General features: G+C 71.5%; 47 protein-coding genes and 3 pseudogenes (1 of these 50 cut by a window edge). 29 read left to right on the top strand and 21 right to left on the bottom strand.

Annotated features, from left to right (window positions below):
- Positions 1–738, bottom strand: partial view of a DeoR/GlpR family DNA-binding transcription regulator gene (locus tag QLQ12_RS20515; RefSeq protein ID WP_282761836.1) — the 5' portion only. 3 nt of this gene lie to the left of the window's left edge; only the first 738 of its 741 coding nucleotides appear in the window; it begins with the start codon at positions 736–738; the stop codon falls past the left edge of the window.
- A 59-nt stretch (positions 739–797) separates the two neighbouring features.
- Between QLQ12_RS20515 and QLQ12_RS20510 the strand changes: the two genes are divergently transcribed.
- Together QLQ12_RS20510 and QLQ12_RS20505 are read left to right on the top strand one after the other, a co-directional pair.
- Positions 798–1,583 carry an NUDIX domain-containing protein gene (locus QLQ12_RS20510; protein WP_282761835.1) on the top strand — a complete coding sequence of 262 codons (786 nt, stop codon included), beginning with the start codon at positions 798–800 and terminating at the stop codon, positions 1,581–1,583.
- Positions 1,584–1,614: 31 nt separating this feature from the next.
- Positions 1,615–2,970, top strand: coding sequence for an alpha/beta hydrolase family protein (locus QLQ12_RS20505; RefSeq protein ID WP_282761834.1), 1,356 nt, complete (start codon positions 1,615–1,617; stop codon positions 2,968–2,970).
- A 21-nt stretch (positions 2,971–2,991) separates the two neighbouring features.
- Here QLQ12_RS20505 and QLQ12_RS20500 read toward each other — a convergent pair whose 3' ends face one another.
- From QLQ12_RS20500 to QLQ12_RS20490, 3 genes are all read right to left on the bottom strand, one after another.
- Positions 2,992–3,393 carry a VOC family protein gene (locus QLQ12_RS20500; RefSeq protein WP_282761833.1) on the bottom strand — a complete coding sequence of 134 codons (402 nt, stop codon included), beginning with the start codon at positions 3,391–3,393 and terminating at the stop codon, positions 2,992–2,994.
- Between the two features lie 76 nt (positions 3,394–3,469).
- Positions 3,470–3,790: a hypothetical protein gene (locus QLQ12_RS20495; protein WP_282761832.1), complete on the bottom strand. Its 321-nt coding sequence runs from the start codon at positions 3,788–3,790 to the stop codon at positions 3,470–3,472.
- 185 nt (positions 3,791–3,975) lie between these two features.
- Positions 3,976–7,362, bottom strand: a complete 3,387-nt coding sequence (locus tag QLQ12_RS20490) for a bifunctional proline dehydrogenase/L-glutamate gamma-semialdehyde dehydrogenase (protein ID WP_282761831.1) — start codon at positions 7,360–7,362, stop codon at positions 3,976–3,978.
- A gap of 103 nt (positions 7,363–7,465) precedes the next feature.
- On the opposite strand from QLQ12_RS20490, the gene QLQ12_RS20485 reads away from it, so the two are divergent.
- Positions 7,466–8,374: a LysR family transcriptional regulator gene (locus QLQ12_RS20485; RefSeq protein WP_282761830.1), complete on the top strand. Its 909-nt coding sequence runs from the start codon at positions 7,466–7,468 to the stop codon at positions 8,372–8,374.
- 83 nt (positions 8,375–8,457) lie between these two features.
- On the opposite strand, the gene QLQ12_RS20480 is transcribed toward QLQ12_RS20485, so the two are convergent.
- The gene (locus QLQ12_RS20480; protein WP_282761829.1) at positions 8,458–9,183 is read right to left on the bottom strand and encodes a hypothetical protein; all 726 of its coding nucleotides are present in this window, start codon (positions 9,181–9,183) and stop codon (positions 8,458–8,460) included.
- A 487-nt stretch (positions 9,184–9,670) separates the two neighbouring features.
- The gene (locus QLQ12_RS20475; RefSeq protein ID WP_282761828.1) at positions 9,671–10,453 is read right to left on the bottom strand and encodes a maleylpyruvate isomerase N-terminal domain-containing protein; all 783 of its coding nucleotides are present in this window, start codon (positions 10,451–10,453) and stop codon (positions 9,671–9,673) included.
- 57 nt (positions 10,454–10,510) lie between these two features.
- On the opposite strand from QLQ12_RS20475, the gene QLQ12_RS20470 reads away from it, so the two are divergent.
- Complete coding sequence (locus tag QLQ12_RS20470) at positions 10,511–11,101, top strand: HAD family hydrolase (protein WP_282761827.1); 591 nt, start codon at positions 10,511–10,513, stop codon at positions 11,099–11,101.
- Positions 11,102–11,299: 198 nt separating this feature from the next.
- Here the strand turns inward: QLQ12_RS20470 and QLQ12_RS20465 are convergent, their stop codons facing one another.
- Complete coding sequence (locus QLQ12_RS20465; protein ID WP_282761826.1) at positions 11,300–11,776, bottom strand: Lrp/AsnC family transcriptional regulator; 477 nt, start codon at positions 11,774–11,776, stop codon at positions 11,300–11,302.
- Positions 11,777–11,878: 102 nt separating this feature from the next.
- Between QLQ12_RS20465 and QLQ12_RS20460 the strand changes: the two genes are divergently transcribed.
- The 8 genes and pseudogenes from QLQ12_RS20460 (at position 11,879) to QLQ12_RS20425 (ending at position 18,056) form a co-directional block, all read left to right on the top strand.
- Entirely contained in the window at positions 11,879–12,901 is a 1,023-nt protein-coding gene (locus QLQ12_RS20460; protein ID WP_282761825.1) for a Glu/Leu/Phe/Val dehydrogenase dimerization domain-containing protein, read from the top strand.
- Positions 12,902–12,933: 32 nt separating this feature from the next.
- Complete coding sequence (locus tag QLQ12_RS20455; protein WP_282761824.1) at positions 12,934–13,548, top strand: RraA family protein; 615 nt, start codon at positions 12,934–12,936, stop codon at positions 13,546–13,548.
- A 22-nt stretch (positions 13,549–13,570) separates the two neighbouring features.
- Positions 13,571–14,023 carry a hypothetical protein gene (locus QLQ12_RS20450; RefSeq protein ID WP_282761823.1) on the top strand — a complete coding sequence of 151 codons (453 nt, stop codon included), beginning with the start codon at positions 13,571–13,573 and terminating at the stop codon, positions 14,021–14,023.
- Positions 13,977–14,729: pseudogene (locus QLQ12_RS46895) on the top strand (aldehyde dehydrogenase family protein); the annotation flags it as partial. The gene QLQ12_RS20450 and the pseudogene QLQ12_RS46895, both read left to right, overlap by 47 nt.
- A gap of 76 nt (positions 14,730–14,805) precedes the next feature.
- Positions 14,806–15,078: pseudogene (locus tag QLQ12_RS20440) on the top strand (aldehyde dehydrogenase family protein); the annotation flags it as partial.
- Positions 15,079–15,334: 256 nt separating this feature from the next.
- Positions 15,335–15,817 carry a hypothetical protein gene (locus QLQ12_RS20435; protein WP_282762018.1) on the top strand — a complete coding sequence of 161 codons (483 nt, stop codon included), beginning with the start codon at positions 15,335–15,337 and terminating at the stop codon, positions 15,815–15,817.
- Between the two features lie 1,024 nt (positions 15,818–16,841).
- Positions 16,842–17,666, top strand: coding sequence for an aldo/keto reductase (locus tag QLQ12_RS20430; RefSeq protein WP_282761822.1), 825 nt, complete (start codon positions 16,842–16,844; stop codon positions 17,664–17,666).
- Positions 17,667–17,783: 117 nt separating this feature from the next.
- A complete protein-coding gene (locus QLQ12_RS20425; RefSeq protein ID WP_282761821.1) occupies positions 17,784–18,056 on the top strand; it encodes a YggT family protein in 273 nt (90 codons plus the stop codon).
- A 54-nt stretch (positions 18,057–18,110) separates the two neighbouring features.
- Here the strand turns inward: QLQ12_RS20425 and QLQ12_RS20420 are convergent, their stop codons facing one another.
- Positions 18,111–19,085, bottom strand: coding sequence for an acetylxylan esterase (locus QLQ12_RS20420; protein WP_282761820.1), 975 nt, complete (start codon positions 19,083–19,085; stop codon positions 18,111–18,113).
- Positions 19,086–19,144: 59 nt separating this feature from the next.
- On the opposite strand from QLQ12_RS20420, the gene recD2 reads away from it, so the two are divergent.
- Together recD2 and QLQ12_RS20410 are read left to right on the top strand one after the other, a co-directional pair.
- Positions 19,145–21,328: an SF1B family DNA helicase RecD2 gene (gene recD2 / locus QLQ12_RS20415; RefSeq protein WP_282761819.1), complete on the top strand. Its 2,184-nt coding sequence runs from the start codon at positions 19,145–19,147 to the stop codon at positions 21,326–21,328.
- A gap of 217 nt (positions 21,329–21,545) precedes the next feature.
- Positions 21,546–22,190 (top strand): DUF4360 domain-containing protein, encoded by a 645-nt coding sequence (locus QLQ12_RS20410; protein WP_407651519.1) that lies wholly within the window; start codon positions 21,546–21,548, stop codon positions 22,188–22,190.
- Between the two features lie 4 nt (positions 22,191–22,194).
- On the opposite strand, the gene QLQ12_RS20405 is transcribed toward QLQ12_RS20410, so the two are convergent.
- The 5 genes from QLQ12_RS20405 to dhaK all read right to left on the bottom strand — a co-directional run bounded on the left by QLQ12_RS20405 (position 22,195) and on the right by dhaK (position 27,489).
- The gene (locus tag QLQ12_RS20405; RefSeq protein ID WP_282761817.1) at positions 22,195–23,454 is read right to left on the bottom strand and encodes a YibE/F family protein; all 1,260 of its coding nucleotides are present in this window, start codon (positions 23,452–23,454) and stop codon (positions 22,195–22,197) included.
- A gap of 61 nt (positions 23,455–23,515) precedes the next feature.
- Complete coding sequence (locus QLQ12_RS20400) at positions 23,516–24,184, bottom strand: acetoacetate decarboxylase family protein (RefSeq protein ID WP_282761816.1); 669 nt, start codon at positions 24,182–24,184, stop codon at positions 23,516–23,518.
- A gap of 38 nt (positions 24,185–24,222) precedes the next feature.
- Positions 24,223–25,791 (bottom strand): methyl-accepting chemotaxis protein, encoded by a 1,569-nt coding sequence (locus QLQ12_RS20395; protein ID WP_282761815.1) that lies wholly within the window; start codon positions 25,789–25,791, stop codon positions 24,223–24,225.
- Positions 25,792–25,862: 71 nt separating this feature from the next.
- Complete coding sequence (dhaL, locus tag QLQ12_RS20390) at positions 25,863–26,489, bottom strand: dihydroxyacetone kinase subunit DhaL (RefSeq protein WP_282761814.1); 627 nt, start codon at positions 26,487–26,489, stop codon at positions 25,863–25,865.
- A gap of 1 nt (position 26,490) precedes the next feature.
- Positions 26,491–27,489, bottom strand: coding sequence for a dihydroxyacetone kinase subunit DhaK (gene dhaK, locus QLQ12_RS20385; RefSeq protein ID WP_282761813.1), 999 nt, complete (start codon positions 27,487–27,489; stop codon positions 26,491–26,493).
- Positions 27,490–27,580: 91 nt separating this feature from the next.
- Between dhaK and dhaM the strand changes: the two genes are divergently transcribed.
- Both dhaM and QLQ12_RS20375 read left to right on the top strand, forming a co-directional pair.
- Positions 27,581–27,967 carry a dihydroxyacetone kinase phosphoryl donor subunit DhaM gene (gene dhaM, locus QLQ12_RS20380; protein ID WP_282761812.1) on the top strand — a complete coding sequence of 129 codons (387 nt, stop codon included), beginning with the start codon at positions 27,581–27,583 and terminating at the stop codon, positions 27,965–27,967.
- The gene (locus QLQ12_RS20375; protein ID WP_282761811.1) at positions 27,951–28,220 is read left to right on the top strand and encodes an HPr family phosphocarrier protein; all 270 of its coding nucleotides are present in this window, start codon (positions 27,951–27,953) and stop codon (positions 28,218–28,220) included. Before dhaM ends, QLQ12_RS20375 begins: the two co-directional genes overlap by 17 nt.
- 517 nt (positions 28,221–28,737) lie before the next feature.
- Here the strand turns inward: QLQ12_RS20375 and QLQ12_RS20370 are convergent.
- Entirely contained in the window at positions 28,738–29,688 is a 951-nt protein-coding gene (locus QLQ12_RS20370) for a MaoC/PaaZ C-terminal domain-containing protein (protein WP_282761810.1), read from the bottom strand.
- A 1-nt stretch (position 29,689) separates the two neighbouring features.
- Positions 29,690–31,045: a 3-oxoacyl-ACP reductase gene (locus tag QLQ12_RS20365; protein ID WP_282761809.1), complete on the bottom strand. Its 1,356-nt coding sequence runs from the start codon at positions 31,043–31,045 to the stop codon at positions 29,690–29,692.
- A gap of 53 nt (positions 31,046–31,098) precedes the next feature.
- On the opposite strand from QLQ12_RS20365, the gene QLQ12_RS20360 reads away from it, so the two are divergent.
- From QLQ12_RS20360 to QLQ12_RS20350, 3 genes are all read left to right on the top strand, one after another.
- Positions 31,099–32,376, top strand: a complete 1,278-nt coding sequence (locus QLQ12_RS20360) for an acetyl-CoA C-acetyltransferase (RefSeq protein WP_282761808.1) — start codon at positions 31,099–31,101, stop codon at positions 32,374–32,376.
- A gap of 90 nt (positions 32,377–32,466) precedes the next feature.
- A complete protein-coding gene (locus QLQ12_RS20355) occupies positions 32,467–33,678 on the top strand; it encodes an acyl-CoA dehydrogenase family protein (protein ID WP_282761807.1) in 1,212 nt (403 codons plus the stop codon).
- Between the two features lie 106 nt (positions 33,679–33,784).
- Positions 33,785–34,303 carry a DUF6879 family protein gene (locus QLQ12_RS20350; protein ID WP_282762012.1) on the top strand — a complete coding sequence of 173 codons (519 nt, stop codon included), beginning with the start codon at positions 33,785–33,787 and terminating at the stop codon, positions 34,301–34,303.
- Here the strand turns inward: QLQ12_RS20350 and QLQ12_RS20345 are convergent.
- The 3 genes and pseudogenes from QLQ12_RS20345 to QLQ12_RS47385 form a co-directional block, all read right to left on the bottom strand.
- Positions 34,293–39,638: a DUF3320 domain-containing protein gene (locus tag QLQ12_RS20345; protein ID WP_282761806.1), complete on the bottom strand. Its 5,346-nt coding sequence runs from the start codon at positions 39,636–39,638 to the stop codon at positions 34,293–34,295. The two genes, QLQ12_RS20350 and QLQ12_RS20345, sit on opposite strands and share 11 nt — an antisense overlap.
- A gap of 101 nt (positions 39,639–39,739) precedes the next feature.
- The gene (locus tag QLQ12_RS47390) at positions 39,740–40,354 is read right to left on the bottom strand and encodes an SAM-dependent methyltransferase (protein WP_456049086.1); all 615 of its coding nucleotides are present in this window, start codon (positions 40,352–40,354) and stop codon (positions 39,740–39,742) included.
- Between the two features lie 12 nt (positions 40,355–40,366).
- Positions 40,367–41,317: pseudogene (locus tag QLQ12_RS47385) on the bottom strand (NAD(P)/FAD-dependent oxidoreductase); the annotation flags it as partial.
- Between the two features lie 187 nt (positions 41,318–41,504).
- Between QLQ12_RS47385 and QLQ12_RS20335 the strand changes: the two are divergent.
- The gene (locus QLQ12_RS20335) at positions 41,505–42,083 is read left to right on the top strand and encodes a helix-turn-helix domain-containing protein (RefSeq protein WP_282761804.1); all 579 of its coding nucleotides are present in this window, start codon (positions 41,505–41,507) and stop codon (positions 42,081–42,083) included.
- A 400-nt stretch (positions 42,084–42,483) separates the two neighbouring features.
- Here QLQ12_RS20335 and QLQ12_RS20330 read toward each other — a convergent pair whose 3' ends face one another.
- The 3 genes from QLQ12_RS20330 to QLQ12_RS20320 all read right to left on the bottom strand — a co-directional run bounded on the left by QLQ12_RS20330 (position 42,484) and on the right by QLQ12_RS20320 (position 48,106).
- Complete coding sequence (locus tag QLQ12_RS20330; RefSeq protein WP_282761803.1) at positions 42,484–43,425, bottom strand: phosphoglycerate dehydrogenase; 942 nt, start codon at positions 43,423–43,425, stop codon at positions 42,484–42,486.
- 1,714 nt (positions 43,426–45,139) lie between these two features.
- Complete coding sequence (locus QLQ12_RS20325; protein ID WP_282761802.1) at positions 45,140–45,889, bottom strand: hypothetical protein; 750 nt, start codon at positions 45,887–45,889, stop codon at positions 45,140–45,142.
- 99 nt (positions 45,890–45,988) lie between these two features.
- Entirely contained in the window at positions 45,989–48,106 is a 2,118-nt protein-coding gene (locus QLQ12_RS20320; protein WP_282761801.1) for a PhoX family protein, read from the bottom strand.
- 506 nt (positions 48,107–48,612) lie between these two features.
- On the opposite strand from QLQ12_RS20320, the gene QLQ12_RS20315 reads away from it, so the two are divergent.
- The 9 genes from QLQ12_RS20315 to QLQ12_RS20275 form a co-directional block, all read left to right on the top strand.
- On the top strand, positions 48,613–51,108 hold the full coding sequence (locus QLQ12_RS20315) for an alpha-L-arabinofuranosidase C-terminal domain-containing protein (RefSeq protein WP_282761800.1): 2,496 nt from the start codon (positions 48,613–48,615) through the stop codon (positions 51,106–51,108).
- A 12-nt stretch (positions 51,109–51,120) separates the two neighbouring features.
- Positions 51,121–52,542, top strand: coding sequence for a glycoside hydrolase family 43 protein (locus tag QLQ12_RS20310; RefSeq protein WP_282761799.1), 1,422 nt, complete (start codon positions 51,121–51,123; stop codon positions 52,540–52,542).
- A gap of 88 nt (positions 52,543–52,630) precedes the next feature.
- Positions 52,631–53,068: an RrF2 family transcriptional regulator gene (locus QLQ12_RS20305; RefSeq protein ID WP_282761798.1), complete on the top strand. Its 438-nt coding sequence runs from the start codon at positions 52,631–52,633 to the stop codon at positions 53,066–53,068.
- Between the two features lie 13 nt (positions 53,069–53,081).
- Positions 53,082–54,296 carry a globin domain-containing protein gene (locus QLQ12_RS20300; RefSeq protein WP_282761797.1) on the top strand — a complete coding sequence of 405 codons (1,215 nt, stop codon included), beginning with the start codon at positions 53,082–53,084 and terminating at the stop codon, positions 54,294–54,296.
- A gap of 152 nt (positions 54,297–54,448) precedes the next feature.
- A complete protein-coding gene (locus tag QLQ12_RS20295; protein ID WP_282761796.1) occupies positions 54,449–54,838 on the top strand; it encodes a YbaB/EbfC family nucleoid-associated protein in 390 nt (129 codons plus the stop codon).
- A complete protein-coding gene (locus QLQ12_RS20290) occupies positions 54,838–55,158 on the top strand; it encodes a type VII secretion target (RefSeq protein WP_282761795.1) in 321 nt (106 codons plus the stop codon). The genes QLQ12_RS20295 and QLQ12_RS20290 overlap by 1 nt, the downstream gene beginning before the upstream one ends.
- Positions 55,155–56,153 carry a hypothetical protein gene (locus tag QLQ12_RS20285; protein WP_282761794.1) on the top strand — a complete coding sequence of 333 codons (999 nt, stop codon included), beginning with the start codon at positions 55,155–55,157 and terminating at the stop codon, positions 56,151–56,153. The genes QLQ12_RS20290 and QLQ12_RS20285 overlap by 4 nt, the downstream gene beginning before the upstream one ends.
- A gap of 12 nt (positions 56,154–56,165) precedes the next feature.
- Complete coding sequence (locus tag QLQ12_RS20280; protein WP_282761793.1) at positions 56,166–56,759, top strand: DUF6346 domain-containing protein; 594 nt, start codon at positions 56,166–56,168, stop codon at positions 56,757–56,759.
- Between the two features lie 360 nt (positions 56,760–57,119).
- The coding region (locus QLQ12_RS20275; RefSeq protein WP_282761792.1) for a YbaB/EbfC family nucleoid-associated protein at positions 57,120–57,313 on the top strand (194 nt) is incomplete at its 3' end.

The raw sequence follows: 57,313 nt of genomic DNA, 5'->3' as shown, positions 1-57,313 counted from the left end.
GGCCGGGATGACCGTGAGGCCGGTGAGGGCCGGGTGGGCCGGCGGCGCGTCGGTGATGATCGCGGTGACCCGGTCGGGCGGCAGGACCAGGAACGGTGACGCGGCGCCGATCTTCTCGCTGCTGGCCAGGACGTAGGTCTCCGCCGCCCGGGAGGCCAGGGTGCGCTTCATCGCGGCCTCGTCGGGATCGCCGGTGGTGAGGCCGGCCTCGTGATGCACGCCGGTCACGCCGAGCAGGAACAGATCAGCGGTCACGCCTTGCGCCGCCTCGGCCGCCGCGGCGCCACAGGTGACGGCCGAGTGCTTGAAGAGCCGGCCGCCGAGCACATAGACGTCGACGCACGGGTGGCTGACCAGGGCCGCGGCGACCGTCGGGCTGTGCGTGACGATCGTGGCCTCAAGGTCGGGGGGCAGGGCGGCGGTGACGGCGAGCGCCGTGGTCCCACCGTCGAGCAGCACGGTGTGACCACGACGGATCAGGGCTGCGGCCGCGACGGCGACGCGCTCCTTGCTGGATGTGGCGACCGTGGCGCGGGTGGCGTAGTCGGCGACGGCCGGGGAGACCGGCAACGCGCCACCGTAGACCCGCAGGCAGAGCCCGGCAGCGGCCATCTCCCGCAGGTCGCGGCGGATGCTGTCCTCGGCGACGCCCAGCTCGGTGGCGAGCTGTTTGGCCACCAGTTTGCCATCGGCCTCGAGCCGGGCCAGAAGGAAGTCTCGACGCTCCGCCGCCAACATTCCGCGTTTCTCCTCATTGTTGTCGACTGTTGCGCGTTTACCCGGGTAGGTTACCGCCCATGATGACTCTCATCGCCGGGCCCTGCCGCTCCGGCGCCGATGACGGCCCCGATCTGTTCGCGGTCCCACGCCGGCCGACGATCGCGCGGAAACGTGGAGTCCCGGCCGGGCAGGTTTCCGGCGTGACCGCCGGGATCGACATGCCGGACGCCCGGGGCCGGGTCGGCCTGGACCGGGCCGGCCGCGACCTCACCGGAAACCCGTCCGTGATCGTGCGCGATGTGGAGCTGATCGCGGCCGCATGGCATGTGCTGCGCCGCACCACCTACGACTACCGGCGGCGGGACGGGTCGTGGACCCGCGAACAACGGGAGACCTACGACCGCGGAGACGGAGCGACCGTCCTGCTCTACGACCCGTCCCGGCGGACCGTGCTGCTCACCCGGCAGTACCGGTACCCGGTCCATGTGAACGGCCACCCGGACGGCCTGTTCCTGGAGACCGCGGCGGGCCTGCTCGACGGCGACGACCCGGCCGAGGCGATCCGGCGGGAGGCCGCCGAGGAACTGGGCGTGACCGTCGGCGCGCTGACGCCGGTCTTCGCCGTGTGGACCAGCCCGGGATCGGTGACCGAGCGGGTGCACTGCTTCGCCGCCGAGTACAGCCCGGCGTCCCGCACCGGCACGGGCGGCGGCCTGCCCGCCGACGGCGAGGACATCGAGGCGGTGGAACTGCCGATCGACGTGGCCCTGCGGATGGTCGACGCCGGGGAGATCGCCGACGCCAAGACCATCATGCTGCTGCAGTGGGCGGTCCTGAAAGGAGTCCTTGACACGGATCGATGACGGACATTGGATGTTACCGGGAGGTAACGCGATGATCGTTCGCCGTACCGTGCTCGCCGCCGCGCTGATCGCCGGCATCCTCACCGGTTCACCCGCCTCGGCGGCCCCGCCCCCGTGCACCCCACCGGCGCCCAGCGACACGAAACCCGGATACCTGGTCGCCGACCCGGACTGCGACCTCGACGGGACCGCGTTCACGGCCCTGCCCGGCGCCCGCGTGCACACCGGCGTCCGAGCCGGCGCGGCCTACCGCATCGAGGTGCCCCAGCGTTGGAACGGGCGGCTGGTCGTGTACGCGCACGGCTACCGGGGCACCGGCGCCACCGTCTACGTGAGCAACCCTGAACTGCGGCAGCACTACATCAGCCGCGGGTACGCGTGGGCGGCATCCAGCTACGCCACCAACGGGTACGACGTCGGCCAGGGCGTCCGCGACACGCACGCGCTGATCGACGTCTTCCGGCAGGTCACCGGCAGAACCGCGCGGAAGGTGTATGTCAGCGGCGCGTCGATGGGCGGGCACATCACCGCCGTCGCCATCGAGGAACACCCGCGGTCGTTCACCGGCGCGATGCCGTACTGCGGGGTGCTCGGCGACACCGAACTGTTCGACTACTTCCTCGACGCCAACGTCACCGCCGCCGCGCTCGCCGACGTCGAGCTGGAGTTCCCGCTGCGGCCCGACGCCGCCTACCCGGCCAGATTCGCGGCCCAGGTCGGCCAGATCCGGGCCGCGCTCACCGGCACCGCCCTCGCCACCTGGTCCGATGTCGTGGAACGGCGCAGCGGCGGCGAACGGCCCGGCTTCGACGCGGCGTTCACCTACTGGAACGCGGCCAGCCAGGGCGGGTTGCCGTTCCTGTTCAGCCTCTACCCCGGCCTCAGCGGCGGCACCGCCGGCATCGCCCCCGGCAACCTGACCGACAACCGCCGCACGTACTACCGGTCGACCGACAGACTCTGGCCGACCGCCGCCGAGCGTGCGCTCAACAAGGACGTGCTGCGTGTCGCCCGTACCGCGGTCGCCGACCCCGGCCTCGCCGGAGTGCCGCGGGTCGACGGCCGCCCGAGCGTGCCGGTGCTCTCCCTGCACGGCATCGGCGACCTGTTCGTCCCGTTCTCGATGGAACAGGAGTACGCCCGCCGGGCGTTCACGAACGGCCGGTCCCACCTGTTCGTCTCCCGCGCCGTCCGGGACGTCTCCCACTGCGGGTTCACCCAGCCCGAACTGCGACGCGCCTTCGACGACCTGACCACCTGGACCGACCGGGGCCGGCGTCCGGGGGGCGACGCCATCCTCAGCCGCCACACGGTCGCCGACCCGAACTTCGGCTGCCGGTTCACCGTCGGCGTACGGCCGGCGTACGCCCCCTGCCCGGCCGGGTGACGGCGAGCCCGGCCCGGGGGCTCAAGCGTTCTCAGCGGGCCCGAGGAGATCCCATCGGTTACCGGCGACATCCAGGAAGACCGCGACCCGGCCGTACGGCTCGGCGCGCGGCTCCCGGACGAACGTGACTCCGGCGGCGGTCATGCGCGCGAACGTGGCTTCGAAGTCGTCGACGCGCAGGAAGAAGCCGACCCGGCCCGCCGCCTGGTCACCGACAGCGGCCCGCTGGCGTTCGCCGTCCGCACGGGCCAGAAGGATCCCGGTCTGCGCCCCGGGAGGGCGCACCACCACCCACCGCTTGGGCCGCCCGTCAGTCGTCGACGACGGCAGATCCTCCACGAGGTCGAAGCCGAGCACGTCGGTGAAGAACGCGATCGCGGGGTCATACTCATCAACGATCAGCGCAACCAGGTCGATCTGCACCCGCCCAGCGTAATGCGGCAACGTCTGCCCGGCCGCCGCGCCTCCAGACGTGCGAGCCCGGGCGCCGGTGCTCGCCTCAGGCCACCCGTGGCGTTCTGACGGTCGGCAGCGCTGTCCTGTGCACGTCGCCTGTCTGTTCCGGCGACGGCGTCACCGGCTGAGGAGTCACCGCGTCCGTCAGGTCGTCGTGGTGACCGGGCATCGACGTGGTGCCGGCCGACCGCTCGACGTGTGACAACAACGCGACGAGCCGGGGCACGTCCGTGACGGCGAGTTGAAAGGTGCCTCTGCACACCGTGTCCGCCCACAGCGACACCACGACCGCGCCGCGGCCTTCGTGGTAGCTGACTCGCATCCTTCGATCGCCGCCGCGCATGTCGGTGAAGAGATCACCCACGGCCGGCATTGGAAAGACTTCGCCCATCCCGGCAGTCTCTCGAATCGACGACTTCAAGTAAAGAACGCGTGCGGGAGGCCTGACGGGACGGCGGCGAGGGCCGGCGCGGAAGGCTGATACCCGAAAGCTCGTACGCCCTCCGCGCAACGCCGAGCGCGGAGGGCGTACCACTGTTGGCCGGTCTTCTAGAGGACCGCGGTGGCCAGGGCGAGCGGGTTGCCGAAGCGGTGGGCGGTGATGCTGATCGCCTGTTCCCGCAGGAACGGTAGCAGCTCCACCCGGCCGGATTCGGTGACCGGGCCGGACCAGACCGCCAGGTCGGGCCGACCGCCGGTGGCGGCGGCCAATGCGGACGCGTCGCCGCCGATGAGACGGACGCGCCCCGCGGGGACACCCGTGGAACCGCTCGCACCGCCCGCCGCCAGGCCGCCGGCGAACGTGGCGTCGTCCTCGACCGTCAGGGCGGCGCAGTGGGCGTCCAGGCCCTCAGGCAGCGGCGCCGCGCTGGAGACCTGGATCTCCGCGCCGGCCAGCAGTCCCGCCGCGAGGACCCGGACCAGGTCGGCGACCGCGCCGCCGTCGGCGAGGCGGATGGTGACGGGGCAGGGCAGGTAGCGGAAGACGTTGCGTTCCGCTTCCAGGCCGGAGACGTCGGCGAGGCTCCGGAAGTCGAAGGCGGCGTCGCTGCGGGCAGCGCGTTCGATGGAGGCGAATGCCTCGGCGTCCACGAGCGAGCGGGCGTCGGCGAGCAGGGCCCGTACCGCGGGGTGGCTGATGTCGGCGCCCGCGACGGCCGGACGGGGCTCCCAGCCGGTGAGCCCGACCAGGTAGTTGGGGCCGCCCGCCTTGGTGCCGGGGCCGACCGCCGAGCGCTTCCAGCCGCCGAACGGCTGCCGCTGCACGATGGCGCCGGTGATGCCGCGGTTGACGTAGAGGTTGCCGGCCTGCACCCGGTCCAGCCAGGTGCGGATCTCGGCCTCGTCCAGCGAGTGCAGCCCGGACGTGAGCCCGTAGTCGACGTCGTTGACGAGGTCGATCGCCGCGTCGAGACTGTCCGCGGTCATGATGCCGAGGATCGGGCCGAAGTACTCGGTGCGGTGGTAGTCGGACCCGGGCCGCACACCGTCCCGGATGCCGGGGCTCCACAGCTTGCCCGAGTCGTCGAGTTTGCGGGGTTCGAGCAGCCAGCGTTCACCCGCGCCGAGCGTGGTGAGGCCGTCGAGCAGTTTGCCGGCGGCCGGCTCGACGAGGGGGCCCATCTTGGTACGCGGGTCGGACGGGTACCCGACTTCCAGCGACGACACCGCGTCGAGCAGCTGGGTGCGGAACCGCTCCGAGCGGGCCACGCTGCCCACGAGCACGACCAGGGAGGCGGCCGAGCACTTCTGGCCGGCGTGCCCGAACGCCGAGGACACCACGTCCTTGACGGCCAGGTCCAGGTCGGCGCTCGGGGTCACGATGATCGCGTTCTTGCCGCTGGTCTCGGCGAGCAGCGGCAGGTCGTCGCGGAACGAGCGGAACAGTGCGGCCGTCTCGTACGCGCCGGTCAGGATGACCCGGTCGACGAGCGGGTGGGAGATGAGTTCCCGGCCCAGGCCGCCCTCGTCGACCTGCAGCAGGGTGACCAGGTTCGGGTCGGCGCCGGCCGCGGACAGGGCGTCGCGGATGATGCCGGCGAGCACGGTGCCGCAGCGTTCGGCGGGCCCGGCCGGTTTGAGGACCACGGACGAGCCGGCGGCCAGGGCGGCCAGCACCGAGCCGGCCGGAATGGCGACCGGGAAGTTCCACGGCGGCGTGACCAGGGTGAGCCGCGCCGGAACCGGGACCGCGCCATCGGTCGAGGCCAGGTCGAAAGCCCGCTCGGCGTAGTAATGGGCGAAGTCGATCGCCTCGGACACCTCGGGGTCGGCCTGGTCGACCGTCTTGCCGGCTTCGGCGGCCATCACCTCCAGCAGCGTGTAACGGTGCTCCTCGAGGGCGGCCCCGACGGCGTGCAGGACGGCCCGGCGGTCGGCGGCGCCCCAGCTGGCGCCGGCGGCCTTCTCCAGGGCTTCGTCCAGGTGTTCGCGGTCGCTGATCCGGGGCACGTCGACGCCGAGGTCCGAGGAGGCGACCCGGCCGAGGACCGCACGGACGCGGTCGCGGTTGGCGGCGACGGCCGGGTCGGTGTCGGGGGTGTTGACGAACAGACCGACCGTGGACTGCGGGACGGCGGCGAACCGGTCGGCGACCCGGTTCGGCTCCGGAACGTCACTGGAGAGGTCGCGCAGGGAGGCGAGGAACCGCTCCCGCTCGCGGTCGAACAGAGACGAGTCGGTGTGCAGCTCGAACACCGCGGACATGAAGTTGTCCGGGCTGGCGCCCTCTTCGAGACGGCGGATCAGGTAGGCGATCGCCACGTCGAACTGCTCCGGGCGTACCACCGGTGTGTAGAGAAGGAGGCCGCCGACCTCGCGCCGGACCGCCTCGGCCTGGCCCTCGGCCATACCGAGCAGCATCTCGAACTCGATGCCGTCGCGGACGCCGCGCTGTCCGGCGAGGATCCAGGCGTACGCGATGTCGAAGAGGTTGTGGCCGGCGACGCCGAGCCGGACGTTGCGGATCCGGTCAGGCTGCAGGGAGTAGTCGAGGACCCGCTTGTAGTTGGTGTCGGTGGCCTGCTTGCTGTCGCAGGTGGCGACGGGCCAGCCGTGCAGTTCCGCCTCGACCCGTTCCATCGGCAGGTTGGCGCCCTTGACCAGGCGCACCTTGATGCCGGCGCCGCCGCGCTCGCGTCGGGCGGCGGACCAGTCCTGGAGGCGCATCATGGCGCTGAGCGCGTCCGGCAGGTAGGCCTGCAACACGATGCCGGCTTCGAGGTTCAGCATCTCGGGGCGGTCGAGGAGCCGGGTGAAGACCGCGATCGTCAGGTCGAGGTCCTTGTACTCCTCCATGTCGAGGTTCACGAACTTGCCGGTCCCGGCGGCGAGGGTGAACAGCGGCAGGAGCTGCTCGGCGATCTCGTCGACGGCCTCGTCGAACGCCCACGGGTTGTGCGGGGCGACCGCCGACGACACCTTGATCGACACGTAGTCGACGTCCGGCCGGCTGAGCAGCCGTTCGGTGTTCTTCAGACGCTGCGACGCCTCGCCGCGCCCGAGGACGGCCTCACCGAGCAGGTTGACGTTGAGACGGACGTTCCGCTTCTTGATCCGCTTGATCGCCCGGCCGAGGCGAGCGTCGGTCGCGTCCACGATGAGGTGTCCCACCATGTGCCGCAGCGCCCGCCGGGCGACCGGAACCACCACGTTCGGCATGATCGGCGCCAGCACGCCACCGGCTTTCACGGCCAGCCGCAGGTGCGCCGGAAGGAAGGCCGGAACGTCCCGGGCCAGTGACGACAGTGTCCGGGCGCTGACTCGCGTGTCCTCCGGACGGATCACCCCGTCGACGAAACCGACCGTGAAGGCCAGCCCGCGCGGGTCCCGCAGCACAGCGGCGAGCTGTGCGGCCGAACCGCCGACCGGGACGTCCGCGGCCTCGCGCAGCCAGCGCCGGACAAGGGCGATCGTCTCTTCGGCGATCTCAGACATCGGGATGCTCCTTCCGTTTTCCGCCACAGTCTGCGGTCCCGAATCCGGTTAGGAAAAGCGATGCTTTATGAGCGGTGTTCTTAACTTCAGCTAACGTATCCAGATGCTGGAGATCCGTCGTCTGATCCTTCTCCGCGAGCTGGCGATCCGCGGCACGATCGCGGCGGTCGCGGAGGCGCTCAACTTCACCCCCTCGGCGGTGAGCCAGCAGCTCAGCCAGCTGGAGAAGGAGACCGGCACCCAGCTGCTGCGCAAGGCCGGCCGCCGGGTCCAGCTCACCCCGCAGGCCGAGGTGCTGGTCGCGTCGGTCGCCGAGGTCCTCGACACCCTGGAACGCGCCGAAGCCCGGTTGCAGGCCGCGGCCACCCGGGTCACCGGCCGGGTCCGGGTCGCCGTCTTCCAGTCCGCGGCTCTCGCCTTCATGCCCGCCACCTTGCGGTCGATGGCCCTGCTCTATCCCGACGTGCGGGTGGAGATGGTCCAGCGCGAACCCGAGGAGGCGTTACGCGAGACCTGGGCCCGGGACTTCGACATGGTCATCGCTGAGCAGTACCCCGCTCACGCCGCCCCACACCATCCCGGCCTCGACCGCCACGACCTCACCACCGACGCGATCCGCCTCGCCCTGCCGTCGGAGGCCGCCTCCCTGCACCCGGTCGACTCCCTGGACACCGCTCGCCACATGCCCTGGGTGATGGAGCCCCGCGGCGCCGCCTCCCGGCACTTCGCCGAACAACTCTGCCGCCGGGCCGGCTTCGAGCCCGACGTCCGCTACGAGACCGCCGACCTGCAGGCCCACATGCGGCTCGTCGAGTCCGGCAACGCCGTCGCCCTCATCCCCGACCTGATCTGGGCGGGCCGCGAGACCTCCGCCCGCCTGCTGCGTCTGGCCGATTCCCCGCGCCGCACCATCTTCACCGCGCAGCGCCTGGCCGGCGCGGCCTCACCGGCCGCCCGCGCCTTCCGCGAGATCCTCGAACAAACGGTCCAGCATTCCCCACCACCGACATGATTCCTATTCGGTACGAGCCGCGCGCCCGCACCCACGCAAGAGGCATCCCCCGCTCCCGCAGCCCTGGCCCTGACCTCTCGGCCTCAGCCGATCGGGAGGCAGTCGGCGGCCTTGGTGGCTTCACGGTCGGTGCGGGCGAACTTGCCGCCCTCATAGCGGTACTGGTAGGTCAGCTTGAGATCCGGGCATGCCAACGGGCTTCCCGGGCTGACACCGTGCGCCTTGACGGCGACCGTGCCGCCGGACACCGTCAGCGACGTGAACCACGGGTGATCACCGGCGCCGGCGTCCTCCAGGAGCACCCCGATCCGGCGCGGCTTCTCCGCCGTGGCGCCGTCGAAGATCTCCACGGTGCTCGGCCACCGCGAGGTCACCGGCTCGCAGCTGCGCGCCACCAGGGCCTCGGCGACACCGTCACCGGTGAGATCCGCGCGCTCCAGTCGCTGAATCTCGGTGGGCAGACCCTGCGGACACGGCTTCAGCGCACTGAACCAGTTCCCGCCGTCCCCGGCGTCACCGCTCGCCCCGCCACCGTCGCCCGGATCGGACGTCCGGGAGGGTTTGGCCGCGGTCGCCCCGGTCGCCGTCGCCCCAGTGGCGGTCGCCCCGCCGGCGGTCGCCTCGCCTGCAGTCGGTTGGGCAGCGCCGCGGCCCGCCTCCGTCTCCGTCGTTCCCGCCCCCGACCGCTGTGCCGACGCGCTCACCGACGACCCAGACGGCACCTCATCCGGCGAACCCGTACAGCCGGTGACGGCGACCGTCGTCAGCGCTGCGGTGGCGAGAAGTACGGCCTTCTTCAACATGCTCATCCCCGTGTTCCCCATGGCGGCCCGTATGTCCGCGCCGTACCGCCAGAACGTAGGCGACAGCGGGTGATGGCCCACTCACGCGTTCGTGCCATCCACCCCGCCCCACCAAGTAACGCACCCAACACCCCCGAGCCCGACCGCCCAATCCCGGCGGTGCGGCGTCCGGCGGTCCGGCGGTCGGACTCAGTCCGCCACCGTCCACATCGAGCCGTCGCTGAGACACGCCATAGCGGCCGCGCGGCATGCTGGAGCGACGGCTGATGAGGTCGCCGGCCGGTCCGACGCGGCCGCCGCGCGCCACCATCGCCGCCCCCACGATCGCCGCCCGGCGCATGGCCGTCCGGCGCATGGCAGTCCGCGGTCATCCGGCCGTCCGATAGCGGCCAGGAGAGACTCGTGCACTAGGACGGACGCGTGGCAGGGCAGGGCGGGCGGCAGGACGGGACAGGCGCGGTTGGGGCTGTTCGGGGCGTATCGGGCGCGAGGCCTAGACCACGGAGAAAGCGGAAGGGAGGGTGGCTCGGCCGGTGAGGGCCCGCAGCACAGAGAGGCCGTCGCCGGTGGCGGCGGCGATGCGGGCGGCGAGGGCGGCGGCTTCGGCGAGGGTGTCGGGGTCGAAGTCGATCGGGAGTCCAGCGGCCGCGGCGGCGTCGGAACCGTGGACGACCAGTTCGAAGGTGCGCGTGGGGAGCCAGTCACGGACCCGCATACCACCCGCCGGGGTGGCCACCAGGTCGTCGTCGCCCGCACCTGCGAGGGCGGTGGTGGCCCGGCCGATGTAGGCGCTGACCGCGGTGGCCGGCTGGTCGCCGAGGGCGGCTCCGGTGGTCCGGGCGTCGTCGGTGGAGGCCTTGACGGCGGCGGCGACCATCTCGGGCGGGGCCGTACGGGCGACGGCGAAATAGCCTTCAGGAGCGGTGATCAGCGGGCCAGAGGCGTTGTTCAGCGGCCTGGAAACGGTGTTCAGTGAGCTGGAAGCGGCATTCAGCGGATCAAGGGCAGGATTCAGCGAGCCACCGGCGGAGTTCGACGGGTCGGCGGCAGGGCTCAGCGGGCCGGCGGGGTTCGACGAGCCGGCGGGAGGGCTCAGCGGAGCGGGGGCGGCGAGGACTGTGGGGACCTGGCGCAACGCCGAACTCACGGTGTGGCCGAGCAGGTCACGCAGTGTCCATTCGCCGAGACCGGGACCGTCGAGGGCGCCCGCCGGGATGCGGGAGACCAGGTCGGCGAAGGCGATGGCGGCGGAGCGGTAGGTACGGCGGTAGTCCATGTCACCAAACTGCCATGTGTGAGCCGGTCGTGCCACGGAAGGACGTAGCCTGCGTCGGTGCTGCTACCCCTGCCGGACGGCGAGTTCAAGGCGTACCTGTTCGACTGTGACGGGACCATCACCGATTCGATGCCGGCGCACTATCGTGCCTGGCAGGCGGCGCTCGGCGAGTGGGGTGCGGAGTTCGACGAGGACCTGTTCTACGGGTGGGGCGGCCGCCTGGTGGTGGACATCATCGCCGATCTGAACGAGCGGCAGGGCCTGCGCATGCCGGTGGCCGAGGTGGCGGCCCGGCGTGAGGAGCTGTTCCAGGCGATGCTGGGTGAGGTCATGGCCGTGCCGGGGGTGCTGGAACACATCGAGAAGTCGCACGGGCGGCTGCCGTTCGGGGTCGTGTCGGGCAGCACGCGGGAGTCGGTGACGGCGTCGCTGACCGCTCTTGATCTGCTGGACCGGTTCGAGGTGCTGGTGTGCGCGGAGGACTACGCCCGCCCGAAGCCCGACCCGGAGGGCTACCTGCTGGGCGCGCGGCTGCTCGGCGTGGAGCCGGGGGACTGCCTGGTGTTCGAGGACACCGATCTCGGCGTGGCCGCGGCGTCGGCGGCGGGGATGGCGTCGGTGCGGGTGCCGCCGCCGTGGGAGCGCTGAACCCGCTGGACGGCCGGCTCAACGTCGGCTCGTGACTCACCGGCGGGCTTCGGAGTGCCTGCCCGGCATCGAGAGGGCCGCCGGCGCTGCGGGCGTTCGCCGAGCGGTCCGGCCCGGGGTCACCGGCGGGGCCCGGGTCGCTGGTCGGCCTCGCGCCGGAGGCCTACCGCAGGGTGAGCGAGCACAGTCCAATAGCGATCATCTGGCACTTCCCGCGAGATCCGGGTCGATGATCCGGTTGCGGTGGTGCTGGTAGATCACCGAACTGCGGAATCCGACGATCTCGCGACGCCCGGAGAACCGGTCCATCAGGAAGGCGTGCAGGCCCTCCACACTGCTCACGGCCACGTGCACCAGGAAGTCGTCGCCGCCGGCCAGCACGAACACCGACAGCACCTCGGGCAGGCCGGCCGCATAGGACTTGAAGCCCTCGATCACTTCGCGGTTCAGCGGGCGGACCTGCACGTGCAGCAGCGCCTGGACCTCGCGGCCCAGCGCGGTCAGGCTGACGTCGGCGTGAAAGCCGGTGATCACCCCGCGGTCGCGCAGCAGCCGGACCCGTTCGAGGCAGGTGGACGGGGCGATGCCGACCGCGCGGGCCAGGTCGCGGTTGGTATGCCGGGCGTTCGCCTGCAATTCCCGCACGATCGCCGAATCAATGTCATCGATGGCCATGGTTATGGAGGTTACGCCGAACGAAGTTCGGCGAGATCACTTCCGGCCTGGCGGGGATCCTAGGTTCAAGGCATCAATCCCTTCAGTCGTACGGGAGAAGCGATGCCCCTGAACCACCAGCGGGTCGTGGTCGAACGTGGTGCGAGGTCCGGGTTCCCGATCATCGTCGCGGTGCACTCCACGGCGCTGGGGCAGGCGGTCGGCGGGTGCCGGCTCGCCGTCTACTCCGACTGGCGCGACGGGTTCGACGACGCGCTGCGACTGTCGGCGGCGATGACGTCGAAGACCGCGCTGGCCGGGTTGCCGAACGGCGGCGGCAAGACGGTGGTGGCGCTGCCCCGGGCCCGGCCGGTGGACCGGCGGGCCGTCCTGCACGATGTGGCGGACGTGATCGAAGGGCTGGGCGGGATCTACGCCACCGGGCCGGACGTCGGGACCGGGCCCGGCGACATGGTGACGATCGGGGAGCGTACGAACCATGTGCTCTGCCGCGACGGCGACTCCTCCCCGGGAACCGCGGCCGGGGTGCTGGCTGCCCTGCGAGCCGTCGCTGCTGACCGGTTCGGATCACCCGATCCGGCCGGGCGCAGCTTCGCGGTCCTCGGGGTGGGCCGGGTCGGCACTCACGTGGTGCGGCTGCTCTCGGCGGCCGGCGCCCGGGTCCTCTGCTCGGATGTGGACGCGTCCCGGCGTACCGTCGCGGAATCTCTCGGAGCGACCTGGACCGATCCGCGAAGCTGTCTCACCGCGGAGGTCGATGTGCTGGTCCCGGCCGCCCTCGGCGGTGTGCTCACCCCGGCCACCGTGCCGGCGCTGCGGTGCGCGGCCGTCGCCGGCCCGGCGAACAACCAGCTCGACGAACCGGCCACCGCCGACCTGCTGCACGCGCGCGGCATCCTGTGGGCGCCCGACGTGGTGGTCAGCGCGGGTGGCATCATCCACGCGCTCGCGACCGGGCTGCACCGGGAGGAGCCTTCGCGGGTCGCCGCCCGGATCGCGGCCGTCGGGGAGACGCTGGCCGGGATCCTGGAGGCCGCCCGGGAGACCTCGTCCACGCCGGCGGCGGCAGCGTCCCGTCTCGCGGACTGGCTGATCGGGTCGCCCACCGGCGCCGTGCCCGCGTGATATGACAGAACCCCCGTGATCAAGGAGTTTCCATGCCCGGTTTCGAGAGCATCCCGCCGACCACGCTCGCCGACGTGCTGAACCGTGGGCAGGTGATGGACATCGGCATCCGGCCGCTCTGGACGCCGGTGCCGCGCGTCGCCGGGCCGGCGTTCACGGTGCGCTGCCCGCCCGGCGACAACCTGATGCTGCACGCGGCGATCTACCGGGCCGCGCCCGGCAGTGTCGTCGTCGTGGAGTCCGGCGACCTCGACTACGCCCTCGCCGGCGGGAACGTCTGCGCGGTCGCGCACCGGCGGGGCATCGCCGCGTTCGTCCTCGACGGGCTGATCCGTGACCTGGGCGAGGTCCGCGACATCGGGTTCCCGGTCTTCGCCCGGGGCGTCATCCCGATCCCCGGCACCAAGTCCGAGCTGGGCGAGCACAACGGCGAGGTCCGCTGCGGCGGCGTCCTGGTCGGCCCGGGCGACGTCGTGGTCGCCGACGAGGAGGGTGTCGTGGTCGTCCCGGCCGCCCGGCACGACGAGGTGCTGGCCGCGGCGCGGGCGAAACTCGCCAAAGAGGAGACGGAGAGCCTCGACGACTGGGAGCGGGCGCACCGTGCCCGCATCGACAAGACCCTCGCCGGGCACGGCTTCGCGGGCTGACGGCGAATCTTACGATGGCGGCATGCTGACAGCGGAGAGCACCGGATTCTGGCGGAACAGGTACACACTGTCCGAGGACGGCACGCCCGTCACGACCTGGGACCCCAGCCGGTGGAGCAGCGGCGGCAGCTTCGAGCTGGGCGGCCGCACATACACGGTGAAGTCGAACGGCTGGGGCACCCGGTACACGATGCTCGACGACCGGGGCGCCGTGGCCGCCGAGGCCGAACGCGTCGGCCGCAAGAACTGGCGGGTGCTGGCCGGTGGGCGGGCCTACGAGTTCCGGCGGCGGTCGACCTGGAGCAGCGACCAGCACCTCGTCGACGGTGAGCGCCCGATCGGCCTGATCAAGCGCACCAGCACGTGGAACGGCAACCTCACCGCGGACCTGCCCGGTCTGCCCCTGCCGGTCCAGGTCTTCGTCCTCGGTGTACAGATCACCCTGTTCAACGCTGCCGCCTCCGGCGGCGCCTGATCCCCCGCGCGGTCCGGGCCGCCGGTCACGAGGCGCGGGGAACGCGGCGTGGACGCCGAAGTGCCGGCGGGGTTCTGGGGAGCGGAAGCAGACCGTTGATCCGTGTGGGACACGGGCATACCTTCGGCGCACCCCAGCGCCAGGAGGCGATCCGTCATGCTTCTCGACGACGAACTGTGGACCGGCAACATCTTCATCGGCGGGAAGTGGCGGCCTGGGCGCCGGTGGCACGTACGACGTGACCGAACCCGCCACCGGCGCCCTGCTCGGCCGGATCGGGCGGACCACCTCCGAGGAGGTGGCCGAGGCCGCCGCCTGCGCGACCGAGGCCCAGCGCGCCTGGGCGGCCACCCCGCACCCGCGGCGGGCCGCGGTGCTGCGGCGGGCCGCGGTGCTGCGGCGGGCCGCCCGGCTGTGGGCCGAGCACGCCGAGGAGGTCTCCGGCTGGAACGTTCGCGAGGCCGGCGCGATCGGCCCGATGGCCGGGTTCGCCCTGCACGTGGCGGAGCGGGAGTGTCACGAGGCGGCGGGGCTGCCGGCGCGGCCGTACGGTGAGCTGTTGCCCAGTGAGAAGCCCCGGCTCTCGATGGCGACGCGCGTCCCGGCCGGCGTGGTGGCGGTGATCGCGCCGTTCAACGTGCCGATCATCCTGGCCGTCCGCTCGGTCGCCCCGGCCCTGGCGCTCGGCAACGCGGTGCTGCTCAAGCCCGATCCACGGACCGCGGTCACCGGCGGGGTCAGCCTGGCGCGGATCTTCCGGCCAGCGCGACAAGATCCACTCAGTGGTGACCCGGTCGGCGGACGACGGGGCCCGGGTGGCGGCCGGCGGCACCTACCGGGATCTGTTCTACTCCCCCACCGTGCTCGCCGACGTCTCCGCCGACACGCCCGCGTTCCGGGAGGAGATCTTCGGGCCGGTCGCTCCGGTGATCCGGTTCTCCGACGCCGACGAGGCGGTCCGGCTCGCCACCGCGAGTGAGTACGGCCTGTCCCTCGGCATCGTCACCCGTGACGTGATGCGGGGACTGGCGCTCGCCGACCGGATTCCCACCGGAATCGTGCACATCAACGATCAGACCGTGGGCGACGAGGCCAACAGCCCGTTCGGCGGTGTCGCGCGTCCGGCACCGGTTCCCGGTTCGGCGGCGCGGCGGCCAATGCGGAAGCGTTCACCGAGACACGCTGGGTCACCCTGCGTGACAAGCCGCCCGCTTACCCGTTCTGACCCGATCCGGCGAAAACCTGTTTCCAGGGCGTTACAGACACTCCGGGAGTCTTGCGCGGGATGCACGTTCATCAATAATGAGCGCCATGAATCGAGCCGAGGCGATACCGGTCGACGGGTCCCGGAGCACGACCGAGCCCTCCAGCGGCCGAGCGCAGGCGGTCCTGCCGCCAGCCCCCGGCGAGGCTTCCCCGCCACAGGTCACCACGCCGACCCGCGCGGCGGGTGGCAATGATCTCGCGGTACGGCTGACGGTGCGCCTGCGCCCGCCGGCCCCCGCGCTCCCCCCGTATCGGGGCCGGGCCGCCGTGGTCACCCACCGGGGCCGGCCGGACAGCACGCCGGACAGGCTCCCGGTCCGGCGCGCCGGACCGGCCGCCTTTCCGGACCAGCGCGCCGGCGGCCTCCCGGCCCCATGGGCGGGCATCCTGCCGGACCCATGGGCGGGCGCCCTGCCGGACCGACGAGCCGGGCAGCCGGCTGAGGCGCGGGCCGGCAGTGGTTCGGTGACACGCCGGACCGGGCGTGGCCGTGGCCCGATCGCCGCCCGCCGGGTGGTCGGCCTGTGAACGCCCCGGCACGGTCGCCGAACCCACCGGCCGCCTGGCCGGCGACTGCCGCGACGCGCTCGCCGGGCCTGCCACCGCCCGGCGACCGGCCACCACCACGATCCCCGGCCGCGCGCCGTCCGGCGGCTGCCGGCCGGTTACCTGCCGGCAGCCGCGCCGCGCCGGGAAGCCGGCCGCCGGGCGTGGGGCGGCCGCCACGGAGGAACCGGGCTTTCTCCGAACCCGCGGACAATCACCCACATGCCGTCACGGGGGACGGACCGCAACGGATCGAGGAGCCCCGGCAGCCGGGGTGCGAGCCGGACGGCCTGGTCAGCGAGCCATGCCGGGCACGAGACGGCGATGGTCGCCTCGGCGCGCTCAGCCGGGCACCGGGCGGGCGGAACAGGCGCATCGGCGCGCCCAGCCGGACACCGGGCGGGCGGGACGGGCGCATCGGCGCGCCGCGCCCGCGACGGAACGGGAAGGCCGGACCGGGGCGGGCCGGGGAGCGGGTCCTGGCGACGATCGCTCACCGGGACGAGCGGCGGCGGGCGCCGGAGCCGGCGGGCACGCCGAAGGAGTGTGCCGCCCGTCATACGGGGACGGCCGAACGGACACCTGCCGGACCGGGGACGGATGGCCGTACCGGGAAAAGGTCTGGCTCCGAAAAAAGAACGAACACCGAATCGCTGACCCTGACAACTCTCGCAAACCGGGTGTGCGGTGCGCGGAGCGCAGCGCCGCGAGGGCCAGGCACCACCGGGTGTGACGCTCCGCCACCATGTGGCGAGCACTCCGGGCGCCCACCACCATGTCCCGGGCCGGCGGATCGCCGGCGGTCCGGCATTCACCTCAACGTCACCGAGCGGCGCCTGACGATCACCGGCACCGGGTGATACATCGCTCACCCCGGTGGCCGGCGGTGACGTGATGGTGGGGAGGCCCGCCTCTTCGGGGTAGAAGTGAGGCACATCGCTCGCTTCGCCGGCCACCGCCGGCGGGCCGGGCGGCCGCAACCCGCTGAAGAGAGAGAGCACTCTCCATGGGCGAAACGCCTGTCATCACGCTCAACAACGGCGTCACGATCCCGCAGATCGGTTTCGGCGTCTTCCAGATCCCCGAGGCGGACACCGCCGCCGCCGTCACCACGGCGCTGGAGGCCGGCTACCGCAGCATCGACACCGCGTCGATCTACCGCAACGAGGCCGGCGTCGGCGCGGCGCTGAAGTCGGCCGGAGTGCCGCGTGACGAGCTCTTCATCACCACCAAGGTGTGGAACTCCGACCAAGGCTACGACGAGACGCTGCGCGCCTTCGACGCCAGCGTCGCCCGGCTCGGGCTGGACCGGCTCGACCTCTACCTGATCCACTGGCCGACCCCGAAGCGCGGGAAGTACCTGGACACCTGGCGGGCGCTGGAGTCGCTGCTCGCCGACGGCCGGGTCCGCGCGATCGGCGTCTCGAACTTCCTCCCGGAACACCTGCGGGCCGTGGCGGGCCTGGGCGGCACGGTGCCCGCGGTCAACCAGATCGAGGTGCACCCGCAGTTGCAGCAGCGCGACGCGCAGGCCGCCGGCGCCGAACTCGGCGTGGTGACCGAGGCGTGGAGCCCGCTGGCGCAGGCCGGGGTGCTCGGCGATCCGGCGATCACCCGGATCGCCACCGAGCACGACCGCACCCCGGCGCAGGTGGTGCTGCGCTGGCACGTGCAGCAGGGCCGGATCGTGATTCCGAAGTCGGTGACCCCGTCGCGGATCCGGGAGAACCTGGCGATCTTCGACTTCGAGCTGAGCGCGGACGAGATCGCGGCGATCGACGCCCTGGAGAGCGACGGCCGCACCGGGCCGCACCCGGACCACTTCAACTGACTGACCTGAGGGTCTGTGACGGTCGCGATCTATCGCGACCGTCACAGACCGCGCCAAGCCGGCTCACAGGAAGTCACCGCATAGTTGGTGGCACGTACCCCTCACACGGAGGTTCCGATGGGTCTTCTCGCTCTGGTCAGCTTGGTGCTGCTGCTTGTCCAGCTGTTGCTGGTGGTTCGGGTGGTGCTGGACTGGAGCGTCATGCTGGCCGGTCCCGCCATGCCCGGTTCGGCCCGGTCCAAGGCCCTCGACGTGATCTACAAGATCACTGAGCCGATGCTGGCGCCGGTGCGCAAGGTGCTGCCGCCGCTGCGGGCCGGCGGCATCTCGATCGACCTGGCGTTCATCGTCGTCTTTCTGGCGATCAGCATCATCCGCTCGTTCCTGTGACCGTCCGCGGCCCGGGTTCCGGCGGCACGACGCCGGCGACCCGGGCCGGCGGGCTCAGTTCAGTCGATCATCGACGAACTCCAGCGCGGCGGTGTCGAAGAAGCTGCGGCCTCCAGCGTGGTCGTCCCACTGGTAGACCTCGATCTGCTTCTGGCTCTCGATCGCGTGGTAAGCGGCGAAGACACCGGATGGCGGGCACACGTCGTCCATCAGGGCGGCGGACAGGATCGCCGGCGCGGTGACCCGCCGGGCGAAGTGGACCGCGTCCACGTGGTCGAGCGTCTCCAGCGTCCGCTCCGCGGCCCGCGGGTTGGCGCGCAGAAAACGGACCACCTCGGCGTACGGATTGCTGTCGGTGATCGTGATCGCCCGCTGGATGTCGCAGAGGAACGGCACCCCGGCGACCACGGCCGAGACCAGCTCGGGCACCAGGCCGGCGGCCGCGATCGAGAGCGCCCCGCCCTGGCTCTTGCCGGTCACCACCAGCCGGGACGCGTCGACTCCGGGCAACTCGGTGGCGGTCTCCACGGCCCGGACCGCGTCGGTGATCAGCCTGCGGTAGTAGAACGTCTCCGGGGCGAGTACGCCGCGGGTCAGGAACCCGGGCGAGGACGGGCCGGCGCCCGACTCGTCCGGGTCCGGGGTGTCCCCGCCGCGCCAGGAGCCGCCCTGGCCGCGGGTGTCCATCACCAGGTGGGCGTAACCGGCGCTGGCCCAGAGCAGCCAGTCGACCGGCAGGCCGCGGCCGCCGCCGTACCCGATGAACTCGACCGCGACCGGCAGCGGGCCGGTGACGCCGGCCGGGCGGTTGAGCCAGGCCCGGACCGGCTGCCCGGCGTAGCCGGTGAACGTGACGTCGTAGGTGGTCACGCCCTTGAGCGGGGTGCTGACTTCGGCGAGCTTCGGGGGCAGCGCGGCCCGCCGGGCTCCCGCCAGGGTGCCGGACCAGAAGTCATCGAAGCCGGGCGGTTCCGGACGGGAGAGGCGGTACTCGCGCAACTCGTGGAGGGGGAAGTCAAAGAGCGCCATGGAGATCACGCTAGGCCCCGGGGCTTGGCTGTTTCTACCCCGGCGGGCACGATGGGCGCGTGCCACCGGACTCGCCCACCCGAACCCCGTACGTTCTCGAAGCCGTGCTGGAGCGGCTGACCTATGTGAACGAGGAGACCGGTTACACGGTGGCCCGGGTCGCGCACAAGAGCAGCACGGACCTGTTGACCGTGGTGGGTGCGCTGCTCGGCGCCCAGCCGGGGGAGAGTCTGCGGCTGTCCGGCTGGTGGTCGTCACATCCACAGTACGGCCGGCAGTTCGAGGTGCTCTCCTACACCACCGTGCTGCCCGCGACCGTGCAGGGCCTTCGCCGCTACCTGGGATCCGGGCTGGTCAAGGGGATCGGGCCGGTGTTCGCCGAGCGGATCGTGGACCACTTCGGACTGGACACCCTCGACATCATCGAGACCGCTCCGGAGCGGCTGATCGAGGTCGCCGGACTCGGGCCGAAGCGCACCAAGAAGATCACCGCGGCGTGGGCCGAGCAGAAGGCGATCAAGGAGGTGATGGTCTTCCTCCAAGGCGTGGGCGTCTCCACGTCGATCGCCGTCCGGATCTACAAGAAGTACGGCGACGCGTCCATCTCGGTGGTGAAGAACTCGCCGTACAAGCTGGCCTCCGACGTCTGGGGCATCGGGTTCAAGACGGCCGACACGATCGCGCAGGCGGTCGGCATCCCGCACGACAGTCCCGAACGGGTGAAAGCCGGCCTCCAGTACACGTTGTCGCAGGCGACCGACAACGGTCACTGCTTCCTTCCCGCCATGGAGCTGATGGCAGAGGCCGCGAAGATCCTCGATGTGCCGGGCCCGCTGATCCCGCCGTGCCTCGCCTCCCTGGTCGAGGAGGAGGGCGTGGTGCAGGAAGGAGACGCGGTCTACCTGGTTCCGTTCCACCGGGCGGAGCAGTCGCTCGCGTCCTCGCTGGTGTCGCTGTTGCGGGAGAAGTCCGACCGGATGCCGCACTTCGGCGCGGTCGACTGGGGCAAGGCGTTGAGCTGGCTGCACCAGCGCACCGGCTCGACGCTGGCGCCCGAGCAGGAGCAGGCCGTCAAGCTCGCGCTCACGTCCAAGGTCGCGGTGATGACCGGCGGACCGGGCTGCGGGAAGAGTTTCACCGTGCGCTCGATCGTCGAACTGGCCGCCGCCAAGCAGGCGAAGATCCAGCTCGTCGCGCCCACCGGCCGGGCCGCGAAACGGCTCGCCGAGCTGACCGGCCACCCCGCCGCCACCGTGCACCGGCTGCTCAAGCTCCAGCCCGGCGGCGACGCCACCTACGACCGCGACAACCCGCTCGACGCCGATCTGCTGGTCGTCGACGAGGCCTCGATGCTCGACCTGATCCTCGCCAACAAGCTGGTCAAAGCGGTCGCTCCGGGCGCGCACCTGCTGCTGGTCGGCGACGTCGACCAGCTGCCCTCGGTCGGCGCCGGCGAGGTGCTGCGCGACCTGCTCGCCGCCGACGTGATCCCCCGGGTCCGGCTGACCCAGATCTTCCGGCAGGCCGCGGAGAGCGGCGTGGTCACCAACGCGCACCGCGTCAACCAGGGCAAACCCGTGCGGCTGGAGGGGATGCGGGACTTCTTCCTGTTCCCCTGCGACGACACCGAGGCCGCCGCGGCGCTCACCGTCGACGTCGCCTGCCACCGCATCCCGCGCAAGTTCGGCCTGGACCCGCGCCGCGACATCCAGATCCTCACCCCGATGCACCGCGGCCCGGCCGGCGCGGGCGCCCTCAACACGCTGCTCCAGCAGGAGCTCACCCCGGCCCGCGAGGGCCTGCCGGAACGGCGGATGGGCGGGCGGGTGTACCGGGTGGGTGACAAGGTCGCCCAGATCCGCAACAACTACGACAAGGGCGCGGCGGGCGTCTTCAACGGCACGGTCGGCGTCGTCACCGGGCTGTCGCCCGAGGAGCAGACCTTGACGGTACGCACGGACGAGGACGAGCTCATCGAGTACGACTTCGACGAGCTGGACGAACTCGCGCACGCGTACGCGATCACGATCCACCGCTCGCAGGGGTCCGAGTATCCGGCCGTGGTCATCCCGCTGACCACCAGCGCGTGGATGATGCTGCAGCGCAATCTGCTCTACACCGCGATCACCCGGGCGAAGCGGCTCGTCGTGCTGGTCGGGTCGCGCCGGGCGCTGGCCGCCGCGGTGCGCACGGTCAGCGCCGGGCGGCGGCACACCGCGCTGGCCCGCCGCCTCGGCGCATAGGCCCGTAGCACACCCTTTCCCCGGCTGGGCTGCGATTCCGGAAATCCGGCCGAATGGCCGTGTTGTCCAGACTCTGGTACGGCTGTTTCGCGCCCTGCTCCCGGCAGTTCCCGGGATCGCTAGTGTGGACGTTGTAAAACCATTCTTCAGGCCTTTTCCGAACCATTTTCCGGTTTCTGAGAAATGGAAAGGCCTAAACCCAACGGGGGGTTTTCTCATGTTCCGTTTGATGACCGCGGGAACGGCACTTCTCGGCACTCTCGCGATGGCCGCTCCGGCCCAGGCCGTACCCGATCCGTCACCCAAACCCGACAAGATGATGATCATCGACGTGGTGTCCGCGAACGGGTCCGGCTGCCCGGGCGGCAGCGCGGACATCCAGGTCTCGCCGGACTACACCGCCTTCACGGTGACTTACTCGAAGTACACCGCGTCGGTCGGCCCGGAGGCCACACCGCTCGACTTCCGGAAGAACTGCCAGATGGCGCTGGACATCAAGGTGCCGACCGGATTCACCTTCGCCATCGCCAGCGCCGACTACCGCGGATACGCCAGCCTGAAGCCCGGATCGTTCGGCCAGCAGGCGGCCAGCTACTACTTCCAGGGACATTCCCAGACGACCCGAAGCCGGCACGACTTCAAGGGCCCGATGGAGGACTCCTGGCAGCGCACCGACAAGGTGGGAATCGCTTCGCTGAGTTACCTGCCGTGCGGTGAGCGGCGGTTCCTGAACATCAACACGGAATTGCGGGTGAACCGCGGATCCTCGGACACCAAGAAGCACACCAACTTCCTGTCCATGGACTCCACCGACGCCTCGATCAACACGCTTTACCGGGTGGCCTGGCAGAAGTGCACCTGATCCGTCAATTGTCCCGGTCCACGAACGCCGCCCACGGGTCCTCCACGGGACGCCGCCGCCTCCCCTCCCTGACGGGAGCGGCGGCAGGGGCGGCGGGCGTGGCCGGGCGGCGGCGTACGGCCAGGAAGGCGGCCAGAGCCGTGGTGATCGGCACCGCGGCGACCAGGCCGATCGTGCCGACCGCGCTGCGCACCAGTTCCTGGGCGATCAGCTGCGAGGTGAGCAGCTCACTCATCGGGGTGTTCCCGGCCGCGAAGAGCAGCATCAACGGCAACGACGCCCCGGCGTACGCCAGCACGATCGTGTTGATCACCGACGCGATGTGGGCCCGGCCGATCCGGGTGGCGGCGTTGTAGAGGCGGCGGAACCCGTACGCGGGATTGGCCAGCGCCAGCTCGGCGACGGTCGCCGACTGGGTGACCGTCACGTCGTCGAGCACACCGAGCGACCCGATCACGATGCCGGCCAGCAGCAGGCCCCGCATGTTCACGTCGCCCTGGGTGATGGTCAGGAAGTTGGACGTCTCGTCGGCGACCCCGGTCAGGTGCACACCGGCGGTCGCGACGGCGGCCAGGATCGCGGTGATCGCCAGGCTGGCCAGAGTCCCGGCCACCGCGATCGTCGTGGTGATCGACAACCCGTGCGTCAGGTACAGCACGATCAGCATGATCGCGGCAGCGCCGACCACCGCGACCAGCACCGGAGACCGGCCGTCCAGGATGGCCGGCACGATGAAGTACAGCAGGATCGCGAACGTGACCGCGAGACCCGCCAGCGCCGTCACGCCCCGCCACCGGCCGAACGCGATCACCGCCAGCGCGAACGCGGCGCCGAGCAGCCACAGTTGATTGCTCCGCTGGTGATCGGAGATCGCGTAACTGACGGTCCCGGTCTCGTCGTTGACGGCCAGCATCACGATGTCGTCCCCGGCCGCCACCTCCGGCGCGCCGGGGCCCGTCGGGATCTGTGTGGTGACCTGGGCGCCGTCGGCCAGCCGGACCCGCACCGACCCGCATTTCTCGGCCGGGGCGTCCCCCCGCGGCACCGGCGGGCAGTCCACCGGATCCACCGACATCACCTGCCCGGTGACCGTCACCGGCCCGTCCGCGCCCTCGGCCGCCTGCGGGGTGTCGCGCGGCCACAGCAGCACCATCCCCAGCACGGTCAGCAACACCGCCGGGACGAGCAGCATCAGCGTGAGCCGCCGGCCCTGCGGAAGCTGCGGCAGATCGCCGTGCGTGTGGTGGTGGTGGTCGGCGCTCATCGTGCTCCTCGTCGCGGTCGGCGGCGGAATACCCCGCCGAACCGTACCCGCGAGCGGTGGATCAGCGAGCCGTACGCTCCCTGGTCTTCGCCCGATCCTCGGCGGAACGCCCGAAAACCAGCCAGAAGTCGGTGATGGCGAGGCTGAGCACGGGACGCCGGCCGGCCAGGTAGGCCAGCGGGCCGGCCGGCTCGGGACGCCAGACGGCGGTCGCCGTGCGCAAGCCGGCGCGGCCCCGCACCGGGGTGCGCCGCACCTGCCCGGCCAGTTCCTGCGCCACGGTGAACCCGATCGGGAAACGGCCCGGCAGACGCTTCTTCAACCGGATCAGCGCGGCGCCGATCGGACCGCCCCCCGGTGCGGTGATCGTGGCGTCGACCAGCGGCTCGGTCTCCGCGTCGATGGTGAACCCGGCCAGCTCCTTCGGAATGCCCCACAGCCGGCGGCCACCCTCCCGGGAGGCGACGCTGTCCACCCAGATGTCGGTGATGCTCACCCGCGGGCGGCCGCGCTCGTGCACCAGGACCGCGCTCAGCAACTCCTTGTAGTGCAGGACGCCACCTGGCTCGTAGGAGACCCAGGCCGCGCCGACCGCGACCCGGCCGGCGACCGTGACCGGGCGCACCGCGGCGTCCAGCACCGGTGGCAGCGACGGCATGTCACGCCGGGGGACCAGGAAGACCGACAGATACATCTGTCCGCGCAGCTGCCAGGGCTCGGGCGGGTACATGCCCTCACAGTGTCAGTCCGGGGCGTCGCGCACCAGGGTCAGTACCGGAAACGTGAAACCACCGCCTGCAACTGCGCGGCCGTCGTGCTCAGGTCGTCGGCCGCGTGCTGGGTCTCCCCCACCGTGTCGGTGGTCCGCCGGGTGGCGTCCGACACCGAGCCGATCGTCGCGGCGATGTCGCCGGCGCCGTTCGCCGCCTCGGTGAGCGTCCGGTTCATCTCCTGCGTGGTCGCGGTCTGCTCCTCCACCGCGGAGGCGATGGTCAGCTGGAGGCCGTTGATCCGCTCGATGATCTCGGTGATCTCACCGATCGCGGTGACCGCCCCGCTGGTGTCGGCCTGGATCGCCTGCACCCGCTCGGAGATGTCCTCGGTGGCCTTGGCCGTCTCCTGCGCCAGGTCCTTCACCTCGCCGGCGACGACCGCGAACCCCTTGCCCACCTCACCGGCCCGGGCCGCCTCGATCGTCGCGTTCAGGGCGAGCAGGTTGGTCTGCTCGGCGATGCTGGTGATCACCTTGACCACGGTGAAGATCTCCTCGGACGACGCGCCGAGCCGCCCCACGATCGCGTTGGTCTCCGCGGCGACCCGCACCGCCTGTGCCGCCACCTCGGTCGCCTCCGAGGTGGAGACGCTGATGTCGCGGATCGCCGAACCCATCTGCTGCGAACCGGCCGAGACGACCTGAAGGTTGTTCGAGACGGCGTCGGCGGCGGTGGCGACCGTACCGGCCTGGCTGGACGCCTCCGAGGCCGCCGCGTTGACCGACCCCGAAACCTCACTGAGGCGGCCGGCCGCGTTCTGCAGGGTCCCGGCGCTGGCGGCCAGCTGCACGACGTCCTCACGGAGCCGGGCCATCCCCTGGTCGAGCGCGACGGCCATCCGGCCGATCTCGTCACGGCTGCGCACCCCCGACGTACGGGTGAGGTCGCCCTCGGCCAGGCCCTCGGCGAGCCGGGACACCGACCGCACCGTGTCCGTGACCCGGGCCGCCACCCGGAACCCGATCACCATGCTGAGCAGCAGACCCACCGCGAGCACGATGCCCACCGTCCAGGCCGCCGAGTTGCCGGACTCCTCCGCGTCCGAGATGCTCTTCTCCGCCAGTTGCACCGCCCGCTCCTGCAGAGCCGTCTGGTCGGCGGCCAGCGCAGCGCGCAGCGCGTCGAGCTCCTTGGCCGCCTGGGCCAGCTCGGCGGGCGACGACGTTCCGCGGTCCTGACTGACCCAGGCGAGGTAGTCGGCCCAGTCCTTCTCCGCCTTAGCCACGGCCTCGTCGCCGGGCAGGCTCTCGCTGAGAGTGGCGAGGGCTTCGGTGACCGCCGCCTGGTTCGCCGCCATGCTCTTCTGGATCCGGTCGGCCAGGGTCGGGTAGAGCTGTATCGCGAAGAGGTTCCCGCTGAACGCCTCGATCTTCGTGCTGAACGCGCCGGCCGCCGACTCGATCTTCAGTGACTGCCGGTGCGCGGCGGCGCCGTCCTGGTTCAGGTTGTAGATCGTGCTCACCGCGAGCCCTCCGACCAACACCCCACTGATCGTCGCGGTCATCGCGGCCGCGCCGATCTTCGTCCGCAGCGACCGGTCGTCGAAAATCCCACTGAACCCCACCCCCGTAGTCTGGGCCGCCGCGGGCACGCCGGGGTCAACTACACCGGATTGACAGATGGGGCAGGTGGGACTCAGGGCGCCGTCACGTCAGCCAGCGCCTGAAAGATCAGCCACGTCGAGGTGGCTCCCGGGTCCTGATGGCCGGCACTGCGATCCCCCAGGTAGGAGGCCCGCCCCTTACGTGCGGTCATCGAGATCGTGGCCCGGGCGCCGTCGCCCGCCGCCCGCGCCGCACCGGCCGCCGCCTCTGCGAGAGCGGCGCCACCGGCCACCGCCTCCTCGAACGCGGTCAGAGCCGGACGGTACGCGTCCACCAGAGTCTTGTCCCCCGGCGCCGCGCCACCCAGTCTCGTCACCGCGTCCAGCCCAGCGTGCAGGGCTGTGACCAGGTCGGCGAGGCCCACTTCCGGACCGGCCGGCAGCGTCTTGCCGAAGGCCCGGAAGGCGCTGCCGTACAGCGGGCCGGCGGCGCCGCCCACCTTGGAGATCAGGGCGGTGCCGGCGCGCACGAAGACGTCGCCCACTCCGGTGAACTCGGTGGCGTCCAGAACAGCGGTGACCGCGGTGAAGCCGCGCCTCATGTTGACGCCGTGGTCGCCGTCACCGATCGCCGAGTCCAGTCTCGTCAGCTCGTCGGCGTCGGCGGTGACGGCCTCGGCGGCCGCGCGCAGCCAGGTGATGGCCAGTGCGACATCCACGTCAGGCGCCCCAGCGCAGTCCGGGAGTGTTCACCGGGGCGTCCCACAGGCGGATCATCTCGTCCGTCGCCTTCGTCAGGGTGATCGACAGGCCGGCCATGTCCAGGCTGGTCACGTAGTTGCCGACCAGGTTACGGCTGATCTCCACACCCCGCTCGGCGAGGACCGCGGCGACCTCACCGAAGACCAGGTAGAGCTCGATCAGCGGAGTGCCGCCCAAGCCGTTGACCAGCACCAGGGCCCGGTCGCCCCGGGTCAGTGGCCTGGCGTCGAGAATCGCGTCCAGAGCGGACCGCACCAGCTCGCGGGCCGGGCGCAGTTTCTCCCGGCGCCGGCCCGGCTCACCGTGGATGCCCACACCGGCCTCGATCTCGTCGTCCGGCAGATCGAACCCCGGACGTCCGGCCGCGGGCGTGGTGCCGGCCGTCAACGCGTACGCGAACGAGCCGGAGGCCGCGTTGACCTCACGGCCGATCGCCGCGACCTCGCCCAGTTTGCCGCCCTCCTCGGCCAGCGCGCCGGCGATCTTCTCCACCAGCAGCGTCGCGCCGGTGCCGCGCCGCCCGGCGGTCCACGTCGAGTTCTCCACCGCCACGTCGTCGTCGACCAGAACCGTCTCCACGGAGAGGCCCTCGTCGGCGGCCAGCTCGGCGGCGAGCTGGAAGTTCATCACGTCGCCGGTGTAGTTCTTCACGATGTGGACCACCCCCGCGCCGCCGTCGACCGCCTTGGTGGCGGCGAGGATCTGGTCCGGCACCGGCGAGGTGAACACCTCGCCCGGGCAGGCGGCGTCGAGCATCCCGGCGCCGACGAAGCCGCCGTGCAGCGGCTCGTGCCCGGAACCACCACCCGACACCAGCGCCACCTTGCCGGGGCGGGGCGCGTCGGCGCGGGCCACGTATTGTTCGCCCGCGTTCACACGCAGACCGGGATGGGCGGCGGCGAGCCCGGCGAGAGCTTCGGCCACCACGTCAGCGGGATCGTTGATGAACTTCTTCATGGCCGGCTCCTTCGACGGCTTCCATGGACCGGTTTCAGCATCGTCGCGCTGAGCGATTCCGCCAAGTCTTTCGGTGACTACCATCTGATCCATGGCGTTCGTGGGAATCGTTCTCGTGTCGCACAGCGCGGCCCTGGCTTCCGGCACACGTGATCTGCTGGCGCAGGTCGCCGGTCCCGACGTGCGTGTGGAACCCGCGGGTGGCACCGACGAGGGCGGTCTCGGCACCAGCGCCGCGAAGATCGAGGCTGCGGTGGCCCGGGCCGAGGCCGGCGCCGGGGTGCTGGTCCTGGCCGATCTAGGCAGCGCGGTCCTGACCACCCGCGCCGTTCTGGCCGACCTGCCCGCCGGCACGCTGCTGGCCGACGCCCCGTTCGTCGAGGGCGCGGTGGCCGCCGCGGTGCTGGCCTCCACCGGCGCGGACCTTCCGACGGTCGCCGGCGCCGCCCGGGAGGCCCGCGATGTCCCCAAGTTCTGACGTCACCGAGATCGCGGTGGTCCTGCCCGCCGCGCTGCACGCCCGCCCCGCGGGCGAGGTGGTCCGGGCCGCCGCCGCCTTCGCCTCCACCATCGAGGTGCGCCTCGACGGCCGTTCCGCGAACGCCCGCAGCGCCCTGCGCCTGATGTCACTCGGCGCCGCCGCGGGCAGCACGGTCACCGTCCACGCCTCCGGCGACGACGCTCCCGCCGCCGCCGAAGCGGTCGCCGGCGTCCTCGCCGCAGCGAAGTAACCCGGGCCATCCCACCCCAACCAACCAACCAACCGACGCGCGGCGATCCCGCCGGTCCGGCGGCCTTCCGGCCCAGGCGCGCGCCCGCACGCGCGCACCACCACCGCCGACGCGGCCAGCACCCTCGGCTCGGCTGCCGCCGCGAGCAACCGCAGCCGTGCCTTGATCGGCAATCCTGAGTCGGATGTCTGGGCCGACGCCGTTGACCAGATCCTCGAATCCGCCGCCGCTACTGCATCCGCATCGACGACTCACGGCGTTCAGTGATGCCCTTCCGGAAAGTCGACACCCGTTGTGGGTGTGGGCTACACCCACAACGGGTGTCGACTTTTCACAGCACACCATGGCTGACGCGGTCGGCATCCGGGGAACGACGGAACCGAGGGAGTCGAAGCCGACCAGGGGTGGCCAGCCAGAGGCAGGCGCGGAGAGCGCATGACCGCGCGCGAGCGGCGTGATGGTGACGGCGATTGGTTAGGGAATGCCGGTCGGGTGCGTTAGGTGGTGGCGGCGCCGGTCAGGTGAGCGCGGTGGTGACGGTGCCAGTCAGGTGAGCGCGGTGGGAGGTAACTGAGAACATCCAGCCGTCCGGCGCTGCGGTGGCCGTGAACGTCGCTGTGGAGGGGAGCAGCAGCGGCTGTTTGAAGATGACCTCAACCCTGTAGGCGTCGGGTAGGCGGCCCTCCAGCGCGGCCAGGACGCGAGCCTTGGTCCACATTCCATGGGCGATCGGCCGCGGGAAGCCGAACAACCGGGCGCCCAGTCGTGAGGTGTGGATCGGGTTCCGGTCGCCGGAAACGGCCGCGTAGTCGCCGCCCACCCGCACGGGCACCCGCCACACGCTGCCGGCGGGCGGTGCCGGTTCCGAGCCGCTGTCCGCCGGGCGCGCTTCGCCCGAGCCGCCCGCCTGATGGGAAGGCCCCTCCTCGAAACCGGAAGATCCGCCCACTCGGCCGGTGTGCCCGGACGCCGAGCTGGAAGGGGCTAGGCGCAAGTAGGTGGAGAGGCCGCGCCACACCTCCTCGCCGTCGATCGTGGCGGTGGCGATCATGTCGAACTGGCGGCCGCGGGGGTGGTCGCGTAGGTCGGCGGCCCGGACGGACAGGTCGAGGGCCGCGCCGGACGGGATCGGGCGGTGGACGGTGATGCGGTTGGTGACGTGGACCAGGCCTACCAGCGGGAGTGGGAAGCCGGGAGCCGTCATCAGGCGCATGGCCAGCGGGAACGTCAGCACGTGTGGGTAGGCGGCGGGGAGGGTGTCGGTGAGGCGGAGACCGCAGACCCGGTCGTAGGCGGCCAGGTGTGAGCGGTCGACCCGGACACCGCGCTGCCGGACCTCCACATCGGGCAGTGTGGCGCCCCGGCGGGCGCCGGGGAGCATGCGGGCGCCGGGGAGGAGGCCCAGGGCGGCACGGAGGTACGCCGCGGTGGTTCCCGGGCCGTTGCTCAGCTCGACGACCGCGACCATGTCAGGCTCCCAGCAGGCTCTGGCCGCAGACCCGCACCACGTTGCCGGTGATGGTCGCCGAGCCGGGCGAGGCGAACCACGCGATGGTCTCGGCCACGTCGGCCGGCAGGCCGCCCTGCGACATGCTGTTCAGCCGCCGGCCGGCCTCGCGCAGCCCGAGCGGCATCTTGGCGGTCATCGCCGTCTCGATGAAACCGGGCGCCACCGCGTTGAACGTGATTCCGCGGTCCCGCAGCAGCGGGGCGTACGACTGCACCAGGCCGATCACGCCGGCCTTGCTGGTCGCGTAGTTGGTCTGGCCGCGGTTGCCGGCGATCCCGGCGATCGACGCGACCCCGACGATCCGGCCGCCGGATGGGATGAGGCCACGCTCCAGCAGCAGCTCGTTGACCCGTTCCGGGGCGGAGAGGTTGACGCCGATCACGGAGTCCCAATGGTCCTCCGACATCCGGGCGATCGTCTTGTCCCGGGTGATGCCGGCGTTGTGCACGACGATGTCGACGCCGGCGCGCGGTCCCGCCGCCAGGTATCCGGCCAGGCGCGAAGGCGCGTCGGCGGCGGTCAGGTCGAGTTGCAGGGCCCGGCCGCGGGTCTCGTTCGCCACGTCGGCGAGCGCGTCGCCGGCGGCCGGCACGTCCAGGGCGATCACCTCGGCGCCGTCGCGGGCGAGGACCTTGGCGATGGCCGCGCCGATGCCCCGGGCCGCGCCGGTGACCAGGGCCAGCTTGCCGTCGAGGGGGCGCTCCCAGTCGGCCGGGGCGGGCGCGTCGCCGGCGCCGACCCGGATCACCTGGCCGGAGACATACGCCGAGCGGCCGCTCAGCAGGAACCGCAGAGTGGACTCGACGGCCGTCTCACCGCCCGGCGCCACATAGACGAGCTGGGCGGTCGCGCCGCGCCCGAACTCCTTGCCGATGCTGCGGGTCAAACCCTCCAGGCTCCGCTGCGCGGTCGCCTCCGCCGGCGATCCGGTGGCTTCCGGCGGCGTGCCGAGCACGATCACCCGGCCCGAGGACCGCAGCGAGCGGGCGTACGGATGGAAGAAGTCGTAGAGGGCCCGCAGCCGGGCGGAGTCCCGGATGCCGGTCGCGTCGAACACGAGCGCGCCCACCCGTACCCCCGTGGGGTCGGTGTCGGTGGAGACAGCGTCGGTGACCTGGACGCCGGACGTCTCCAGCAGCTTGCGGGCGGGCTCCGCGAGCCGGCCACCCGGGGCCGCGCCCAGCAGGACCGGCCCGGTGGTGAGCGGGTCGCCGGGCCGGTGGCGGCGCAGCCGGGGCGGATCAGGCAGCCCGAGGCGCTTGACCATGGTCCGGCCGAGACCGGAGTTGGCGAAGTTCGCGTACCTGTCAGCCATGCGAGTAGCCTACCGGTGAGTAACCGAGTCTTTCTCGTGTGTGGAGGATAGTCGTGGCCACCGTGCGCCGTGTCGCCGTCCTGGGCGGGAACCGGATCCCGTTCGCCCGCTCCAACAGCCGTTACGCCGAGGCCTCGAACCAGGACATGCTGACCGCCGCCCTGGACGGGCTGATCGCCCGGTTCGGGCTGGCCGGTGAGCAGCTCGGCGAGGTCGCCGCCGGCGCGGTGCTCAAGCACTCCCGCGACTTCAACCTGACCCGTGAGGTGGTTCTGGGCTCCCGGCTCGACCCGCGGACCCCGGCCTACGACCTCCAGCAGGCGTGCGGCACCGGCCTGGAGGCGGCCATCCTGGTCGCCAACAAGATCGCGCTCGGGCAGATCGATGCCGGCGTGGCCGGTGGCGTGGACACCACCTCGGACGCTCCGCTCCAGGTGCACGAGGACATGCGCCGGGCACTGCTGGAGCTGAACCGGGCGCGCACTCTCGGGGCCCGCCTCAAAGCGGCCGCCAAGCTGCGCCCGCAGCACGCGCTCCAGCCGGAGCCGCCGCGCAACGCCGAGCCGCGGACCGGCCTGTCGATGGGTGAGCACGCGGCGGTCACCGCGCTGCGGTGGAACATCGACCGGGCCGCTCAGGACGAGCTCGCCCTCACCTCGCATCAACGACTCGCGGCGGCGTACGACCGCGGATTCTTCGATGATCTTCTGACGCCCTACCTGGGGCTGACCCGTGACCAGAACCTGCGCGCCGACAGCAGCATGGAGAAGCTCGCGAAGCTGAAACCGGTCTACGGCAGCGAGAACGCCACCATGACGGCGGGCAACTCCACGCCGCTGACCGACGGCGCGTCGACGGTGCTGCTCGCCTCCGAGGAGTGGGCGGCGGCCCGTTCGCTGCCGGCGCTGGCCTACCTCGCCGACTCGGAGACCGCGGCCGTCGACTATGTGCACGGTGGCGAGGGGCTGCTGATGGCGCCCGCCTACGCGGTGCCGCGGCTCCTCGCCCGCAACGGCCTCACGCTGCGGGATTTCGACTTCTACGAGATCCACGAGGCGTTCGCGTCGCAGGTGCTGTCCACGCTGGCCGCCTGGGAGTCGCCGGAGTTCTGCAAGGAGCGGCTGGGCCTGGACGCCCCGCTCGGCTCGATCGACCGGGCCAGGCTCAACGTCAACGGGTCCTCGCTGGCGGCCGGCCACCCGTTCGCGGCGACCGGTGGCCGCATCGTCGCCACTCTCGCGAAACTGCTCGCCGAGAAGGGCTCCGGCCGCGGCCTGATCTCCATCTGCGCCGCGGGCGGCCAGGGCGTCGTCGCCATCCTGGAACGCTGATCGGTTCTATCCATCGATGGCGGTTGTCAGGCCGGTAAGCCGATCGTAAAGTTACCGGCTAGTAAACCTGCTGCTGAGGGGCTGTCCGACGTGGAGTTCTGGCTCGATCTGAACGATGAGCAGCGCGAGCTGCGTGACTGGGTACACGGGTTCGCCGAGTCGGTGGTCCGTCCGGCGGCCTCCGAGTGGGACGAGCGGGAGGAGACTCCCTGGCCGGTCCTGCAGGAGGCCGCGAAGATCGGGCTGTACGGCTTCGAGTTCCTGGCCAACACTTGGGCGGACACCTCGGGGCTGAGCCTGCCGGTGACCAACGAGGAGCTGTTCTGGGGTGACGGCGGGATCGGCATGGCGATCTCGGGAACGTCCCTGGCGGTGGCCGCGATCTACGGCTCGGGAACACCGGACCAGCTGTTCGAGTGGGTGCCGCAGTGTTTCGGCGACGCGAGCGACCCGAAGGTGGGCGCGTTCTGCAGCACCGAGCCGGAGGCCGGCTCGGACGTGGCGTCGATGCGGACCCGGGCGGTCTACCACGAGGCGACCGACGAGTGGGTGATCAGCGGGCAGAAGGCGTACGCGACCAACGGCGGCATCGCCAACGTGCATGTGGTGACGGCCAGCGTGGACCCGTCGCTCGGGTCCCGTGGCCAGGCGGCCTTCGTGGTGCCGCCGGGCACCAAGGGGCTGGACGCCACGAAGAAGCTGAAGAAGCTGGGGCTGCGGGCCTCACACACCGCCGACGTGTTCCTCGACGACGTGCGGGTGCCGGGCAGCTGCCTGCTCGGCGGCAAGGAGGCGCTCGACAAGCGGCTGGCGCGGGCCCGGGAGGGGCAGCGGCGGTCGGGACAGGCCGCGATGCGGACGTTCGAGCTGTCCCGGCCGGCGGTCGGGGCGCAGGCGCTCGGCATCGCGCGGGCGGCGTACGAGTACGCGCTGGAGTACGCGAAGACCCGGGTGCAGTTCGGCCGTCCCATCATCGAGAATCAGGCGATCGCGTTCGCCCTGGCCGACATGCGGACGGAGATCGACGCGGCGCGGCTGCTGGTGTGGCGGGCGGCGTGGATGGGCCGCAACGACAAGCCGTTCTCCGCGGGCGAGGGCTCGATGTCGAAGTTGAAGGCCGGTGAGGTGGCGGTCTCGGTCACCGAGAAGGCGGTGCAGATCCTCGGTGGGGCCGGCTATCTGCGCGACCACCCGGTGGAGCGGATGTACCGGGACGCCAAGATCTACACGATCTTCGAAGGCACCTCGGAGATCCAGCGGCTGGTGATCGCGCGAGCCATTTCGGGCGTCCAGATCCGCTGACGGCCCGCCCCGCCGTGCCGGGGCCCGGCCGTCCGGTTTTCCTCCCCGTGCGTCAACACCGCCGTCGAGTGGACCATCGGCGTCCACAGTGGTCAGGGTGGAACGCATGCTGCTGCTGCGGGCCGACGCGTTCCACCGGATGTTCCGGTCCTTCGAGCGGACGGCGTTCCACCTGGAGGTCCGCGACGCCTACCACTCCCCGGAGGAGTCGGCACCGTTCCAGCGGTTCCTGGACGGCGAACCGGACGACTTCGCCTGGCAGCGGCCGTGGCTGGACGTGGTGCGGGAGGTGACCGAGGCGGGGCGCAGCGTCCGGCGCCTGCGGGTGGTGCCGGTGCCGCATCATGACTACACGCGCTGGCTGCTGAGCATCTCCCGCCTCAACGTGGAGGCCGGCGAGGACATCAGGTGGCTGCCCCGCAACGGCACGGACGGGCTGCCCGTCGGCGACGACGACTTCTGGCTCTTCGACGACCGGCGGGTGGTGTTCACCCTGTTCTCGGCGGACGGCGTCTTCGCCGGCGGTGCCGCGACCGAGGACCCGGCGATCGTCCGGCACTGCGTACGGGCCCGGACCGTGCTGTGGGCGGCCGGGATCCCGCACGACGACTACGTCAAAGGTTGAGTTCGAGCTCGACGCGCATCCCGACTCCCGCCTGTTCCCGGTGCGGCAGCGTGGCCGGGTCGGGCAGGTCGAGCAGGTCGTTCTCCGGGGCGGCGATCAGCCCGTTGCGGTGCGCGATGAGCCGGCCCGCCGACACCAGGTCGTCGAGCATCGCGGCCAGCCGGGCCGCGCCGGTCCGGCTGCCGCTCCAGCCGAAGAGCCGGCCACCGGCGGCCAGCAGATCCTCGCTCTCGACCAGGCCGGCGTCCAGGACCAGATATTCCAGGGCGAGCTGGAGTTCGGCGTCGGAGACCTGGTCGGGTTTACGGGTCACCCCGTCGCCGGGGACGCGGACAGCCGGGATCGGCGCGTCGGAGGCGGTCACGAAGGTGCCGTCGAATCCGGCGCCCGACGACCGGATCGCGGTCTCGATCGCGGCCTTGAACTGCTGGGTGAGCCGGCTGATCCCCCACGCCTCGCGGATCCGGCGGGTCAGGGTGGCGACGTGGACCGGGCCCTCGACCTCGGCGATGTGCTCGACCGTACGGATCAGCAGCCGCCGGGCCGCCTCGTCGTCGGCCCGGGCGGTGGCCGGCAGCGGCTCGACCCCGGCGCGTTCGTAGGGCAGTGCCCACTCGGGCAGCTGCGCCGGGCGGGCGGTCAGCGTCTCGTCCGGCAGGTCGGCGAACACGTCCGGGGTGGCCAGCGCGTTCTCGACGGCGACCCGGAGCCGGGCCTCCTCGGTCTCCCGATCGCTGTACCAGGCGGTGCTCCACACCCGGTGCAGGTGCCAGCCGAGCCCCTCCAGCACCTGGTCGTGCAGGCGGTCACGGTCGCGGGCCGACGGGGAGAGCTGGTATCCGGGGCCGTCACAGACGACGCCGAGGGCGTACGAGCCGGGGTTGCGGATCGCGACCGGAACCCGGACACGGCCCGACCCGACCTCCGTGTGCAGCGGGTATCCCCAGTTCTCGACGGCGTCGCGGACGGACTCCTCCAGGGGTGTCAGCTCGGGCGCGGCGGATTCGAGGGCGCCGCCCTCGGCGAATTCGAGGTAGGCGGCCAGCCGGCGTTCCCCTTCGCCGGTGGCGTCCTCCCGGTCGGCGGCGCTGATCGAGGAGACCACCTCGACCCGCTGCCGGGCCCGGGTGATCGCCACGTCCAGGCGGCGGGCGCCGGTGGGGCCGCCGGCCGCGCCCAGGTCGGAGCCGGTGGACAGGATGATCACGTCACGTTCGTCGCCCTGGGCCGCGTCGGCCCCCTCGACCACGAAGTCGCCGAGCATGCTCTCCAGGTCGGGCCGGCCGGCCAGAGCGGCCTCGACGGCGTCGGCGATCGCGTCGGCGTGCGCGGCGGTCAGCGTGATCACGCCCAGCGACAGCAACGGCCGGTGCGTGAAGTGGTGCAGGACCCGCGCGGCGACCAGTGCCGCCTCGGTCTCCCGGCTCGCCGGGTGCAGCTCGACGCCGAGGTCCGGCCCGGACTCCAGCGCGGCCGGGAAGGTGACCAGCCGGCCCTGGTAGAAGGCCTCGTTGGCGAAGGCGATCAGGCTCTCGTGCCGGCTGCGGTAGTGGTTGGTCAGGCCGATCCGGGTGAAGGCGCCGCAGTCGTTCGCGACGACCAGCACGGACGGCTGGTCCCCGGCCGGCGGCAGTTGCGCGTCGTCGCCGACGATCACCAGCGAGGTGCCGCGATAGGCGCAGGCCACCGCGGCGGCCGGGGTCATCCGGGACGCCTCGTCGATCACCACCACGTCGAAGGCGGCCTGTTCGGGCAGCAGGCGGCTGACCGCGGCCGGCGGCATGACCAGGCACGGCTTGAGGGCGGTGACGGTGTCCCAGGCGGCCCCGAGCTGGTCGCGTACCGGCAGGTGGCCGTCCTGTTTCACGCCCTCGGCGCGGATCAGGGCGGGGCCGCCGCTGTCGGTGACGGCCGGGCGGCGGGAGTTGAGGGCCTCGATGACGGTGCCGGCCGCGTGGGTGAGCAGTTCCGCGTCGAGGCGGCGGAACTCGGCGGCCAGTTCGTCACGGGCGGGCGAGGCCAGCGGCTGCAGGCGTTCGTCGTCGGCGACGATCGCGTCGATCCAGGCCCGATACGCGGTCCGCTCGATCACGTCGCCGAGCCGTTTCACGTCCACCGCGTGGTCGGCGCAGTAGTCGATGGCGGTGTCCAGGCCGTACTCGGCGAGCACCCCGCGCGCGGCCAGGTACTCGAACCACTCGTGCTGCCCGCTCTCGTCGTCGAGCAGGTCACGCAACAGGTCACGGGCGGTCTCGTAACGGTCCAGAGCGGTGCCGAGCCGGACCTGCCGGGCCGGGCCGAAGGCGTCGATGATCCGCTGCCGGGCGGTCTGCCAGCCGTCGATCAGGCCGGTCAGGTCGGGGGTCCGGCGGCCGGCGGTCATCGCCTGGGCCTGCTCGCCGCTGAGCGCGGCGTCGGTGCCGGTCCGCAGCGAACGGGCGTGCGCCGTCCATTCGATCGCGTCCTCCAGCGCCCGCAGATCGGTCTGCTTGCCCTGGAACACCGGCCCGAGCGTGGTCTCGTACGAGTGGGCCGCGGCGGCGAACGCCTTCTCGGCGTCGATGACGCCCCGCCGTACCTCGATGACGCCCTCCGCCTCGGCGACGTTGAGGTCCCGGCCGACGGCGTCGCCGAGTTGCCGCAGGACCGCGGAGGTGTCGCGCAGCGTGCCGACCTGGGCCCGCATCCACGCGATGGCGTGCTGCACCGGGCCGTGCCCGAGTTCCGGCCGGGCCGCCGCGTCGGGTTCCGGCCGCAGCGTGGCCCGCCAGTGCCGGAACACGTCGCGGGCCTCGGTGACCGTCCGGTGCAGTTCGTCGGTGCCGACGTGCCGGGCGCAGACGTACTCGACGACCTGGCTCAGGGCCTCCGGCGGAGTCACCCGGAGCACGTCGGCGACGGTCTGCAGGGCCCGGCCGATCGCCGGGAAGTCGGTGTCGAGCCGCTTCCAGTAGTGTCCGAGCAGCCCGGCGTGCTGCCGTTCGGCGGCGATCAGGCCCTCGTGGGCGCGCCGCCAGGCGACGGCGAGCCCGAGTTCGGCGACCGCCTCGTCCACGCCGGCGCCGGGCCGGGTGAAGCCGGCCACCGCCTCCTTGTCGCGCCGGTGCGGGGCGAGCAGTTTGCGGGCGCCGCGGTGCACGGTGGCGAAGCGTTCGGCCAGGTCTTCGACCGGTTCGTCGAGCACCGCGTCGGTGAAGATCTCGTGGGCCGCGGCGCGGGCGGCGTTCACCGCGTCGACGTGCAGGCGCAGCGTCCCGGCGGCGGCGTGCACGGCCGACTGGGCGCCGGACGCGAACCAGGCCGGCTCCGGCTTGTCCGTCCGGGCACCCAGCTCGGTGACGAGGTGGACCAGCTCCACGTCGGAGAAGGTGACCACGTCGGGCAGGCCGAGCCGGGACGTCGCCCGGTCCAGGCTGCGCTGCTGGTGCTCCAACTCGTCGGCGTCCGCGGCGAACCGGTCCGCCAGCGCCTTGGCCTCGGCGGCGGCGAGCGGCTCCAGGCGCACCGCGGGCGGGTCGAGCCGGGGCGGCTCGGGGACCGCCTCCACGTCCATCGGAGCGGTCAGCACCTCCCACGAGACGCCGGCCCGGTTGCGGACCGCCTCGGCGGCCCGCCGGCTCACCTCCAGCCGCTGGCCCAGTTCCTCGGCGGCCTGCCGGACCGGGCGCATGCTGGTGGCGGTGAGCCACTGGTCGGCGACACCGGGCGGGCGCTGCGCGGCGTGCTCGGCGTACTCGGCGAGCGTCGCCGCGTCGGTGGGCAGGCGCAGGTGGAAGGCGGAGGCGACGATCGCGTTCTCGGCGGCGGCGTCGGCGAGTTGGTCCAGGGCGAGGAGCGCCTCCTGGAGGGCCGCGGCGAGCGGTTCCCGCTCGGCCACCTCACGCCAGCGGAATCCGCTGCGTTCATTGGCGGGCCGCCAGGCGCTGGTGAGACGGTCGGCGGCGTCCCGGACGCGGTCCAGCGCGGCCTCGGTCAGGGCGGCGGCCTGCAGCGCCGGCGCCGGCGCCTCCGGCACGTCGGCGAGACGCGCGAAGCGCCCGATCACCTCGTGCAGGCTGCGGGCCAGCGGTTCCCGCGGTTCGTTCACGGCCTGGGCGTACGCGTTGAGCTGCTCGCGCCGTTCGCGGAGCAGTTCCCGCGCCTCCGGCTCCATGCCGGGCGCCGGAAGGGGCGCGGCCTCCAGCGCCGCCGCGAGCGCCGCCGCGACGTGCTTGCGGGAGGCGCGGGCGCCGTGCAGGTCGAGCAGGTAGTTGCCGAGCCCCGCGGCGGCCAGCCGCTGTTGCACGGTGTCCAGGGCGGACGCCTTCTCGGAGACGAACAGGATCCGCTTCCCGGAGTACGCCAGGGCGGCGATCATGTTGGCGATGGTCTGTGACTTGCCGGTGCCGGGCGGGCCGTCGACGACGAGACTGTGCCCCTCGCAGGCGGCTGCCACGCAGGCACGCTGGACGGCGTCGGCGTCCAGCACCAGCGGCACGTCGTCGGGTGGCGCCAGGACGTCGATCTCGGCGGGCGTGATCGGGGCGAAGGTGAACGCGCCCGGCGTGCCGTCCGCCTCGGCCAGCGCGCGGACGACCGGGTGCTCCAGGATCCGGTCGGCGTTGTCGAGGAGGTCGCGGCGGATCACCTCGGCGGCGGGGTCGAAGCGGGCCAGGACGGCGATGCCGGAGGTACGCCAGCCGGCCCGTCCCCGGACGGCGGCGGTCACCTGGGCGAGGAGGCCGCCGACGTCGAGGCCGGGCAGGTCGCCGGCTTCGGGCAGGGTGATCCCGAGAAGGCTCAGGCGGGCGGCGAGGGCCGGGTTGACGACCGGGTCACCGGCGCCGGCACGCAGCCGGGGCAGATCGCCGGGGCCGAGGGTGACGAGTTCGGCCGGGATCAGCAGCAGCGGGCTGGCGTAGGCGCTGCCGCTGGAGTCCTGCCAGTGCAGCAGGCCGACGGCGACGTAGAGGACGTCCACGCCGCGGTCGGCCCGCTCCTGCTGGGCGTGCCGGCCGAGGCGGCGCAGCAGTGGCTGCAGCACCCCGTCCGGCAGGTCGGTGCGGAGGCCGTGCGAGGCGGCGCGCCTGCCACCCTTGTCGCCGGGACGGGCGCCTTTGCCTCCCGGGCCGTCGCCGCTGGAGCCGGTGAGCGCGCAGTCCCGGCCGTGCCGGAGGGCTTCGATGACGCCCGCCGGATCGGGGGCGACGATCTCGACCAGGTCGGCGCCGCCGCGGGGCAGGTCGATGAGGCGGTTGGCGCCGCCGGAGTCGACGATCCCGTCGCGCCAGGCCGCGAGCGCCGCCCGGGCGTCGTCGCCCGGGCCGGTGAGTCCTTCAGCATCATCCGGCCGCATGTGCTCATTCCAGCAAGGCCGTCGCGACTACGCTGCCGATTTGCCCGGTTCGCTACAAACCATTCTGCCAAAACTCGGACATATCGCCCACGGTGCATTGTTCAGCGTTGACGCTGGGCCACCAGGACCGCGTCGTGGATGGTGATCTCACGGCCCTGCGGGTCGGTCACCGTCCGCGGCCGGGCCTCCGCGGTGACGATCTTCCATCCGCCGGGCTCCAGCAGACCGGCGATCTCCTCGGCGGTGAACAGCATGTCCGGGAAGTGCATCCGGCCGACCGAGGTCGCCAGGTCCGACGGGTGGTGACCGACGACCAGCAGTGTGCCACCGGGCCCCACCGAGGCGGCGAGACGGGTGTACAGCTCCCGGCGGGCGTCCGGCGGCAGGTGCATGAACTGGGCGCTGACCAGGTCGTACCCCTCCCCCGGCTCGTCGGTGCGAAGGTCCGCGTGCCGGAAGGTGATGCGCTCGGCGAGCCCGGCGTCGGCCGCGTGCCCGGCCGCCCGGCCCAACGCCACCGAGGAGATGTCCACCGCCGTCACCTGCCAGCCGCGCCCGGCCAGCCACACCGCGTCAGCGCCCTCACCGCAGCCGACGTCCAGGGCCCGGCCCACCGCCAGCCCGCTCACCTCGTCGACCAGGACCGGGTTGGGACGGCCGCTCCACACGGCGTCCTTCCCGCGGTACCGCTCCTCCCAGGCGTCCTCGGTGAACATGGTGGCGATCCGGTTCCGGTACGCGGCCACCGCGGCCCGGGTGTCCTCGGCGATCAGGTCCATGTTGATCGCCGCGCCGGCGGTCTGCCCACCGGCGACCGCGACCGCCACGGTCGCGCCCAGGTTCGTCACATTCCCGGCCACCCACACGCCCGGCACCGACGTCGCGCCACTCTCGTCGGCCGGAATCCGGCTGCCCAGCCGGTGCCCGTGCATCTCGAAAGGCTCCGCCACCAGGCCGAGCGCCTCGAGCACCCCGCTCCGGGCGGTGAACCGCGGGCCGACCACCACCGCGTCGACCGCGACCACGTCACCGTCGGCGAGACGAACCCCGGTCAACCGGTCCCCGGCGACCTCGACGCTCTCGATCGCCCCCGGCACCACCGGCACGCCCCGGGCCGCCAACTCCTCACCCTGCTCGGCCGCCGGCGCGTCCCCGCCGTTGAGCAGCAGCAGCACGTGCGGGCTGATCTGCCGCCACATCTGCGCCTGATGCACGCTCAGCGGCCCGCTCGCGATCACACCGATCCGCTGGTCACGCAGTTCCCACCCGTGGCAGTACGGGCAGTGCGCCACATCCCGCCCCCAACGCCCGGCCAGCCCCGGAATCGCCGGCAACTCGTCGACCAGGCCGGTCGTCACCAGCAGGCGCCGGCCCCGCACCGCCCGGCCGTCCTCCAGCTCGACCCGGAAACCGGCGTCGTCGCGGACCGCCGACCCGGCTCGGGCCGTCACCACCTCGACGCCGTACCCAGCCAGCTCATCTCGGCCGTCGGCCAGCAGCTCACCCGGGGGGACACCGTCCCGGCCCAGAAAGTTGTGCATGTGGGCCGCCGGAGCGTTGCGCGGCTCCCCGCTGTCCAGCACCAGCACCGACCGCCGCGACCGGGCCAGCGCCAGGGCGCCGCTCAACCCGGCCGCCCCGCCGCCGACAACCACGACGTCGTACGTCTGTTCCTCCACCGGCGTACCCCTCTCCTTCTCGTCCGACACGCCACCGTGCACGGCACCTGCTCCGCCCGCCGGACTTTCGCCGGCCGCTTCCACTGATCTGTCGCCTACCGGGGGTTCTCTCCCGATGGCGCGTCGGGCTTCCGCTTCCCGACCACCGTGCCCCGCACCCATGGATGCGGCAACTAATGTTGCTGTTATGGCAAAAGATCTGGAGTCGGCACTGGCCGCCGTCGGACCCCGGTTGCGTGAGCTGCGGCAGCAGCGGGAGATGACGCTCACCCGGCTGGCCGAGACGACCGGCATCTCGGTGAGCACCCTGTCCCGCCTCGAATCCGGCAGCCGAAAGCCGACCCTGGAACTCCTGCTACCGCTGGCCGAGGCCTATCAGGTCACCCTCGACGAGCTGGTCGACGCCCCGGAGACCGGCGACCCACGGGTCCGGTCCCGCCCGATCCAGCGGGACGGGCACACATTCCTCCCGCTCAGCCGCCGACCGGGCGGGTTGCAGGCCTTCAAGCAGATCCTGCCGCCCTCACCGTCGTCGTGCGGCCATGAACAACAGACCCACGAGGGGTACGAATGGCTCTACGTCCTCTCGGGCCGAGTCCGGCTCCTGCTCGGTGACCACGACTTGGTGCTCACCCCTGGCGAGGCCGCCGAGTTCGACACCCGCCTGCCTCATTCGGTCTCCAACCCCGGCCCCGAGCCCGCCGAACTGATCAACATCTTCGGCCCCCAGGGTGAACGCGTCCACGTCCGGGCCCGCTCCCGCTGACCGACCCGCCACGCCACGCCACAGCCGCATGATGCAACCCCTACCCCACCCTCATCACCCCCCGCGACCTTGTGGCTTCGCGGCCCTCACGAGGGCGAAGACTCACAACATCACGCGTGGTCGGGTGGCAGCGAGGAGCGCCTCGGCAACGGTGTGAACGAGACAGCAACCCCGCGCCGTGGGCTTTCCGGCTGAGCCGATCTGCTGGCCGTGCGGATGCGCTGTCTCCTGTCCGTTATGACCGCTGATTCGCACGGCCAGCAGATCAACACCTGGGACGGGTGCGTCGGCCAGGCGAGGCCAGGCGAGGTTAGGCGAGGCCAGGCGAGGGTAGGCGAGGCCAGGCGAGGTTAGGCGAGGTTAGGCGAGGCCAGGCGAGGGTAGGCGAGGCCAGGCGAGGTTAGCGGGTTACGACGTTGCGCAGCGGGGTGCCGGCCAGGTAGGCGGCCAGGTTGTCGGTGAGCAGGGCGGAAGCCCCGAGAGGACGACCGCCGGCGGCATGCGGAGTGATGATCACGTTGGGCTCGTCCCATAGGCCGGAGGTGGTTGGCAGCGGCTCGGTCTCGAAGACGTCGAGGGCGGCGCCGCCGAGCCGGCCGGCACGGATCGCGGCGAGCAGAGCGGCCTCGTCGAGGGTGGCGCCGCGACCGACGTTCACCACCCAGGCGTGGGCGGGCAGCCGCTCCAGGATCGCGGCGCCGAGGACACCAGTCGTCTCCGGAGTGGCCGGCAGGATGTTGATCAGCAGGTCGGTGGAGGGCAGCACGCCGGACAACTCGGCGTCAGTCACGATCGGGAAGCCGTGCCGCTCGCCCGCGGTGCGAGCCACTCCGGTCACGTTCGCGCCGAGGGCGGCGAGCAACGGGGCGAGGGTCGCGGCGATCCCGCCGAAGCCCCAGATGACCACGTTCGCATCGCGGAGCGTGCGGAAGGAACTCTCCTCCCGCACCGGCTGCAGTCCGCCCAGTTCTCCGGCCCAGCGATGCCCTATCTGGGCCCGGACCAGCAGGTTGAGCCGACGGGCGGCGGCCAGCGCCAGACCCAGCGTGTGCTCGGCGACGGTCTTGTCGTGAAGTCCCAAGCCGGCGGTGACCAGCACGTCCGTCCCGAACCCGGCCTGCAGCACCGCGTCCGGCCCGGCGGCGAGCGTCTGCACCCACCGCACCGACTTGATCCGCTGCGCCGCGTCCGACAGGTTCTCCTGTGTGCTGCCCCAGGCCACCAGCACTTCGGCGTCGGTGTGCTCGTCGGGCACAGGCCGCCGTGCGTCGTAGACGACCGTCTCCACGCCGGCCGGGAGTTCCGGGTCGAGTTCGATGGTGTCGGGCAGCAGAACCTTCATGGCGGCCAGCTTGCCAGCTCCCGCGCCGGGTCGGGAGATCGGCAATCGGCGGATCGCCGCCCGCCCCTTTGACAGGTGTGGCACCACCGCCCCACCGTCACCCCGGACGCCACGCGGATCACCGAGCCGTAGGCGCCATGCGGATCACCAGCCGTATGACAGACATGCGGATCACCCGGCCGTAGGTGCCATGCGGATCACCAGCCGAATTACAGGCATGCGGATCACCCAGCCGAATGACACCCGTCCTCAGGCCACCCGACCGCGTGCGACATCGACCGTCTCCGCTACCGTCGATCGCGTATGGATCGTCCGGCACGCGCGCACGGCAGCGCCGAGGTTGGCACAGCCCCTGGACCCCCAGTCCGACAAGGTGGCCCCGCCAACGACCGCCGCCACCTGGACAACCCCACAGCCGCCAATCCGTTGAGGTCGCCCCGGTCGGGTTCCACCGACACCCGGCTACCTTCCCGCAGCCGCCACTACGACAAGCTGGCCCCCGACCTTCGGCCCCCGCCCAGCCCCGGCTCCGGTCCCGGTCCCGGCCTCCGCCTCCGGCCCCTACTTCCGCCCTCCGGCCTCCGCCCCGTTACCCGAGCCCTGCCCTGCCATGCCCGGCCCCGGCCCCGGCCCGACGCTGGACTCCTGCCCCCGGCCGGGCCCCGGCCAACGGCCGCCATGTCCCGGACGCCCCCTGCCCTCGGGAGCGCCTAGGCAACGGTGTGAACACGGCATCAACCCGGGTCCGTTGGCTTCTCCAGTGAGTTGACCTGCTGGCCGTGCGAGAGTGCTGCCTCGCGTCCGTTTCGACCGCGGATTCGCACGGCCAGCAGATCTACAGTCGGCGGAGGCGAACGCGATCCCGGAAGCACCGCATGGACGTGGTGGACCGCTGGGGCAGGTCGTGGAACCCCGGGGACCGGGATGGATCCTGGCCGGTCCTGCCTGCTGACCGTGAGCTCCGCCCGGACCCGCCGCGGACCGCGCTCATGACCAGCCAGCCAAGATCGGCTCAGCCACCGGGTGCCCGCGGACGGACACGTCCTGGCGTCTTGGCGTCTTGGCGTCTTGCCGTCCTGCCGTCCTGCCGTCCTGCCGTCCTGCCGTCCTGCCGTCCTGCCGTCCTGCCGTCCTGCCGTCCTGCCGTCCTGCCGTCCGATTTTTCGACGCCCGTTGTGGGTGTTAGCTACACCCACAACGGGTGTCAGACTTTTGGCACACACCATGCCGCCCCAGATTTTCCAGCGACGGACTACGGCGGGTCGGGGGTCGACGCCGCGCCCTCTGTCCGCGCACGAGGTGGGGCGCCACGAATGCGAAGATCTGCGGCCCCGGACGCGAGGCCACCCCTTCGACATCGCGCACGTCGGCCTATCGCCGCCCGCATCCCCCATCGCCGGTGCGGCTAACGGGCGGTCAGCCGCGGCCGAACGGCGCTGGCAAGGTCAGGTGAGGGACGCGGTCGGGCGAAGGACGCGGTCAGGCCAAGAACGCCGCCAGACCAAGAACGCCGCCAGACCAAGCAAGAACGCCGCCAGACCAAGAACGCGGTCGGTGTGGATCGCGATCGGTGGCGTGGGGAGGCGCGCGGGTGGGCCGGTGGCCACGTCGGCCTGAAGGGGTCGATGGTGCTGCGCAGAGCCGCCGCCGGCCGGGCACGTTCAGGGCCCGAGCTCGGGCGGCGGGGTTCGTCCTCGGCGGCGATCGCGGCATATCAGCGTAGGGCGGGGGTGCTGCCCCACGTCTGGACCAGACGGTCGCGTTCGGCTTCGGAGCCGATGGCGGCCCGCAGGTCGGGGCGGTGGGCGTACTCGTGGAGCACCCGGGACAGGAAGAGCGCATCGGTGCCGGCGGGTCCCAAGGCCGAGCCGAGGGGACGCCAGCCGCGGCCGCGGACGAGGTCCGGCCGGGAGAAGGTGAGGGCGACCCGGCCGTGTCCGTCGGGGACCGCCGGGTATCCGACACCGGCGAACGCCTCCCAGGGAACGAACATCGCGCCGTAGGCCCGGTGTTCCTCGATGCCATCGGGCCGCAGCCGGACCCGCAGTGGGCGGAGCAACCGCCACCACGCCAGGGAGATGATGACGGCCCATGCCATGGCGAAGGTCAGGCCGATGCCCCGGAGTTCTTGTCCGTCGGCGATCTCCCACAACCGGTCGGCGATCGTCCCGCTGCCCTGGAAGGTGACGGCCGCGATGACGAGCGTCAGTCCGACGTCGGGCGGGGTGTCGAAGGCGGCAACGTGGGGTCGCGCTATCAGGGTCGCCGGGCGGTACCGGTAGAGCGCCAGGACGGCTGATCCGAACGAGCCGAGCAGGATCACGGCGTAGCCGAGGTCGGCCGCGTCCCGGACCGGGCTGCCCGCCGTCTCCCGCAGGACGCCGACGCCGGTGCCCATGGCCAGCGCTGTCAGCAGGACGGCCAGGGGGTGGCGGCCCAGCGCCGAGAACAGCTTGAGAAGCACGGCCGCCATGCTAGGTGGGCCTTACCAGGAAAGGAACGGCCGCGGCGTCGAACGCCGCGGCCGTTTGCCCAAGCTCGGAGGCCCGGAAGCCCGGATGGATCAGCTTCCGATCGGGCCGCCGTCCTTGCGCCAGGTCACGACGACGCCGGGCTTGGCGAAGTCGCCGTCGGGCCAGACCGAGGCCGGATTGTCCACCGACGCGCCGCTGATCTCGCCGGGGTGCTGGACCGCGACGAAGACCGACCTGTCGTCCTTCGTGATGAACGGCCCACAGGTCTCGGCGCCGGGGGGCACGGTCAGGAACTGGCGGAGGTGGCCGCGCTCCTTGCCCTCGATCGGCGTGGCGAACAGGCCGTCGTTGCTGCCCAGCGCGTTGCCGTCGGTCGAGATCCACAGGTTACCGGCGCTGTCGAAGGCGACGTTGTCGGGGCAGGAGATCGGGGAGACGGCGCTCTTGTCGTACCCGCCGAAGTAGGTGTCGGCCGAGGCCGGGTCACCGCAGACGATCGGAAGTTGCCAGCTGAACCTCGTACCCGTGTGGTCGCCTTTGTCCTCGGTGATCTCGAAGATGTGGCCGTGCTTGTTGGCGTTGCGGGGGTTGGCCTCGTCCGCCTTGGCGTTGGCGCCGACGCCACGGTTGGAGTTGTTGGTCATCGCCGCGTAGATCTTGCCGGTGCGCAGGCTGGGCTGGACGTCCTCGGGACGGTCCATCTTGGTGGCGCCGACCGCGTCACCGGCGAGCCGGGTGAAGGTGAGCACGTCGATCGCGGTCATGCCGGGCACGAACGAGGTGTTACCGGAGACCAGCTTGATCCACTCGCCCCGCCCGTCGAACTTGCCGTCCGTGGGCAGCTTGCCGGTGCCGTCGATCTCGGTGGCCGGGCTGTCGCCGGTCACCTTGGCGACGTAGAGCGTGCCCGACTCCAGCAGGGTCAGGTTGTGCTTGCGTGCCCACGGCGCGTCGCTGTCGATGTACTTCTTGTCCGAGACGAACTTGTACAGGTAGTCGAAGCGCTCGTCGTCGCCCATGTACGCGACGACCTTGCCGTTCTTGGCGACGATGACGTTCGCACCCTCGTGCTTGAACCGGCCCATCGCGGTGTGCTTGCGCGGGCGGCCCTCCGGGTCGAACGGGTCGATCTCGACGATCCAGCCGAACCGGTTGGCCTCGTTGGGGTGCCGGGCCAGGTCGAAGCGCTCCTGCGCCCGCTCCCACTTGCGGCTGCCGCTCGGGTAGCGGGCCGTGGTGGAGATGCCGTAGCGGGCCAGTTTCGGCTTGACGTCGGCCGCGACGGCATCGCCGCCGACGAAGTACTGGTTGAAGTTCTCCTCGCCGGAGAGCACGGTGCCCCACGGGGTGACGCCGCCGGCGCAGTTGTTCAGCGTGCCGATGGCGATCCTGCCGGAGGGGTCGGCGGCGGTCTTGACGAGCGCCGTGCCGGCCACCGGGCCGGTCAGCTTGAATTCGGTGTCCAGCATCGTGATGCGGCGGTTGTAGCGGAGGCGGCGGCTCAAGACCTGCTTCCACTCGCCGGTGCGGCCGACGCGCTCGATCTCCACGACGGAGAGGCCGTGCGCCGCCATGGCGATCTTCACCTGCTCGACGGTGAGGGCGTCGTGGCTGGTGAAGCCGCGGAACATCAGGTCCTCGTTGGTGTACTCGTGGTTCACCACGAGCAGGGCGCGGTCCCGGTGGCCGGGGATGGGGATGACGCCGACGAAGTCGTTGTTGTAGCCGAACTGCTTCAACTGGGCGGCGGCGGTCTGGTTGTCGACGTCGAACGCGGGCGCGCCGGGAACGACCGGGTCGCCCCAGCGGATCACCACGGACGACCGGTAGCCGGCCGGGATGGTGACCTGGTCGAGGGTGTTCGGGGGGACCGTGTCGAAGGTCAGCCTGCCGGCCTTCTGGGGCTGGTGGTGGTGGCCAGGGCCGGGGTGGCCGAGCGGCCCGGCGGCCGGGGCGGCCGCCGCGGGCGCGGCGGCCGCGAGCGCGGACCCGCCGAAGCCGAGCACCATGGCGCCGACGGCGCCGGCGCGGACCACGCCACGGCGGGTCATCTCGGCGTTCACCACGTCACCGATGTACGGGTTCGCGGACTCGTTCGGTACGGGGTGGTCACACGCGTTGCCACATCGGTACAGACAAGTCATCGCGTCTCGGCTACCGCCACTGTGTCCCAGCAGCGGCAGCAGTCGGCGAATCTGGTCTGGCATCGGTTCTCCTCGGTCTCTCGTCACCGGACTCGATGACGGGCTGCCCGGACGCTAAGAGCCCAGGTCGACCGCGACCACCCTGGACAGGTGCCGTCGAAGTGAACGAGGCGTGAACGTCCGTCACGTTTGCCCAGCAATATCGACTCGTCACACAGTGCGCCCGTGGTTTCGCCACGTCCACCGCGCCTACCGACCCGCGAGAGGCTGAGCCGCGCTTCTCCGTACAACCTCAGGGTTTCGAGGACTTTTCGCAAGCGGTCGGCGCAATCGGGCGCATCGGCGACGGGGGCCCGGGAACCCGCCGGCAATCCCCATCCGGCCGGGGGGCGCCCTCGTCGGCGTTCTGCCTGGTTAGCGTTAACAAACCCCTACTCCCGGGGTTGCAGCGCTGCAAGACCATCGACTGCGAACTCTTGACAGGGGTGTCGATGTTTGCGTACACATTGCTGAGATCGTCCACCGGAAACACTTCTGAAACCGTTGCGATCCGCACCGGAGGACCCCTCATGCGCAAGATCCCCTACCGCCTCGCGGGCGCGGCCGCTGTTCTGGTCACGCTCCCGCTCGCGGTCTCCCCGCCCGTCGCCGCCTACGCGGTCGAGCCTGACTACACCATCACGGTGAGCCCGGGCGCGACCGGAGCCGCCATTCCCAGGTCCATGTACGGCGTCTTCTTCGAGGACATCAACTACGCGGCCGACGGCGGTCTCTACGCCGAACTGGTCCGCAACCGCTCGTTCGAGTTCAACGCCACCGACGCCGCCGGCTACACCGGGCTGACCGCCTGGACCACCTCCGGCTCGGCCACCGTGGTGAACGACGACCAGCGGCTCCACGAGCGCAACCGCAACTACCTCAAGCTCAGTGGCGCGGCCGGCGTCACCAACGCCGGCTACAACACCGGGCTCGCGGTCGCCCGGTCGGAGCACTACAACTTCTCGGTCTGGGCACGGGCCGACGCCGCGGCCACGCTCGACATCACGCTGCAGACCGCGGACGGCGCCGCTCTCTCGGCGCCGCTGAAAGTCGCGGTCTCCGGTGACACCTGGAAGAAGTACACGGGCACCCTGAGGGCCACCGCCACCAGCGACGCCGCCCGGCTCTCGGTGAAGGCGTCCGGCGCCACCACGCTGCGGCTCGACGAGATTTCGCTGTTCCCGCGGGACACCTACAAGGGCCGCGCCAACGGCCTGCGCAAGGACCTGGCGCAGAAGATCGCCGACCTGGACCCGGGCTTCGTCCGGTTCCCCGGCGGCTGCCTGGTCAACACCGGCAGCATGTACCCGTACGACGCCGCCAACAACTACCCGCGTGCCCGGTCCTACCAGTGGAAGGACACCGTCGGGCCGGTCGAGACGCGGGCCACGAACAAGAACTTCTGGGGCTACAACCAGACCTACGGCCTGGGCTACTACGAGTACTTCCAGTTCTCCGAGGACATCGGCGCCATGCCGCTGCCGGTGGTGCCGGCCCTGGTCACCGGTTGTGGCCAGAACCGCGCCACCGTCGACGAGGCGCTGCTGCAGAAGCACATCCAGGACACCCTCGACCTGATCGAGTTCGCCAACGGGCCGGTCACGACCACCTGGGGCAAGCTGCGCGCCGACATGGGGCACCCGAAGCCGTTCGGGCTGACCACGATCGGCGTCGGCAACGAGGAGAACCTGCCCGAGGAGTACTGGGCGAACTTCCTCAAGTTCGAGGCCGCCATCAAGGCGAAGCACCCGACGATCACCGTCGTCAGCAACTCCGGCCCGGACGATCAGGGCGGCACGTTCGAGAACCTGTGGGCCAAGAACCGGGCGCACGGCTCGGACATGGTCGACGAGCACTACTACAACAGCCCGTCGTGGTTCCTGCAGAACAACAAGCGCTACGACTCGTACGACCGCAATGGCCCGAAGGTCTTCCTCGGCGAATACGCGTCGCTGGACAACAAGCTGTTCAACTCGCTGGCCGAGGCCGCCTACATGACCGGCCTGGAGCGCAACGCCGACGTGGTGAAGATGGCGTCCTACGCGCCGCTGCTCGCCAACATCGACAACGTGCAGTGGAAGCCGGACATGATCTGGTTCGACAACGACGAGTCGTGGGGCTCCACCAGCTACCAGGTGCAGAAGCTGTTCATGAACAACGTCGGTGACAAGGTCATCCCGACCACGACGACCGGCGACGTGGTGCGGCCGAAGCCGATCACCGGCGGGATCGGGCTCTCCACCTGGCGTACCGCCGCCGCCTACGACGACGTCAAGGTCACCAGGCCGGACGGCAGCGTGCTGTTCAGCGACGACTTCAGCGACGGCAATGCCGACGGCTGGAGCGCGGTGCAGCCGCGGGGCACGTGGAGCGTGACCAACGGCGCCTACACGCAGACCGACACGGCGGCCGAGGACACCATGGTCAAGGCGGCCACCATCAGCGAGACCGATTACGACTACACGCTGAAGGCCACCAAGACCGCCGGCGCCGAGGGCTTCCTGGTCGCGTTCGGCATCCAGGAGACCGGCAACTTCTACTGGTGGAACCTGGGCGGCTGGAACAACACCCAGGGCGCCGTCGAGAAGGGCGTCACCAGCGCCAAGGAGCAGATCCTCACCAAGCCCAACACGGTGACGACCGGCCAGACCTACGACCTCAAGGTCCAGGTCCGTGGCACCAAGGTCACGCTGTTCCTGAACGGCGTGGAGTGGGCCTCGTTCGACGACAACGCGGTGACCGAGCCGTTCGCCCAGGTTGTCACCGAGGACACCAAGGCCCGCGAGCTGATCGTCAAGGTCGTCAACGCGCAGGACACCCCGGCCGTCACGAAGATCGACCTGGGTGGGCGCAAGGTGGCCCGGACCGCGAAGCAGACCGTGATCACCGGTGACCCGGGCGAGCAGAACACCCGGTCGGCGGAGCCGATCCAGCCGGTCACCACGACCGTCGGCGGGATCTCCTCCACCTTCACCCGCGAGTTCCCCGCGAACTCGGTCACCTTCCTCCGCATCAAGACCCGATAAGGGGACGCAGCCATGACGTACGCATTCAGTCGCCGTACCCTGCTGCGAGGTTCGCTCGGGGTGACCGCCGCCGGCGCCGTCGGCGCGCTCACCGCCAGCGGCGCGGAAGGCGCCCCGCAGCCCGGGCCACTGCCCAGCGACGCCGCGATCTACGGGGTGCCCACCGTGGACCCGCTGATCAGCCAGCGCGCCGACCCCTGGATCACCAAGCCGGTCGGCGGCATGTACTACTTCACCGCCTCGGTGCCGGAGTACGACCGCCTGATCGTGCGCGGCGCGCCCACCATCGCCGGACTGGCCGGCGCCGAGGAGACGGTCATCTGGCGCCGTCCCACCAGTGGGAAGATGGGCGGTCACATCTGGGCGCCGGAGCTGCACCGGATCGGCGGGAAGTGGTACATCTACTTCGCCGCCGGCGACGCCGGTGAAGTGTTCCGGATCCGCACCTACGTGATGGAGTCGGCGCTCGACGACCCGCGCGACCCGGCCGGCTGGACCCTCAAGGGCCAGCTCGCCACCGAGTGGGACGGCTTCACCCTCGACGCCACCAGCTTCACCCACAAGGGCCGGCAGTACCTCGTGTGGGCGCAGAGTGAGCCGGAGATCGCGGTCAACACCAGCCTCTACATCGCCGAGATGGCGAACCCGTGGACGCTCAAGACCAAGCCCACCCGGATCGCCACGCCCACCAGGAGCTGGGAGGTCATCGGGTTCAAGGTCAACGAGGGCCCGGCGGTGCTGATCCGCAACGGGAAGGTGTTCATCACCTACTCGGCCGCCGCGACCGACGCGAACTACTGCATGGGCCTGCTCACCGCCTCCGCCGGCGACGATCTGCTCAAGCGGGAGAGCTGGGTCAAGAACCCGGACCCGATCTTCGTCACCAACGAGGCGACCAAGCGCTTCGGACCCGGCCACAACTCGTTCACGGTCGCCGAGGACGGCGTCACGGACGTGCTGGTCTACCACGCCCGCGACTACAAGGCGATCACCGGCGACCCGCTCTACGACCCCAACCGGCACACCCGTGTGCAGAAGGTCTACTGGCACGAGGACGGGACGCCGATGTTCGGCATCCCGGTGGGGTCGGGCGGGCCGATCGTCCGGCTGTCGCCGTCGGACAAGCCGCGCTCGTTCGTCAAGCACGAGGGTGACGTGATCCGGGCCGCGCACGCGCCTCGGGAGCTGGAGCTGACCCAGTTCCGGTTCGTCGCGGCCGCCGACGGCACCGAGACGATCCAGTCCGTCGACCAGCCGGGCAAGTTCGTCACGGTCAGCGGCACGACCGTGTCGCTGAGCGCCACCGGTACGCCGGTGACCCGGATCGCGACCAAGGGCGGCGTGACCATCCGGGTCACGCCCGGAAAGTACCTGCGCCATGCCGGTGGACGGATCACGGTCGCCGACAAGGCGACGGTGTTCAGACTCAGCTGATCGCTTAAATCACGGAGGGGGTGCGCCCCCTCCGTGATTTAAGGCTCAAAACAAGAATCCTATAGTCCTCTTTTAGTACGGTCGACGCGTGCGACTGAACCGCTCCACCGACATCGGCCTCCGCGTCCTGATGCTCGCCGCCGCCCGGCCGGACGACCTGCACACCATCGACTCGCTGGCGGACGCGGTCGTGGTCCCCCGCAGCCACCTCGCCAAGGTGGTTCAGCGGCTCCAGCACCGGGGCCTGCTGGAGACGGTGCGTGGCCGGGGCGGCGGCGTCCGGCTCGCCACCGGCGCGGCCGGAGCGTCCATCGGTGGGCTGGTCCGCGACCTCGAGGGTGACACCGAGGTCGTCGACTGCGAGGGCGAGCCGGCCTGCCCGCTGAGCGGCGGCTGCCGGCTGCGCGGGGCGCTGCGCGTCGCACAGGAGGCGTTCTACGCCTCGCTCGACCCCCTCACGGTCGGTGACCTGGCCGCCCCGCCGGTGCGGCAGGTCCTGCTCACCCTCGGCTCTCACCGTGTCTAGCAAGGAGACCCCCATGCTGTCCGCATCCAGTGCCCCGGTCATCGAGGCCACCCTGCCGGTCGTCGGCGAACACCTCGAAACGATCTCCAGCGTCTTCTACCGGACGATGCTCGGGGAGAACCCGGAGCTGCTGAACCTGTTCAGCCGCAGCGCGCAGGCCACCGGTGAGCAGCGGAGCGCGTTGTCCGGGGCGGTCGCCGCGTACGCCGCCCATCTGATCGGCGCCGGGCCCTCGCCGTCGGCGTTCGAACACATCGTCGAGCGGATCGCGCACCGGCACTGCGCCCTCGGCATCCGCCCGGAGCAGTACACGATGGTCGGCCGCTACCTGCTCCGCGCCGTCGGCACGGTGCTCGGCGACGCCGTCACACCCGAGATCGCCGCCGCCTGGGACGAGGTCTACTGGCTGTTCGCGGCCCGGCTGATCGGCCGTGAGGCGCGCCTCTACGCCGAAGCCGGAGCGGACGGCGACGACCCGTGGCGCACCTTCACCGTGGCGCAGAAGGTCGCCGAGGCGGCCGACACGGTCTCGTTCGTGCTGGTCCCGGCCGACGGCGGGCCCGCGCCCGACTTCCGGCCCGGCCAGTACGTGACAGTCGCCGCCGACCTGCCCGGCGCGGGACGCCAGCTGCGGCAGTACTCGCTGTCCCAGGCGGCGACCGGCGGGACGCTGCGGATCACCGTGCGGCGTGTCCGCGGGTCCGGCGGCGCCCCTGACGGAGTGGTGTCCGGGTTCCTGCACGACCACGTCGGCGTCGGCGACGAACTGCCGGTCAGCCGGCCGTTCGGCGACCTGACACTGCGGCCCGGCGACGCCCCCCTGCTGCTGATCAGCGCGGGGGTGGGGATCACCCCGATGGCGGCGATGCTGGAGCACGTGGCGCGTACCCAGCCCATCCGGGCGGTGACCGCGGTGCACGCCGACCGCGCCCCGGACCGGCACCCGTTGCGCGCCGACATCACGGCCAACGGGGCCCGGCTGCGTTCCTTCCGCAGCCTGCGCTGGTACGAGCAGGCGGCCGCCGGCCCGGACACGTACACCGGCCGGATCGACACCGACCTGATCCCGGTCCACCCGGACGCCGAGGTCTATCTCTGCGGTCCGATGCCGTTCATGCGGGCCGTCCGGGCCGGTCTGCACCTGCGTGGCATCCCCGATGAGCGGATCCGCTACGAGGTGTTCGGCTCGGAACAGTGGCGTTCCGCGCCGGTGCCGGCCGCCGCCTGACGCTCGGAGGTGCCCCCGGCGGGTCGATGGAGCTGATTCGGTTGAACCCGCCCCCGCTCGCGGGTGTGTACCAGTGTGGGCGCCCGCTTCGGTGGGCGCCCGCGATCCGCCACGGATCGCGGACCGGTGCATCCCGGCGGGGAGGGGAAGCCATGCCACAGGACCCGGAGGACCTGCTCGCCGACTGGCAGTGGCGCGTCCAGCAACAGACCGAAACCACCCTGGAACTCACCCGGCGCATGAAACAGATCGACGCCACCGCGGAATCACCCGACGGCGACGTCACCGTGACAGTCGATCACGCCGGCGGCCTGAACGCCCTGACCCTCACCGACGACGCGATGCGACGGTATCCGGACGAGCTGGCACGGCTCATCCTGGACACCGCCCGCAGGGCGCAGTTCCAGCTCGCGGAAGGCATGGCCGAGCTGGCCAGAAGCATCTACGGCGCCGACTCCGCCACCACGTCGTTCGTCGCCGACACCTACGCCGAACAGTTCCCCGCCCCACCGTGCGACGACCGCCGGGAGCGTGGTCGGTGATGGCCGTACCGGAGCTCCACATCGACGTCGAGGCGGTCGGCTCGCACGCGACAATGGTGGACAACATCGCTGACATGCTCGCCGAGGTCGCCGCAGCCACCTCCTACCTTGATCAGCATGACGAGGTATACGGCGAGTGGCCCAGCGTTCTGATCCTGCCGTTCCTCAACATGGCGCAGGATCACGCGGTCCAGGAGATGCGGACCGGAACCGATGCGACGGCACATCTCGCCGATCTGCTGCGTGCCCTCACGGTGAACATCAGCCTGACCGACAGCGAAGCCGCCCAGATCCTGAGCTTCCGGGAGCCCGGACGATGAGCGAGACCTACGTCGGCCGGGCGAGCCTGATCGCTCCCGAGAGCCGGACCAAGATGTACGAGGGCGCCGGCATCCTTGAGTCCACCAGCGGATTCGTGGACAACGCGTTCAGCGGCGACTGGGTCGGGGCCGCCGGCAACGGGGTCGCGACCCTCCTGTCCGCCCTCGGCACGGTCATGGACCCGCTCCAGAGTGCCTTCGCCGCCGGTGTCGGCTGGCTCATGGAACATTGGAGCATCCTGCGTGAGCCGCTCGACAAGTTGATGGGCGACCCCAAAGCCATCGAGGGGCACGCGCAGAGCTGGAAGAACATCGAGAAGCGCCTCTACGACGCGGCGGGCCTCTACGTCGCGGAGGTCAAGAGCTCGACTGCCGGCTGGACAGCCGAGTCGGCCGACGCCTACCGGAAACGGGCACACGATCATGCTGAGTCGATCCAGGCGATGGGCAAGGTCGCGGACGGCATGAGCAAGGCGGCCACCGTCCTGGGGGCGATCGTCGGGGTGGCTCGCAACACGATCCGTGACATCATCGCCCAGGTGGTCGGCGCCATGATCTCCAAAGCGCTGCAAGCGGCCACCGGCGTGCTGGCGCCCAAGGCGATCGCCGAGATCACTCTGCTGGCCTTCGACGCCAGCACGAGGATCCTGACCGTGCTGAAAGGGCTGTTCGCACAGATCAACGAGATCAGCCTGCTCACCGGAAAGCTGCAGGGATTCCTGGCCGAGATCGGACAGGCCAACGCGAACGTTCTGCGTCTGGTGGCGCACCGGGCGGAGGCCGCCGACATCGCCAAGCAGGGATGGAAAGCATGGCCTGACGCCTATGGCGTGCTCCGCCAGGGGGACATCCGCGTCTATGGCCCCACCCGGCAGGTCCTCGTCAACACCGGGCGTTCCGCGGCACAGACCAATGGTTCCCAGAACAGCGGATCGGCCGCCGACAATACTAGCGATGGCGGCGCCGAGCCGACGCCCATCGTTCTTCCTGCCTGAGGAGGGATCCGCATGGAGTCGCGTGACGACCGGACGGCCCGGCGCCTCGCCGAGATCCGAGCACTCAAGGCCCAGCTCGACCGCGAGGAGTCCGAACGGGAAGCCGCCAGCTCCGGGCCGCAGTCAGCTGTCGTCAGCCGGCGATCGGGCAGCGCGATACGCTCGGCCGCGGTCCTGGCCGGAATCGTGCTGCTCAGCCTCGTTCTTCTCGGCTCCGGCATCACTCTCATCCGGCTGGCCGGGCGTGACTTCGAGGACGCCGATCGATCCGGCCGGGCCGCCGTCGACCACTGCCGAGAGCATGGGCCGGTCAGCAACAAAGGCTTCGGTTACTGGCATCGTTGTGACGTCACCGTTCGATGGGACGACGGAGACATCGACGACCTGGTGAACGACGGCATCTTCAGCCCTGCCGACATCGGCCGGGATATCCGCGTCGGTGACCACGGCCTGCACAAGCAGAGCAGGCAGCTCTCCCGCGAGGACCGTCAGCAGCGCCAGTGGCTCACCTGGCTCGGCTTCCCGCTGGCGATCGCCGCTCTTCTGCCCGGTTTCATCGCCGTTCTGATGATCCGCGAGTTGCTTCGATTCCGCCGCCGAAGGTAGGCCCCCGTGGCGGCCGACGCGTGGTTACGCGTACCTCGCTGATCTCGTCCGGACCGGCGACCGACGGCGGTGAGGTGGGCAGGAAGTCGGCGCGGTTGAGGTGGGCGGTTCTGCGGCGAAGCCGGTGCCGTCGACGAGGACGCGGATCCGCTACGAGGTGTTCGGCTCGGAACAGTGGCGTTCCGCGCCGGTGCCGGCCGCCGCCTGACGCTCGGAGGTGCCCCCGGCGGGTCGATGGAGCTGATTCGGTTGAACCCGCCCCCGCTCGCGGGTGTGTACCAGTGTGGGCGCCCGCTTCGGTGGGCGCCCGCGATCCGCCACGGATCGCGGACCGGTGCATCCCGGCGGGGAGGGGAAGCCATGCCACAGGACCCGGAGGACCTGCTCGCCGACTGGCAGTGGCGCGTCCAGCAACAGACCGAAACCACCCTGGAACTCACCCGGCGCATGAAACAGATCGACGCCACCGCGGAATCACCCGACGGCGACGTCACCGTGACAGTCGATCACGCCGGCGGCCTGAACGCCCTGACCCTCACCGACGACGCGATGCG

The organism is Actinoplanes sandaracinus (assembly GCF_030009775.1).
In the GTDB taxonomy this organism is placed as follows: Bacteria; Actinomycetota; Actinomycetes; order Mycobacteriales; family Micromonosporaceae; genus Actinoplanes; species Actinoplanes sandaracinus.
This window is presented reverse-complemented; position numbering and strand designations above follow the sequence as displayed.

Bases quoted from the DNA above. Each gene is read 5' to 3' on its own strand.
- QLQ12_RS20430 (WP_282761822.1), top strand. From the start codon at position 16,842: ATGGGCGAAACGCCTGTCATCACGCTCAACAACGGCGTCACGATCCCG.
- QLQ12_RS20465 (WP_282761826.1), bottom strand. From the start codon at position 11,776: ATGGCCATCGATGACATTGATTCGGCGATCGTGCGGGAATTGCAGGCG.
- QLQ12_RS20480 (WP_282761829.1), bottom strand. From the start codon at position 9,183: ATGAGCATGTTGAAGAAGGCCGTACTTCTCGCCACCGCAGCGCTGACG.
- QLQ12_RS20350 (WP_282762012.1), top strand. From the start codon at position 33,785: ATGCTGCTGCTGCGGGCCGACGCGTTCCACCGGATGTTCCGGTCCTTC.
- QLQ12_RS20420 (WP_282761820.1), bottom strand. From the start codon at position 19,085: ATGGCGCTCTTTGACTTCCCCCTCCACGAGTTGCGCGAGTACCGCCTC.
- dhaK (WP_282761813.1), bottom strand. From the start codon at position 27,489: ATGAAGAAGTTCATCAACGATCCCGCTGACGTGGTGGCCGAAGCTCTC.
- QLQ12_RS20475 (WP_282761828.1), bottom strand. From the start codon at position 10,453: ATGGACTACCGCCGTACCTACCGCTCCGCCGCCATCGCCTTCGCCGAC.
- QLQ12_RS20410 (WP_407651519.1), top strand. From the start codon at position 21,546: ATGTTCCGTTTGATGACCGCGGGAACGGCACTTCTCGGCACTCTCGCG.
- QLQ12_RS20425 (WP_282761821.1), top strand. From the start codon at position 17,784: ATGGGTCTTCTCGCTCTGGTCAGCTTGGTGCTGCTGCTTGTCCAGCTG.
- QLQ12_RS20330 (WP_282761803.1), bottom strand. From the start codon at position 43,425: ATGAAGGTTCTGCTGCCCGACACCATCGAACTCGACCCGGAACTCCCG.
- QLQ12_RS20460 (WP_282761825.1), top strand. From the start codon at position 11,879: ATGCCCCTGAACCACCAGCGGGTCGTGGTCGAACGTGGTGCGAGGTCC.
- QLQ12_RS20510 (WP_282761835.1), top strand. From the start codon at position 798: ATGATGACTCTCATCGCCGGGCCCTGCCGCTCCGGCGCCGATGACGGC.
- QLQ12_RS20490 (WP_282761831.1), bottom strand. From the start codon at position 7,362: ATGTCTGAGATCGCCGAAGAGACGATCGCCCTTGTCCGGCGCTGGCTG.
- QLQ12_RS20400 (WP_282761816.1), bottom strand. From the start codon at position 24,184: ATGTACCCGCCCGAGCCCTGGCAGCTGCGCGGACAGATGTATCTGTCG.
- QLQ12_RS20310 (WP_282761799.1), top strand. From the start codon at position 51,121: ATGACGTACGCATTCAGTCGCCGTACCCTGCTGCGAGGTTCGCTCGGG.
- QLQ12_RS20450 (WP_282761823.1), top strand. From the start codon at position 13,571: ATGCTGACAGCGGAGAGCACCGGATTCTGGCGGAACAGGTACACACTG.
- QLQ12_RS20405 (WP_282761817.1), bottom strand. From the start codon at position 23,454: ATGAGCGCCGACCACCACCACCACACGCACGGCGATCTGCCGCAGCTT.
- QLQ12_RS20455 (WP_282761824.1), top strand. From the start codon at position 12,934: ATGCCCGGTTTCGAGAGCATCCCGCCGACCACGCTCGCCGACGTGCTG.
- QLQ12_RS20485 (WP_282761830.1), top strand. From the start codon at position 7,466: ATGCTGGAGATCCGTCGTCTGATCCTTCTCCGCGAGCTGGCGATCCGC.
- QLQ12_RS20320 (WP_282761801.1), bottom strand. From the start codon at position 48,106: ATGCCAGACCAGATTCGCCGACTGCTGCCGCTGCTGGGACACAGTGGC.
- QLQ12_RS20315 (WP_282761800.1), top strand. From the start codon at position 48,613: ATGCGCAAGATCCCCTACCGCCTCGCGGGCGCGGCCGCTGTTCTGGTC.
- QLQ12_RS20280 (WP_282761793.1), top strand. From the start codon at position 56,166: ATGGAGTCGCGTGACGACCGGACGGCCCGGCGCCTCGCCGAGATCCGA.
- QLQ12_RS20370 (WP_282761810.1), bottom strand. From the start codon at position 29,688: ATGGTCGCGGTCGTCGAGCTGAGCAACGGCCCGGGAACCACCGCGGCG.
- QLQ12_RS20435 (WP_282762018.1), top strand. From the start codon at position 15,335: ATGAATCGAGCCGAGGCGATACCGGTCGACGGGTCCCGGAGCACGACC.
- QLQ12_RS20335 (WP_282761804.1), top strand. From the start codon at position 41,505: ATGGCAAAAGATCTGGAGTCGGCACTGGCCGCCGTCGGACCCCGGTTG.
- QLQ12_RS20295 (WP_282761796.1), top strand. From the start codon at position 54,449: ATGCCACAGGACCCGGAGGACCTGCTCGCCGACTGGCAGTGGCGCGTC.
- QLQ12_RS20300 (WP_282761797.1), top strand. From the start codon at position 53,082: ATGCTGTCCGCATCCAGTGCCCCGGTCATCGAGGCCACCCTGCCGGTC.
- QLQ12_RS20290 (WP_282761795.1), top strand. From the start codon at position 54,838: ATGGCCGTACCGGAGCTCCACATCGACGTCGAGGCGGTCGGCTCGCAC.
- QLQ12_RS47390 (WP_456049086.1), bottom strand. From the start codon at position 40,354: ATGTTCACCGAGGACGCCTGGGAGGAGCGGTACCGCGGGAAGGACGCC.
- QLQ12_RS20505 (WP_282761834.1), top strand. From the start codon at position 1,615: ATGATCGTTCGCCGTACCGTGCTCGCCGCCGCGCTGATCGCCGGCATC.
- QLQ12_RS20285 (WP_282761794.1), top strand. From the start codon at position 55,155: ATGAGCGAGACCTACGTCGGCCGGGCGAGCCTGATCGCTCCCGAGAGC.
- QLQ12_RS20345 (WP_282761806.1), bottom strand. From the start codon at position 39,638: ATGCGGCCGGATGATGCTGAAGGACTCACCGGCCCGGGCGACGACGCC.
- QLQ12_RS20375 (WP_282761811.1), top strand. From the start codon at position 27,951: ATGTCCCCAAGTTCTGACGTCACCGAGATCGCGGTGGTCCTGCCCGCC.
- dhaM (WP_282761812.1), top strand. From the start codon at position 27,581: ATGGCGTTCGTGGGAATCGTTCTCGTGTCGCACAGCGCGGCCCTGGCT.
- QLQ12_RS20365 (WP_282761809.1), bottom strand. From the start codon at position 31,045: ATGGCTGACAGGTACGCGAACTTCGCCAACTCCGGTCTCGGCCGGACC.